Annotated in this window: 37 protein-coding genes and 1 pseudogene (1 of these 38 running past the window's edge); 20 read left to right on the top strand and 18 right to left on the bottom strand. The window is 69.7% G+C overall.

Annotation, left to right across the window (positions count from 1 at the left end; translation table 11 throughout):
- From ACFP1K_RS26335 to ACFP1K_RS26320, 4 genes are all read right to left on the bottom strand, one after another.
- Positions 1 to 863 carry the 5' portion of an ROK family protein gene (locus ACFP1K_RS26335; RefSeq protein ID WP_380758046.1) on the bottom strand. 301 nt of this gene lie to the left of the window's left edge, so 863 of the gene's 1164 nt are visible here — the first part of the coding sequence; its start codon is at positions 861 to 863; its stop codon lies beyond the left edge, outside the window.
- Positions 864 to 1205: 342 nt separating this feature from the next.
- Positions 1206 to 2348 (bottom strand): cellulose binding domain-containing protein, encoded by a 1143-nt coding sequence (locus ACFP1K_RS26330; RefSeq protein WP_380758044.1) that lies wholly within the window; start codon positions 2346 to 2348, stop codon positions 1206 to 1208.
- 323 nt (positions 2349 to 2671) lie between these two features.
- Positions 2672 to 3919, bottom strand: coding sequence for a cytochrome P450 family protein (locus tag ACFP1K_RS26325; RefSeq protein ID WP_380758041.1), 1248 nt, complete (start codon positions 3917 to 3919; stop codon positions 2672 to 2674).
- Between the two features lie 260 nt (positions 3920 to 4179).
- Complete coding sequence (locus tag ACFP1K_RS26320) at positions 4180 to 5787, bottom strand: MFS transporter (protein ID WP_380758039.1); 1608 nt, start codon at positions 5785 to 5787, stop codon at positions 4180 to 4182.
- Positions 5788 to 6088: 301 nt separating this feature from the next.
- Here ACFP1K_RS26320 and ACFP1K_RS26315 point away from each other — a divergent pair, with 301 nt between their 5' ends.
- Entirely contained in the window at positions 6089 to 6766 is a 678-nt protein-coding gene (locus tag ACFP1K_RS26315; RefSeq protein ID WP_380758037.1) for an HAD family hydrolase, read from the top strand.
- A gap of 11 nt (positions 6767 to 6777) precedes the next feature.
- Here the strand turns inward: ACFP1K_RS26315 and ACFP1K_RS26310 are convergent, their stop codons facing one another.
- Together ACFP1K_RS26310 and ACFP1K_RS26305 are read right to left on the bottom strand one after the other, a co-directional pair.
- A complete protein-coding gene (locus ACFP1K_RS26310; protein WP_380758035.1) occupies positions 6778 to 7884 on the bottom strand; it encodes a DegT/DnrJ/EryC1/StrS family aminotransferase in 1107 nt (368 codons plus the stop codon).
- On the bottom strand, positions 7881 to 8633 hold the full coding sequence (locus ACFP1K_RS26305) for a class I SAM-dependent methyltransferase (protein ID WP_380758034.1): 753 nt from the start codon (positions 8631 to 8633) through the stop codon (positions 7881 to 7883). Before ACFP1K_RS26305 ends, ACFP1K_RS26310 begins: the two co-directional genes overlap by 4 nt.
- 170 nt (positions 8634 to 8803) lie before the next feature.
- Here ACFP1K_RS26305 and ACFP1K_RS26300 point away from each other — a divergent pair, with 170 nt between their 5' ends.
- Positions 8804 to 10024: a methyltransferase domain-containing protein gene (locus tag ACFP1K_RS26300; RefSeq protein WP_380758032.1), complete on the top strand. Its 1221-nt coding sequence runs from the start codon at positions 8804 to 8806 to the stop codon at positions 10022 to 10024.
- 204 nt (positions 10025 to 10228) lie between these two features.
- A complete protein-coding gene (locus ACFP1K_RS26295) occupies positions 10229 to 11398 on the top strand; it encodes an acyltransferase family protein (protein ID WP_380758030.1) in 1170 nt (389 codons plus the stop codon).
- A 69-nt stretch (positions 11399 to 11467) separates the two neighbouring features.
- Here the strand turns inward: ACFP1K_RS26295 and ACFP1K_RS26290 are convergent, their stop codons facing one another.
- Positions 11468 to 12454: an NAD-dependent epimerase/dehydratase family protein gene (locus ACFP1K_RS26290; protein WP_380758028.1), complete on the bottom strand. Its 987-nt coding sequence runs from the start codon at positions 12452 to 12454 to the stop codon at positions 11468 to 11470.
- Positions 12451 to 13797: a nucleotide sugar dehydrogenase gene (locus ACFP1K_RS26285; protein WP_380758026.1), complete on the bottom strand. Its 1347-nt coding sequence runs from the start codon at positions 13795 to 13797 to the stop codon at positions 12451 to 12453. The genes ACFP1K_RS26290 and ACFP1K_RS26285 overlap by 4 nt, the downstream gene beginning before the upstream one ends.
- A gap of 345 nt (positions 13798 to 14142) precedes the next feature.
- Between ACFP1K_RS26285 and rfbH the strand changes: the two genes are divergently transcribed.
- The 3 genes from rfbH (at position 14143) to ACFP1K_RS26270 (ending at position 17994) form a co-directional block, all read left to right on the top strand.
- On the top strand, positions 14143 to 15447 hold the full coding sequence (gene rfbH / locus ACFP1K_RS26280; RefSeq protein WP_380758024.1) for a lipopolysaccharide biosynthesis protein RfbH: 1305 nt from the start codon (positions 14143 to 14145) through the stop codon (positions 15445 to 15447).
- A 109-nt stretch (positions 15448 to 15556) separates the two neighbouring features.
- The gene (locus ACFP1K_RS26275) at positions 15557 to 16891 is read left to right on the top strand and encodes a nucleotide disphospho-sugar-binding domain-containing protein (protein WP_380758022.1); all 1335 of its coding nucleotides are present in this window, start codon (positions 15557 to 15559) and stop codon (positions 16889 to 16891) included.
- Between the two features lie 35 nt (positions 16892 to 16926).
- Entirely contained in the window at positions 16927 to 17994 is a 1068-nt protein-coding gene (locus ACFP1K_RS26270; RefSeq protein ID WP_380758020.1) for a glucose-1-phosphate thymidylyltransferase, read from the top strand.
- Between the two features lie 87 nt (positions 17995 to 18081).
- On the opposite strand, the gene ACFP1K_RS26265 is transcribed toward ACFP1K_RS26270, so the two are convergent.
- Together ACFP1K_RS26265 and ACFP1K_RS26260 are read right to left on the bottom strand one after the other, a co-directional pair.
- Positions 18082 to 18645: a dihydrofolate reductase family protein gene (locus tag ACFP1K_RS26265; RefSeq protein ID WP_380758017.1), complete on the bottom strand. Its 564-nt coding sequence runs from the start codon at positions 18643 to 18645 to the stop codon at positions 18082 to 18084.
- Between the two features lie 109 nt (positions 18646 to 18754).
- Positions 18755 to 19867: a serine hydrolase domain-containing protein gene (locus tag ACFP1K_RS26260; protein WP_380758015.1), complete on the bottom strand. Its 1113-nt coding sequence runs from the start codon at positions 19865 to 19867 to the stop codon at positions 18755 to 18757.
- 525 nt (positions 19868 to 20392) lie between these two features.
- Between ACFP1K_RS26260 and ACFP1K_RS26255 the strand changes: the two genes are divergently transcribed.
- The 3 genes from ACFP1K_RS26255 (at position 20393) to ACFP1K_RS26245 (ending at position 25480) form a co-directional block, all read left to right on the top strand.
- The gene (locus tag ACFP1K_RS26255) at positions 20393 to 21553 is read left to right on the top strand and encodes an epoxide hydrolase family protein (RefSeq protein ID WP_380758013.1); all 1161 of its coding nucleotides are present in this window, start codon (positions 20393 to 20395) and stop codon (positions 21551 to 21553) included.
- A 113-nt stretch (positions 21554 to 21666) separates the two neighbouring features.
- A complete protein-coding gene (locus ACFP1K_RS26250; RefSeq protein ID WP_380758011.1) occupies positions 21667 to 23052 on the top strand; it encodes an FAD-dependent oxidoreductase in 1386 nt (461 codons plus the stop codon).
- Between the two features lie 109 nt (positions 23053 to 23161).
- A complete protein-coding gene (locus ACFP1K_RS26245; RefSeq protein ID WP_380758008.1) occupies positions 23162 to 25480 on the top strand; it encodes an ATP-binding cassette domain-containing protein in 2319 nt (772 codons plus the stop codon).
- A gap of 229 nt (positions 25481 to 25709) precedes the next feature.
- Here the strand turns inward: ACFP1K_RS26245 and ACFP1K_RS26240 are convergent, their stop codons facing one another.
- On the bottom strand, positions 25710 to 25949 hold the full coding sequence (locus tag ACFP1K_RS26240; RefSeq protein ID WP_380758006.1) for a DUF397 domain-containing protein: 240 nt from the start codon (positions 25947 to 25949) through the stop codon (positions 25710 to 25712).
- 440 nt (positions 25950 to 26389) lie between these two features.
- On the opposite strand from ACFP1K_RS26240, the gene ACFP1K_RS26235 reads away from it, so the two are divergent.
- Positions 26390 to 27295 carry a S41 family peptidase gene (locus ACFP1K_RS26235; protein WP_380758003.1) on the top strand — a complete coding sequence of 302 codons (906 nt, stop codon included), beginning with the start codon at positions 26390 to 26392 and terminating at the stop codon, positions 27293 to 27295.
- A gap of 315 nt (positions 27296 to 27610) precedes the next feature.
- Positions 27611 to 31120 (top strand): S8 family serine peptidase, encoded by a 3510-nt coding sequence (locus ACFP1K_RS26230; RefSeq protein ID WP_380758000.1) that lies wholly within the window; start codon positions 27611 to 27613, stop codon positions 31118 to 31120.
- Between the two features lie 58 nt (positions 31121 to 31178).
- On the opposite strand, the gene ACFP1K_RS26225 is transcribed toward ACFP1K_RS26230, so the two are convergent.
- Positions 31179 to 32000, bottom strand: coding sequence for an AfsR/SARP family transcriptional regulator (locus ACFP1K_RS26225; protein ID WP_380757998.1), 822 nt, complete (start codon positions 31998 to 32000; stop codon positions 31179 to 31181).
- 230 nt (positions 32001 to 32230) lie between these two features.
- Between ACFP1K_RS26225 and ACFP1K_RS26220 the strand changes: the two genes are divergently transcribed.
- Both ACFP1K_RS26220 and ACFP1K_RS26215 read left to right on the top strand, forming a co-directional pair.
- Positions 32231 to 38494, top strand: a complete 6264-nt coding sequence (locus ACFP1K_RS26220) for a DNRLRE domain-containing protein (RefSeq protein ID WP_380757996.1) — start codon at positions 32231 to 32233, stop codon at positions 38492 to 38494.
- Between the two features lie 95 nt (positions 38495 to 38589).
- Positions 38590 to 39393, top strand: coding sequence for a DUF4240 domain-containing protein (locus ACFP1K_RS26215; RefSeq protein WP_380757994.1), 804 nt, complete (start codon positions 38590 to 38592; stop codon positions 39391 to 39393).
- Between the two features lie 41 nt (positions 39394 to 39434).
- Here the strand turns inward: ACFP1K_RS26215 and ACFP1K_RS26210 are convergent, their stop codons facing one another.
- Complete coding sequence (locus ACFP1K_RS26210; protein ID WP_380757992.1) at positions 39435 to 41900, bottom strand: SpoIIE family protein phosphatase; 2466 nt, start codon at positions 41898 to 41900, stop codon at positions 39435 to 39437.
- A 260-nt stretch (positions 41901 to 42160) separates the two neighbouring features.
- Positions 42161 to 43003, bottom strand: a complete 843-nt coding sequence (locus ACFP1K_RS26205; protein WP_380757990.1) for a M23 family metallopeptidase — start codon at positions 43001 to 43003, stop codon at positions 42161 to 42163.
- A 749-nt stretch (positions 43004 to 43752) separates the two neighbouring features.
- Here ACFP1K_RS26205 and ACFP1K_RS26200 point away from each other — a divergent pair.
- Together ACFP1K_RS26200 and ACFP1K_RS26195 are read left to right on the top strand one after the other, a co-directional pair.
- Entirely contained in the window at positions 43753 to 44103 is a 351-nt protein-coding gene (locus ACFP1K_RS26200; RefSeq protein WP_380757988.1) for a MerR family transcriptional regulator, read from the top strand.
- Between the two features lie 347 nt (positions 44104 to 44450).
- Positions 44451 to 44654, top strand: coding sequence for a cold-shock protein (locus ACFP1K_RS26195; RefSeq protein ID WP_183660712.1), 204 nt, complete (start codon positions 44451 to 44453; stop codon positions 44652 to 44654).
- A 225-nt stretch (positions 44655 to 44879) separates the two neighbouring features.
- On the opposite strand, the gene ACFP1K_RS26190 is transcribed toward ACFP1K_RS26195, so the two are convergent.
- A complete protein-coding gene (locus tag ACFP1K_RS26190; RefSeq protein WP_380757986.1) occupies positions 44880 to 46967 on the bottom strand; it encodes an MMPL family transporter in 2088 nt (695 codons plus the stop codon).
- A gap of 67 nt (positions 46968 to 47034) precedes the next feature.
- Between ACFP1K_RS26190 and ACFP1K_RS26185 the strand changes: the two genes are divergently transcribed.
- The 4 genes from ACFP1K_RS26185 (at position 47035) to ACFP1K_RS26170 (ending at position 51334) form a co-directional block, all read left to right on the top strand.
- On the top strand, positions 47035 to 47505 hold the full coding sequence (locus ACFP1K_RS26185; RefSeq protein WP_380757984.1) for a MarR family winged helix-turn-helix transcriptional regulator: 471 nt from the start codon (positions 47035 to 47037) through the stop codon (positions 47503 to 47505).
- A 123-nt stretch (positions 47506 to 47628) separates the two neighbouring features.
- A complete protein-coding gene (locus ACFP1K_RS26180; protein WP_380757982.1) occupies positions 47629 to 48918 on the top strand; it encodes a mannosyltransferase family protein in 1290 nt (429 codons plus the stop codon).
- Positions 48919 to 49083: 165 nt separating this feature from the next.
- On the top strand, positions 49084 to 50049 hold the full coding sequence (locus ACFP1K_RS26175) for a methyltransferase (RefSeq protein WP_380757980.1): 966 nt from the start codon (positions 49084 to 49086) through the stop codon (positions 50047 to 50049).
- A gap of 22 nt (positions 50050 to 50071) precedes the next feature.
- Positions 50072 to 51334, top strand: a complete 1263-nt coding sequence (locus ACFP1K_RS26170; RefSeq protein ID WP_380757978.1) for a cytochrome P450 — start codon at positions 50072 to 50074, stop codon at positions 51332 to 51334.
- A 1576-nt stretch (positions 51335 to 52910) separates the two neighbouring features.
- On the opposite strand, the gene ACFP1K_RS26165 is transcribed toward ACFP1K_RS26170, so the two are convergent.
- The gene (locus tag ACFP1K_RS26165; protein WP_380757976.1) at positions 52911 to 53666 is read right to left on the bottom strand and encodes a DUF998 domain-containing protein; all 756 of its coding nucleotides are present in this window, start codon (positions 53664 to 53666) and stop codon (positions 52911 to 52913) included.
- Between the two features lie 172 nt (positions 53667 to 53838).
- Here ACFP1K_RS26165 and ACFP1K_RS26160 point away from each other — a divergent pair, with 172 nt between their 5' ends.
- Positions 53839 to 54444, top strand: coding sequence for a TetR/AcrR family transcriptional regulator (locus ACFP1K_RS26160; RefSeq protein WP_380757974.1), 606 nt, complete (start codon positions 53839 to 53841; stop codon positions 54442 to 54444).
- Between the two features lie 209 nt (positions 54445 to 54653).
- On the opposite strand, the pseudogene ACFP1K_RS26155 reads toward ACFP1K_RS26160, so the two are convergent.
- Both ACFP1K_RS26155 and ACFP1K_RS26150 read right to left on the bottom strand, forming a co-directional pair.
- A pseudogene (locus ACFP1K_RS26155) lies at positions 54654 to 56203 on the bottom strand (ISKra4 family transposase).
- Between the two features lie 70 nt (positions 56204 to 56273).
- On the bottom strand, positions 56274 to 56846 hold the full coding sequence (locus tag ACFP1K_RS26150; protein ID WP_380757972.1) for a hypothetical protein: 573 nt from the start codon (positions 56844 to 56846) through the stop codon (positions 56274 to 56276).
- Positions 56847 to 57671 lie beyond the last annotated feature (825 nt).

Genomic DNA, 57671 nt, shown 5'->3' with positions numbered 1-57671 from the left:
GGCAACTGCTCGGCGTCACACCAGCCGATGGCGTCCCGCATCAGGGCGGACGACTTCACGAAGCCCTCCAGGCAGCCGTGCCTCCCGCACCAGCACGCCTCACCGTGCGGGTCGACCGGCAGATGCCCCAGCTGGCCGGCCAGGCCGAGATGCCCCTGGAGCAGCCGGTCGCCGACGAGCGTGCCGCCGAGCACATGCCCTGACACCTGAAGGAAGAGCATGTTCTCGCTACGGTGCACGAGCTGCTCCGCGTTCGCCGTCAGCAGCGCGTCGTTGCCCACCAGCACCTTGATCTTTCCGTGGGCCGGTGTGAGGCGCTCGGTGAGACCGGTGTCCAGCCCGTCGCACGACCAGGGCGGCGGGGAACCGGAGACACGCCCGTCACGGGGATTGACCGCCCACGGTACGGCCATCCCGATCGTGGCGATGCCGGCTCGCCCGCCCCCGGCGGCGGCGACCAGTCGGCGCACGGCCCCCGTCGTGTCGCGTAGCCAGTGCTGCCCGTCGGCGATCGGGGTGTCCACGGTCTCGTCGCGCCGCTCGACATCGTGTACTTGCCGGGCCACCACGATCGTGCGATGCACGCCGACGCCGAGGCCGACCGCCACACCGTTCGTCGCGGTCAGATGGATCCGGCGTCCGGGAGGCCGTTCCTCCAGGACGTTGTACCTGCGGATGAGATTCCTGACCTCGGTCGTGATGGTGGAGGCGGCCAGCCCGCTGCGATTGCGAAGGTCCGCCCGGGTGCCGGGCGCGCACATGACGGCCCTGATGATTTTGAGATGGCTCTCGTTCAGCTTCACACCGTCGACGGAGTTCTTCAGCAGCATGAGAGCGTCGTGCGTCGGTCGCGCATCGGACATCGGCGGCGCCTCGCGGTCGAGGTGTTCTATTTCGAAATGGCGACACCCCGATCGTGACACAGGAGTTTCGATTCGAAAACGAGCTTGTTCGTTCCGCCTGCCATGCGGCGACGAGATCTCCGCTGTTTCCCGCCGCCCGCCGAGGTCACCTGAGTGCCGGTTCGTCCACTTACGCGGTTTCGGGCCAAGTCGAAATTCCGGCCTTACGCCCAATACTCAAGGGGGCCCGAGGAAATCATCGGTCAAAGACCGGTTTGCGAATACGCCAAGATGCCGGCGGGCTGGGACGACACGGTGGTGGACGCCGCACGGCCGTGCCGGGCGGCGTCCACCGGAGTCAGGTCAGGGGCTGGTGCAGACCGGGGTCGGGGTTGTGGTGCTGTTGCCGTTGGCTACGTAGCCGAAGGTGGTGGTGGCGTTGGGGGCGAGGTTGCCGTTGTAGGGGGCGTTGGTGATGGTTACGGGGCCGTTGGTGCCGGTGTTGGTGCCGTTCCAGAGGTTGGTGATGGTCTGGCCGGAGGGGAGGGTCATGCGGACCGTCCAGGCGGTCAGGGGGGTGGTTCTGGTGTTGCGGACGGTTACCTCGGCCTGGAAGCCGCCGCTCCAGGAGTTGGTCACCCGGTAGGTGGCGGTGCAGCCGGCTGGGGTCGACGTGGGGGTGGGCGTGACGGTGGGGGTCACGGTTGGTGTGACGGTGGGGGTCACGGTTGGTGTGACGGTGGGGGTCACGGTGGGGGTCACGGTGGGGGTGACTGTGGGGGTGATGGTGGGGGTGGGGGTTGGGGTGCCGGCTTCTAGGCTGGCGGGGACGGTGCGGAGGGCGGTCCACCAGGCGGTGGCCATTTTGGCGTAGCCGCCGGCGTTGGGGTGGACGCCGTCGGCCAGGTCGGCGGTGGTCAGTCGGCTGTACATGTCGACCAGGTAGATGCGGCGGCCGGCGTTGGCGCGGGTCTGCACGAGGCCGGGGATCGAGGCGTTGAAGTTGCGGACGGCGGCGTCGGCGCCGTTGAGCGGGATGATGGTCGCGAGGAAGACGTAGGTGTCGGGGGCGGTGCCGAAGATGCGGTCGAGCAGGGTGGCGAGCCGCGTGGCCGCCCCGTTGGGGTTCTGGAACATGTCGTTGGTGCCGATGTGGAGCAGCAGGGTGCGCGGGGTGTAGGTGCGCAGCCAGTTGACGATCTGGGCGTCGATCTGGTCGATGCGCCAGCCCGAGTGGCCCTCGTGGTCGTGGTCGCCCAGGCTGGACGGCCCGTTGAACTGCGACCCGACGAAGTCGACCCGGCGTCCGTCCGCCACCATGCTCTGCCACAGGTTGATGCGGTAACCGCCCGCCACGGTGAGCCCGTCGGTGATCGAGTCACCGAGCGGCATCACCCGCACTCCGCCGTTCGACTCGGCGCCGGCCGCCCCGGAGGCGAACACCGTCGCCAGCAGCAGCGCCAGCCCGGCGATCAGACCACCGATCACATGTGAGGTCCTCGTCATGGGGACACCCGTTCCTTTCCCGCGCCGCACGAGGGCGTCAGAAGGTGGAGTTCATCGGGGGCACATGGGCCGGCCTCCGCGGACCCGCCGCTTTCCGGGCCGCGATGCCATGGCCGCTGGTCGGGGGATCGTCTCAAGGTTTTTTCAGCGCATCAATGAAACGTTTCAGCCCGCGCGCGATCTGGCGATGACCAGGCACGCTCCCTCGCCTCGGCGCCCTGGACGCGGAAACTTTCAGCGCGGGGCCCGGACATTTTCGCCCCGCCGCTCGCGCATGGGAACAGCCCGCCCGGCGGGGCCGGACGGGCTGGGAGGGGGACCGGTCAGACGGAGGCGGTGGCGGGGACGGGGGCCGTCAGGTAGACGGGGAGGGAGCGGTGGCCGTTCATGATGAAGGTGGGGAGGGGCTGGAGGTCGTCCTCGGAGACGGCGAGGGTGAGGTCGGGGAAGCGTTCGAACAGGGTGCTGAGGCCGATGGCGGCGACGGTGCGGGCGATGCCTACACCCAGGCAGTAGTGGGGGCCGTGGCCGAAGGAGAGGTGTTCCTTGTTGGGGCGGGTGACGTCGAACTCGCCCGCCGTCTCGCCGTGGAGGGCGGGGTCGCGGCCGATGGCGCTGTAGTTGACGAGGATCGCGTCGCCCTTGGGGATGGTGACGCCGTCCAGCTCGATGTCCTCGACGGCGTAGCGCAGGGGGAGCTGGGCCAGGGGGGACTGGACGCGGAGGGTCTCGTCGATGACCTCTTCCCAGGAGATCTGGCCGGACTTCACCAGTTCCAGCTGGTCGGGGTGGGTGAGCAGCGCGGTGATGGCGTTGTCGAAGAAGTTGATGGTGGTCTCGGAGCCGGCGCCGAGGATGGCGAAGATGGTGTCGGTGAGCTCGGCCTCGCTGAGGCGGGAGCCGTCCTCCTCGCGGGCGGCGATGAGGTCGGTGGTGATGTCCTCACCCGGGTTGGCGCGCTTGCCGGCGATGAGGACTGCCATGGCGTCACGCCAGCCGCCGAGGATGGCCATCGCCTGCTCGGGGGTGACGGTGGTGTCGATCATCATCTCGATGACGGTGGCGGTCTTGGCGAGGGCCGCTTCGTCCATGCCGATCAGGTCGGCGACGATGCGGGCGGGCAGCGGGTAGGCGAAGCGCTCGCGCAGGTCCACGACCTCGCCGGGCGGGACGGCGTCGAGGGCGTCGAGGAGCAGGTTGGTGAGCTCGACGACGCGGGGCCGGATGGCCTCGGTGCGGCGCCGGGTGAACGCCTTGCCGACCAGCTTGCGCAGCCGGACGTGCTCCTTGCCGTACGCGGTGACCATGTTGTCCATGGCGATCCAGCTGATCATTTCCCAGTCCGGCGGGATCTCGCCGTTGATGAACGCCGGCCAGTGGTTGCGGGCGCTCTTGGTGACCCGGGGGTCGGTCAGCAGGTCCCTGATCACCGCGTAGCTGTTGACCGACCAGGCGCGCACACCGCCGGGCAGTTCCACCAGGGTCGCGGGGCCCATCGCGCGCAGCTTGTCGGCCTCGGCGTGGATGTCCTGGCCAGTGGTGTCGAGGGGGACGGGGCGGCCTTGTTCCATCGGAAGTCTCCCGAGATGCTCGTCGCCGGAGATGATCAGGGCAGGAGGGGGAATGGAAAATACCTGCTCTGGGAAGGTGCCGGATTAATGTCCTGGCAGCCATTTCGATTTTACGTCCGGCGGCACCGGTCCGTATATGGAGGCAGGGGTGCCCCGGCCTGATTCAGCACGACGGAAGATGCCCGCAAACGGCGAATTGAATGGCCATGAGAAAAGGCGCCGGACGGAATGTCCGGCGCCTTTTCTGATACCGCGGTGTCTCAGCCGGAGACCTTGGCGGGTGCCTCGGCGGTCTCCTCGACGGGTGCCTCCGCGGTCTCCGGGGCCTCGCCGCCGCCGTGCCCGTCGCCGGTCGGGGCGACGTGCTTGAGGGCGATGACCGCGATGGTGGCGAGGGTGAGGGCGATCAGGGAGCTGACGCCGGCGGCGGTGTTCAGCGCCGTGGTGAACGCTTCCCGCGCCGCGGTGAGCAGCCCGGCGCCGAGCTGGCCGCCGAGCTCGGCGGCGGCGTTGATGGCGCCCGCGATGCTCTCCGTGGTGCCGGCCGCGGCGTCGGCGGGCACCCCGGCGGGCACGGTGAGCTGGCTCTGGTAGACGGCGGTGCCGACGCTGCCGAGGGTCGCGATGCCGAGCGCGATGCCGAGCTCGCCTCCGGTCTCGGACATGGCCGCCGCCGACCCCGCCTTCTCCGGGGGCGCGGAGGCCATGATGAGCCCGGTGCCGAGGCCCGCCATGGGCCCGGCGCCGCACGCGGCGACGTACAGGCCGGTGAGCAGCAGCGGCAGGCCGGAGCTGGACGCCACCTGGGTGATGAGCGCGTAGCCGATGGCCGACACCACCAGGCCGCCCGCGATGGCGTACGCGGGGCGGATCTTGCGCGCGATGGCGGGCGCCATCATCAGGCTGATCACGGTGACGAAGGTCTGCGGCACCAGCCAGAGCCCGGCCTGCAGCGGCGAGAGGCCCTCGACCGTCTGCAGGTAGAGGCTGGCCAGCAGGTAGCTTCCGCTCATCAGGCCGCCGCCGACCATGATGGCGAGCGCCGCGCTGAACGAGCGGCTGTTGAACAGCCGCAGGTCGAGCAGCGGGTTGGGCAGCGACCGCTGCCGCCGCACGAACGCCACACCGATGATCACACCGATCACGATGGACGCGATCGGCACGGCCTCCCAGCCCTCCTTGGCCAGCTCCTTGAGGCCGTAGATGACCGGCAGGATGGTGCCGAGGGACAGCACGGCGCTGGTCAGGTCGAGCTTGCCCGCCCCGGGATCGCGGTACTCGGGCAGCAGCCGCGGCCCGGCGATGAGCAGCAGTGCCATGACCGGCACGCTGAGCAGGAACACCGAGCCCCACCAGTAGTTCTCCAGCAGCACGCCGCCGACCACGGGGCCGATCGCCATGCCGCCCATGAAGCAGCTCATCCACACCGCGATGGCGGTGCCCATCTGCTTGGGGTCGGTGAACATGTTGCTGATCAGCGCGAGCGTGGACGGCATCAGCGTGGCGCCGGTGATGCCCATGAGCGCCCGGGTGGCGATCAGCATCTCGGGGCTGGTGGAGTACGCGGCCAGCACCGACGCGGCGGCGAACGCCGCCCCGCCGATCATCAGGAGCCTGCGGCGCCCGATGCGGTCGCCGAGGGTTCCCGCCGTGACGAGGAATCCCGCGATCAGGAACCCGTAGATGTCGGTGATCCACAGCTGCTGGACGTGGCTGGCGCCGAGGTCGGTGCTCAACCTGGGCAGCGCGAGGTACAGCACGCTGGAGTCCAGGGCGAGCAGCAGCGTCGGCAGGGCCAGCACGGCCAGGCCTGTCCACTCCCGTCGCCCGGCCCGCACACCGGACCCGGCTACGGCGTTGGCATCCATCGAATGTCCTTCCCTCTGGTGTCTGCGGGCCGTTCCTTACGTCGATTTCTCTATGTGGTGCTATATGGACACGTGATTAGCCGGGCTGTCGCTCTGTTCCTATCAACGGGAAACCTCGCGCGGCATCTCCCAGGGTGCGCGGAATCGCGCCGGGGCGAGTTCCCCCGTCCACCTTCGACGATAGGTTCGCCCACCTGCGTTGGGAACGCCTTTCGCGCCAGGGCGGGGTGGGGCGTAGGGGTGGGGTGACGCCGCATTCCGGGAGATGCGGGCGCCCCCGCCCGGTGTGACGCTGGGCGGCATGACCGGATTCGCGGGGCCCGTCCCGCACGACGCGGTCGTGTTCGACTGCGACGGGACGCTCGTCGACACCGAGACCTCCTGGAACGGCGCCTACCGCGACCTGTTCGAGCACTACGGGGTGCCGCTGGACCCACGGGCCCGCACCCGTCTGGTCGGCCTGCAGCTGCGCGAGCTCGGGCACGCCCTGGCCGACCTGCTCGGCCACCCCGCCGCTCCGGAGGCGCTCGGCCGCACGGTCTACGACCTGGTGCGCGCCCGCGTGGGCGCGGGGGTCGCGGCCCTGCCGGGCGCGGTCGAGCTGGTCACCGCGCTGCACGGCACCCGGCCGCTGGCGGTCGCCACCAACACCCCGGCCGAGATCGTGGCCGACTACCTCGACGGGATCGGCATCAGGGAGGCGTTCGACGTGGTGGTGGACTGCGTCACCGCCGGCGCCCCCAAGCCGTCCCCGGTGCCGTACCTGCGGGCCTGCGGCGCGCTCGGCGTGCACCCGCGGCGTGCCATCGCCGTCGAGGACTCGGGCAACGGCGTGGCCGCGGCCCGCACGGCGGGGCTGTACGTCATCGGCGTCCCCTCGCACCCGGAGGTCGCCCTGGAGGCGGACCTGCGCGCCGCGACCCTGCTGGACCCGGCGGTGTGGAGCGCGTTCGGCCTGGCCGCGCCGGTGCCGGCCTGAGCCGCGGCCCCTCACCACCCCGAGCGGATCGCCCCCACGATGTGCGCGCGGTCCCGCTCCGACAGCCACCACCCGACCGGGATGTGCACCACCCGGTCGTGCACCGCGTCCAGCGCGGGCAGCGCGGAGGTGAACGCGTCGCGGACCGAGGTGTGGGTGTCGTTGCGGCGGACCACCGCGCTCACGGTGACGCCGGCGGCGGTCATCTTGCGGATGAACGCCGGCCGGTCGGCCACCTTCACCGGGTACAGCCAGAACGAGTGCCCCTCGGCGCGCTCGGTGAGCTCCAGGCCGGGCACCCCGGCGAGCTCGGCGTCGAAGTACGCCGCGTTGCGCCGGTGCCGCTCCACCCGCCCGTCCACGTTCGCGAGGTTGGCGAGCCCGACGGCCGCGCTCAGCTCGCCGAGGTAGAAGTTGTACCCCCACTCGGGCACGTCGTAGTCGCCGTTGACCCGGTCGGCCCGCCGGTCGATGCCGAAGAACCGCAGCCGCAGCGCCCGCCGCAGCGACTCCTCGTCCGGCACCACCAGCATGCCGCCGGTGCCGCACGCCAGGTGCTTGGTGGCGTGGAAGCTGAACGCGCAGAAGTTGCCGTGCGTGCCGAGCGGCCGGCCTCCGTGGGTGGTGCCCCACGCTTGCGCGCAGTCCTCGACGACCGCGGGCCGGAAGCCGTACGCCGCCTCGGCGTCGTCCAGGATGGCCGACAGCCGGTCCAGGTCGACCGGATGCCCGGCCCAGTGCACCACCATGACGGCCCGGGTCGCGGGGGAGATCTTCTTGGCGAGGTCGTCCAGGTCGACGTTCAGCGTGCCGGGGTCGACGTCCACCCAGCGGATGCGCAGGCCGTTGGCGAGGATCGCCCAGTTGGTCGCCTCGAAGGTCAGCGGTGTGGTCAGCACCTCGCCGCCGGGCTCGGGGCCGGCGGCGAGGCGCAGCGCCAGGTGCAGGGCGGAGGTGCCGTTGTTGAGCGTCACGAGGTGCGGCGTGCCGAGCCGGGCGCGCAGCGCCTCCTCGAACTCCTCGCCCCGGGGCCCGTGCCCGAGCACGCCGGTGCGCAGCGCCTCCGCCACCAGGGGACCGGCCCCGGGGTCGACCGCGACCTTGAACAGCGGGATCATCGCGAACGGATGCCGACGAACAGTCCCCGCCCGGCCAGGATGTCGTCCTGCTGGACGTACTGGACCGCGCACCCGGCGCGCTCGAAGGCCGCGACGTACTGCGACGGCGCGAACAGCGTGAAGACCTGCACGTGCTCGAAGTGCCTGATCCCGTCGGCGTCGGCGACGATGTAGTGCGCCTCCTGCCGGACGACGTCGCCCGAGCGCACCGACTTGGCCACCCGGGTCACCGTGCGGTCGCCGTCGCGCACCAGGTCGCTGCCGACGTGCCCGTCGGTGAACCTCTCGGGGAAGTACCACGGCTCCACGATGAGCACGCCTCCGGGGGAGACGTGCCGCGCCATGGTGCCCACGGCGGCGTTCAGTTCGTCGGCGGACGCCATGTAGCCGACCGTGCTGTACAGGCTGCACACGGCGTCGAAGGTGCGCCCGAGGTCGAAGTCGCGGATGTCGCCGGGGTGGACCGCCACGCCGGGCAGCTTGATCCTGGCCGCCTCGCGCATGGTGTCGGACAGCTCCAGGCCTTCGACGTGCGCGAAGTGGTCGCGCAGCGACCGCAGGTGCTCCCCGGTGCCGCAGGCCACGTCGAGCAGCGAGTCCGCGTCCGGCTTGCGGGAGCGGACCAGCGACACGACGGCCTCGGCCTCCTTCTCGTAGTCCTTGCCCCGGCGCTGGTAGACGAGGTCGTAGACGTCGCTCACCTCGGACCCGTAGACGTTGGTCTCCCGCGCGGGCGTTTCCGTGGTCATCGGTGACTCCTCAACTGGGCACTGGACGGCAGCGGACGGCGCGTGGAATTCCGCATGCGGCGAGCCTCTCGCGCGTGACGCGCGCGACGCATCTTCAGGAGTGCGGATCGCCTTTCCGGCACGGCACTTCTGGAGAAGAATCGGCTGACACCCGTGGTTAATCTGATCGCATGGAGAGTGCCTGTAGGATTTGCGGCGGCGTCGTCAAGGAATCGATCGACCTCGGGCGCCAGCCCCGGGGAAACGGCTTCCTACTGCCGCAGGACATCGAGAACGAGTTCTTCTTCCGGCTCGCCATCGGCATGTGCGATTCCTGCACGATGACCCAGCTGATGGAAGACGTGCCTCAGGAAATCAGGTATCACGACGCGTATCCCTATCACGCGTCCGGTTCCGCCGTTCATCGCAAGCACTTCGAGCAGAACGCCCGCTACTTCCTGGAGCACGAGCTCACCGGCCCCGACCCGTTCATCGCGGAGATCGGCAGCAACGACGGTGTGATGCTCGCGACCATCGCGAAGGCCGGCGTGCGGCACCTCGGCATCGAGCCGTCGGCCGAGGTCGCTGAGATGTCCCGGGCCAAGGGTGTCCGGGTGCTGCCCGAGTTCTTCGACGAGACGACCGCCGCCAAGATCCTGGACGAGCACGGTCCGGCGGACGTGGTGTTCGGCGCCAACTGCATCGCGCACATCGCGCACCTGGCGTCGGTGGTGCGCGGCGTGGAGCTGCTGCTCGCCCCGAACGGCGTGTTCGTCTTCGAGGAGCCTTACTTCGGCACCGTCGTCGGCAAGACCGCCTTCGACATGATCTACGACGAGCACACGTTCTATCTGGCGGTGCGGTCGGTGCAGGCCATGGCCGAGCGCTACGGCCTGGAGCTGTTCGACGCCGAGCCCCTGGCGCTGCACGGCGGCACCATGCGCTACACCATCGGCCGTCCCGGCATGCGCACCCCCGCCCCCGCGGTGGCGGAGTTCTTGGCGCAGGAGCGCGAGCGGGGACTCGGCGAGCACGCCGCCCTGCAGGGGCTCGCCGCCGCCATGGACAAGGTCCGCACCGACCTGAAGGACCTGCTGGTGCGGCTGCGCGCCGAGGGGGCGAAGGTCGTCGGGTACGGCGCCCCGGCCAAGGCCGCGACGGTGACCAACTACTGCGACATCGGCCCGGACCTGATCCCGTTCATCATCGACTCCACGCCCTCCAAGCAGGGCCGCCTGGTCGCGGGCTCGCACATCCCGGTCCTCGCCCCCGAGGAGTTCGGCAAGGCCGACCCCGACTACGCGGTGCTGTTCGCGTGGAACCACGCCGAAGAGATCATGGCGAATGAGAAGGTGTTCCACGCTCGCGGCGGGCGGTGGATCCTCTACGTGCCCGACGTGCACATCGTCTGACGGACTCCCGGGCGCGGCCGGTTTTTCCCGCGCCCGGGATTCTCGCGTATTCACCCGTGATTCAGCACGTGGGGAGATGCGGCGGGGCCCGGACGGCGCGAATCATACGCCTAGATAGTTCTCTCGTGAATATCCGGCACGGACCATCTAGGAAATGAGGGCCCCACTGTGTCCGCGGTAACGAGTTCGATCCCGAACACGCAATTGAACGAACCCCGACAAGACCTACCCGCGCTGACCGGGATGCGCATCATCGCCGCGCTTCTCGTCTTCCTCTGTCACGCCGTGTACCCGATGACCACCGGCAACCAGACGCCCACCCCGCCGTTCGCGGACCCGGGGATCACCGAGAACCTGATCTGGTTCTTCTCGCCCGGCGGGTCCATCGGGGTGTCCTTCTTCTTCATCCTGAGCGGCTTCGTGATCACGTGGTCCTGGCGGCCGGGGCGGGGAACCGGGTCGTACCTGCGCCGCCGCGTGGTCAAGATCATGCCGAACCACGTGGTGACCTGGGCCCTGGCGATGCTGCTGTTCGCCGCGGCGTTCACCCCGAACTACGGCCTGCCGAACCTCTTCCTGTTCAACGCCTGGAGCTCCGACCCGATGTGGTGGGGCGGGGCGAACATGCCGGCCTGGTCGCTGTGCTCGGAGATCCTGTTCTACCTGCTGTTCCCGCTGCTGATCATCCCGATCCGCAAGATCGCCGACAACCGGCTGTGGCTGTGGGCGGGCATCGTCGTCGCCGCCATGGCGCTGACCTGCGTCGCCACCCTCACCCTGCTGCCCGGCGAGCCCCGCTTCCCCGGCGAGCCGCTGGCGCTGCCGCAGTTCTGGTTCATCTACATGTTCCCGCCGGTCCGGCTGTTCGAGTTCGTGCTCGGCATGGTCCTCGCCCGCATCGTGCTCCAGGGCCGCTGGCCGCGGCTCGGCGTCACCCCGGTGGTACTGCTGCTGGTCGTGGCGTACGCCGCGACGCTGACGGTGCCGTCGCCGTGGAGCCTCACCCTGGTCACCGCGGTGCCGTTCGGCCTGGCCATCGGCACGTTCGCCACGGCGAACCTGCGCGGTAAGCGCACCCTGCTCGGCACCCGGCCGATGGTCTGGCTGGGCAACGTGTCGTTCGGCTTCTACATGACCCAGGCGATCGTGCTCTACTGGCTGAGCCCGACCCTGCTCCCGGGCGCCTCCTACGGCGTCCTCGGCGGCACGCTGCTGATCATCGGCCTCACCGCCGTCAACGTGGTGGCCGGCTGGCTGCTGTACAAGCTGGTGGAGCAGCCCGCGATGCGGCACTGGAGCCGTTCCAAGAAGTCCCCGCCCCCGGCGCCCCGGCACCGCGTGGAGGACACCTCGCTCACGGACGTGCCCGCCTGACGTCCGGCAAAGAACCGGCGCCGGCCGGGGCGGTGGGACCGCCCGGCCGGCGCCGGTTCCTCGTGTTCTCTACAGGGCGCCGCTGTCGGGCAGCGCCAGCCACCACGGGTTGGCCCGGGCCCAGGCGATCGTCTCGGTGAGGCCGTCCTGCAGCGTGGTGCGGGGCTCCCAGCCGAGGATCCGGCGGGCCTTGGCGTTGTCGGGCACGCGGCGCGCCAGGTCCTCGTACGCCGAGCCGAGCCGCTCGCCGGTGTCCACCGCGATGGACGGCGCGTCGGCCCCGGTCAGCTTGGCGACCATCTCCAGCGCGTCGGCGACGGTCGTCTCCACCATGGTGCCGAGGTTGAACGACTCGCCGACCGCCTCCGGGTGGGCGGCGGCCAGCAGCGTGCCCTCGATGGCGTCACCGACGTAGGTGAAGCACCGGGTCTGCCGCCCCTGGTCGTAGGTCACCACGGGCAGCCCGTTCAGCGCCCGGTGCACGTTGCGGCTCAGGATGTACGCGGGCCGCTGCCCGGGGCCGTAGGCGTTGAAGTAGCGCACGATGGTGGTGTCCAGGCCGTGCTGCCGCCCGAACGCGTACGTCAGGTGCTCGGCCAGCGCCTTGGCCGACGAGTACGTCCACCGGTCGACCGACGTCGGGCCGAGCACCCGGTCGCCGTCCTCCGGCCACGGCACGACGGGGTTCTTGCCGAACACCTCGCTGGTGCTGGCCACCACGACCCGGGCACCGGCCCGCGCGGCCAGCTCCAGCACGTTGCGGGTGCCGGAGAAGTTGATGTCGATGACGTCCAGCGGCCGGGCCAGGTACTGGTCCACCCCGACGACCGCCGCCAGGTGGTAGACCACGTCCACCCCGGGGGCGATCGCCGAGCCCAGCGCGGCCGGGTCGCGGATGTCGCCCTGGACGTACCGGGTGTCGCCGGCCGGCCGGTACGGCGACGGCGGCCCGGCGTCGAACACCGTCACCTCGTCGCCGCGGGCGAGCAGCCGGTCCACCAGGTGGCCGCCGATGAACCCCGATCCGCCGGTCACGACGGCGCGCACGGCGCTCACCTGCCGATCCCGCGGTAGACGTACCCGAGCCGCCGCAGCGCGGTGATGCGCTCCTTGGGGAAGTACGCGCGGCCGTCCAGGACGAGGCACGACGTGGCCACCGGCAGCTCGGCGAAGTCGATGTCGGCGAACTCCCGGTGCAGCGTCATCAGCGCCACGCAGTCGGCGTCCAGCACGGCCTCGCGCAGCGTCGCGGCGGGCTTGATGTCCACCAGCTCCTCCGCCTGCACGGGGTCCACCAGCGGGTCGTACACCCGCACCTGCACCCCGGCCTTCTTCAAGGCGGTGACGGCGCCCTCCACGGGCGTCGCGCGCAGGTCGCCGGTGTCGTTCTTGAACGCCAGCCCGAGCACGGCCACCGTGGACGCGTCCGGCCGCTTGCCGAGCCGCACCAGCTCGTCGATGATCAGCTGCGCGGTGTACTCCGGCATGCCGGCGTTGACCTCGCGGCCGATCGGCGCGGTGAGGATCTCCAGGCCGCGCTCGCGGGCGGACCGCCAGACCATCCAGGGGTCCTTCACCAGGCACGAACCGCCCACGCCGACGCTCGGCAGCAGGATGTTCACCTTGCCCGCGCCCTTGGGCACGGTGTTGGCCGCCTTGATCACGTCCAGCACGTCCACGCCGTACAGCGCGCAGAACTTGGCCAGCTCGTTGGCCAGCGCGATGTTCAGGTCGATCCACCAGTTGTCCGCCAGCTTGACGATCTCGGCGGACTCCGGGGACGCCAGCGGGAACACCTCCACCTGGAACGTGTGCGCCCAGAACTCCGCGGCGGCCGCCGTGCTGGCGTCGTCGATCCCGCCCACCACGATCGGCAGCCTGCGCAGCTCGCGCAGCGCGGTGCCCTCGGCGAACCGCTCGGGCGTGAACGCCAGCCCGAAGTGCTCGCCCACGGTCAGCCCGCTGCGCGACAACAGCGGCAGCACCAGGTTGCGGGTCGCGCCCGGCGGCACCGTGCTCTTCACCATGACCAGGTGGCCGTCCCGCAGGTACCGGCTCACCTCGGCGCACGCGCCGCTGAGCTGCTCGTCCACCAGGGATCCGTCGGCACGCACCGGCGTGCCCACCGCGATCAGCACGACGTCGGCCTCACGCACCGCGGCGTAGTCGGTGGTCACCCGCAGCCGTCCGGCGGCCATGCCGGCGAAGAGGAGCTCGGCGAGCCCTTCCTCCTGGTAGCGGCAGTGGCCCGCTTCGAGCTCGTCGACAAGCCGGTCGTCGTTGTCCACACCCGTCACGTGGCAGCCGCGGTCCGCCAGCATCGCGGCGAAGCACGAGCCGACATATCCAAGGCCGACAATCGCCACTTTTGGGTTCTGGAGGTCAGGTAGAAAACGCATGTACGCTCCCGTCGAGGCTAATGAGACGCGATCATCTTGTGATCAGGGCGCGGCGCCGTTTATCTCATGCGGGCATGGAGCGCCCCGGGGTCGTCCCCTGCACGAGCACATAGTCATCCCCTGCCGTTACGCAGCGCATCTCCTGTATTGCGAGGCAGAAAGACTACGGGTGAATAATGGCGTCAACCCCTGCGCGCACGGCCCTATCACGGGCTGGAGGCACCATTCCCCGGCACCCCCCTACGGCCGCCATTTGCGCACCGCAATCCAGGAGATGCGCCATGGAAGCGCCGAGAATGATCCTGATGTCGTGCGCCGCAGACCCGCCTGAGTAAAGGACCGGAGATGAATGACCACAAGGCACTAGTCCTGGACGAGGTCCGCAAGTACCACCAGGACACCTTGATCGACGAGGGGTTCGTGCCGGGCGTCACCGAGATCTGGCCGACAGGTGCGGTGCACGACGTGGAGGACAGGGTCGCGCTCGTCGAGGCGGCCATGGAACTGCGCGTCGCCGCGGGCACGAAGGCACGGAAGTTCGAGTCGGTGTTCGCCCGCAAGATGAAGCGCCGCAAGGCCCTGCTGACCACCTCCGGGTCGTCGGCCAACCTGCTGGCCGTCTCCGCGCTGACCTCGCACCGCCTGCAGGACATGCGGCTGCGCCCCGGCGACGAGGTGATCACCGTCGCGGCGGCGTTCCCCACCACGGTCAACCCGATCCTGCAGAACGGCCTGGTCCCCGTCTTCGTCGACGTCGAGCTCGGCACCTACAACCCGACGGTGGAGAAGGTGGCCGCGGCCATCGGCCCGAAGACCAAGGCGATCATGATCGCGCACGCGGTGGGCAACCCGTTCGACGTCGTGGACATGGCCCAGCTGGCCACCGAGCACGAGCTGTTCCTCATCGAGGACAACTGCGACGCCGTCGGCTCCTTCTACGACGGCGAGCCCACCGGCACCTTCGGCGACCTCGCCACGGTGAGCTTCTACCCGGCGCACCACATGACGATGGGCGAGGGCGGCTGCGTGCTGACCTCCAACCTGGTGCTGGCCCGCATCGTGGAGTCGCTGCGCGACTGGGGCCGCGACTGCTGGTGCGAGCCCGGTGAGAGCAACACCTGCATGAAGCGCTTCAGCTACCAGATGGGCACCCTGCCGGAGGGCTACGACCACAAGTACATCTACTCGCACGTGGGCTACAACCTGAAGGCCACCGAGCTGCAGGCCGCGCTCGGCCTGAGCCAGCTCAACAAGGTGGACTCCTTCTGCGCGACCCGGCGGCACAACTGGAGCCGGCTGCGCGAGGGCCTGGACGGCGTGCCGCACCTGATCCTGCCGGTGGCCACGCCGCGCAGCGACCCGAGCTGGTACGGCTTCGTCATCACGGTCGACCCGGCGGCGCCGTTCGCCACCGGCGAGCTGGTGGACTTCCTGGAGAACCGCAAGATCGGCACCCGGCGGCTGTTCGGCGGGAACCTGCTGCGGCACCCGGGCTACATCGACGTGCCGCACCGGGTGGTCGGCGACCTGACCAACACCGACATCATCATGACCCAGACCTTCCACGTCGGCGTCTACCCAGGGCTCACCGACGAGATGATCGACTACGTCGTCTCCTCGATCAAGGAATTCGTGGAGGCGCGCGGATAGACGCGCTCCGGCCGGGGCTCCGGCCCCCCCTTCCGCCCCGGCCGGCGCCGCGATCCTCCTCCGCCCGCGGCCCGCACCTCTCGGCAAGCCATGTTCCAAGGAGACATCGATGCGAGTCATGATCACCGTCTGGCCACAGATGTGCCACCTGTACCCGGTCATCCCCTACGCCCAGGCGCTGCAGAACGCCGGGCACGAGGTGGTCGTCGCGGGTCCCCCCGGGGCCACCGAGCACGTCACTGCGGCCGGCCTCACCGCCGTGGTGACCAGGGGGGACGAGGCGCCGCAGTCGGCGCAGGACTGGGCACGGCCCGACCTGGTGACCGACCTGGCGGAGCTGGAGCGCCAGGCGAGCGTGCTCGGCGTGAGTGCCGACGTGCGTGACAACTGGGATGTCTTCTACCACTTCATGCTGTTCGGAGTGCGTTTCCACCTGCCTCCCGAGCCCAGCTCGGACAACCTGAGCCTGGTGGACTTCGCCCTCGCCTGGCGGCCGGACCTGGTGCTGTGGGACCCGTGGTTCCCCGCCGGGGCGATCGCCGCCAAGGCCTGCGGCGCCGCGCACGGCCGCATGCTGATGGCCCCCGACTACAGCGGCTGGGTCAGCGAGCGTTTCGTGGCGCACCGGGACGCCGGCGGGGCGCCCGAGCGCAACCCGCTGGCCGAGGCGATGCGCCCCCTGGCCGAGCGGTACGGCGTCGAGGTGGACGACGAGCTGCTGTTCGGGCAGTTCTCCCTGGACCCGATGCCCGAGGAGATGCGGCTGTCGTCCACCATCGAGTCGGTGCCGGTGCGCTGGATCCCCTACAACGGCGGCGCGGTGAAGCCCGAGTGGCTGTACCGGACCCCGGACCGGCCGCGGATCGCGCTGTCCCTCGGCGTGTCCACCCGGATGTACATCAAGGGCGAGTGGCGCAGCCCCAAGATCTTCGACGCGGTGGCCGACCTGGACGTCGAGATGGTCGCCACGCTGAACCAGGACCAGCTCCAGGGCATCACGAGCGTCCCGGACAACGTGCGCACCGTCGACTACGTGCCGCTGTCGCAGCTGCTGCCCACCTGCGCGGCGAGCATCAACCACGGCTCCAGCGGCACCTTCTGGGCGTCCCTGGCGAACGGCCTGCCGCAGCTCATCGCGGACACCGACGAGCGCCAGGGCCAGAGCATCGCCGGTGAGGGCGAGGAGGCGCAGTTCCAGATCCCCGAGCGCCACATCCTGTCCCCGATCGCCGCCCGGTACGTCGCCGAGAACGGCGCGGGCATGCGGCTCAACCACCAGACCCAGTCGGTGGACGAGATCCGCACCCAGATCATCAAGGTGCTGGACGACCCGTCCTACAAGGACGGCGCCACGTCGCTGCGCAACGACTGGCTGGCCCTGCCGACCCCGGCCGGGATCATCCCGGACCTGGAGAAGCTCACCGCCCGGCACGCGCGGGGCTGAGCCCGTTCGCCGGGCGCAGAAGAGAGAGACGGTTGATGAAGGCACTGGTCTTGTCGGGCGGGTCCGGCACCCGGCTGCGCCCGTTCAGCTACTCGATGCCGAAGCAGCTCATCCCGATCGCCGGCAAGCCGGTGCTGGAGTACGTGCTGGAGAACATCACCGCCCTCGGGGTGAGCGAGATCGGCGTCGTGGTGGGGGAGCGGGCGCAGGAGATCATCGAGGTCATCGGCGACGGCTCGCGCTTCGGCGCCCGGGTCACCTACATCCCCCAGGACCGCCCGCTCGGGCTGGCGCACTGTGTGTCGCTCGGGCGCTCGTTCCTCGGCGACGACGACTTCGTGATGTACCTCGGCGACAACATGCTCCCCGACGGTGTCACCGGCATCGCGGCGGAGTTCCTGGCGGCACGCCCCGCCGCGCAGGTCGTGGTGCGCCGGGTGCCCGACCCGCGCGACTTCGGCGTGGTCGAGCTGGACTCCGGCGGCGCGGTGCGGCGGCTGGTGGAGAAGCCCAGGTACCCGCGCAGCGACCTCGCCATGCTCGGCGTCTACTTCTTCACCCCGGCGATCCACGAGGCGGTGGCCTCCATCGGGCCGAGCGCCCGCGGCGAGCTGGAGATCACCGACGCCGTGCAGTGGCTGGTCACCACCGGTGCCGACGTGCGGGCCAGCGAGTACACCGGCTACTGGAAGGACACCGGGCGCGCCGAGGACGTGCTGGCGTGCAACCGCCGCCTGCTCGGCGAGCTGCGCCCCTCGGTGGCCGGGCACGTGGACGCGTCGAGCGTCGTGGAGGGACGGGTGGTGATCGGCCCCGGCGCCCGGATCTCCCGGTCGAGGATCGTCGGCCCCGCCATCATCGGCGCGGGCACCCTGGTCGAGGACAGCCACATCGGCCCCGGTACCTCCATCGGGCCCGGCTGCGTGGTGCGGGGCACCCGGATGGCCGACTCGATCGTGCTGGACGGCGCCTCGATCTCGGGCGTCTCCGGGCTGCTCGGCTCGCTGATCGGCCGCTCGGCCACGGTGGTCCCCGCCGTGCACGGCGACGCCCAGCACTGCCTGGTGGTCGGCGACCACACCCGCATCGAGATCGCCGCCTGACGTGGACGGTGATGCGCCCCCGCGGGGGGTCCCCGCGGGGGCGCACCGGTGGTCAGGCGACCATGAGGCGTAGCGGATGCCCGGCGGTCACTCGTCGGCGGCCGGGCGGTAGGAGAGCACCACGATGCCGGAGCGGAACGTGGTGGACTCGGCGAGCTCCAGGCGGGCCTTGCTGCCCTCCTGCACGATGAGGCTGCCCGGGGTGGTGATGCCGACCAGCACCGGGTGCACCCAGATCTCCAGCTCGTCGAGCAGGCCGGCCTCCAGCAGCGAGTGCGCGAGGCGCCCGACGCCGTAGATGAGGATGTTCCCGCCGTCCTGCTCCTTGAGCTTGGCGACCTCCCCGGCGACGTCGTCCCTGATCACCGAGACCGGACCCCACTCGGCCTTCTCGATGCCCGCCGAGACGACGTACTTCTGGATGGAGTTCATCCGGCCGGCGAAGCCGTCCAGGCCCTCCTGGTCGGCCATGCCGGGCCACGCCTCGGCGAAGCCCTCGTAGGTGCCGCGGCCGAGGAGCAGGGCGTCGCTGGCGAACAGCGTGGCGCGGGCCCGCTCGGCCGCCTCTTCGTTGAAGTACGGCATGGACCACTCGGGGTTCTCGATCACCCCGTCCAGCGAGGCGTACACGACTGCGATGATCTTGCGCAACTGATTCCTCCGTACTGCGGCCGGCCGCCGTGCCGCACGGTCCTTCCGGGGACCGGTGCGGCCGGGGGCCGGCCGTGGGGGTGGACTGGTGGCGTTCGAAACGCGTGGCTCAGGCCGGGGTCAGTGACTTGGTGACGATATCGGAGATCACGCCGACGGTGGTGTAGTCGCCGGGGGTGAAGCTGACCTTGGTGACGGCCAGGGACGTGCCGGTGCCGAGGTCGGCGTCGGCGAGGCTGCCGCCGGCGCCGGGCCAGCCGATGATCGGGCCGGCCGGGGGAGAGGCGACCGGGCGGGCCAGGTTGTAGCCGAGGCCGTACGCGGTCGGGTAGCTGAAGATCTCGTCGACGCCCTGGGAGGACGGCTGGGAGATCTGCGCGAGGCGCTCGGGGGAGATGAGGCGGACGCCGTCCACCTCGCCGATCAGCGCGGCGTAGATCTTGGCGACGCCGCGCGCGGTGACGGTGCCGCCCGCCGGGATGTCGGCGCCGAGGTAGTCGGCCCGGTTGCACATCTCGGGGCTGAGCTGCACCGCGCGGGGGGCGATCTTGAAGAAGGTCGGCATCATGGATTCGAGCATGTCCATGTCCATGGGCGGCCCGGCCGCCTCCAGCTTCGCCACGCGGTCCAGCTGGTCGGACGGGACGCCGAAGTACACCTCGTCCGCGATGCCGAGCGGCCCGGCGATCTGCTCGGCCAGCACCACCGAGATGGGCTTCCCGGTGGCCCGCCGGACCACCTCGCCCACCAGGTAGCCGAACGTCTGGGGGTGGTAGCCGACCTTGGTGCCCGGCTCCCACCACGGCTCGCTGTCGGCGAGGGCGGCCGTCATCTTGTCCCAGTCCACCAGGTCGTCCGGGGTGGTGTCCGCCGGGACGCCGGGCACGCCGACGGTGAAGTCGAGCACCTGGCGCAGCGTCGCGCCCTGCTTGCCGTGCGCGGCGAACTCCGGCCACACGTCGGCGATGGGGGCGTCGTAGTCCAGCACGCCCTGCTCGGCCAGCACGTGCACGACCGCCGAGGTGAGGCTCTTGCCCGTGGAGGAGCTGTAGATGGGCGTGCCGCCGGTCAACGCCCGCCCGGTCTCGGCGTCGGCCAGACCGGCCACCGCGTCAACCACGAGCTCGCCGTCCTTGTACACCGCCACCTGTAGGCCACGCTCGGTCCCGGAGGCGACCAACTCGTCGATGGCGTTCTGCACCTGCTGCTGAAGATCGCTCATTGTCTTTCCTCTGCGCTGGATGTCATGGCTGGCCGCCGGGCCCTGCGGGCCGGCGGCGGGATCGTCAGGTACCGATCGCGAAGTCCTCCCATGCCGGGACACTCACGATTTTGTCCGGGGAGGTGACGAGCGACAACGCGATGCGGGCACAAAGCATTCTGCGATAAAGACCACCGGGCGGGGCCGCCGGAGATCCGCCACGCCCGGATGCCCTGGTCGCGTGCTGGTTCCGAATGATGCTCGGGTTATGTCCGGGCGGCGAGATTTCCGGAACGCGCTGGGGTGACCCCTAAACTCCGCATTCGGCGCATTACCGGGCGAGCCACCCGAACCGGTCGGCCTGGTCCGTCGCGCTCGGTGACGGTCCCGGACCCCCAGGACGCGGGTGCCGTAATGGGTGCGGGGCGGGAAATCTGGGGTCGGTAAACCGGGCATGCCGGGAATATCGCATTTAAGGAGATGCCCTGTACGGAGGCGCCGCGTGACGATATCTGACGGACCCGTCTATATAGGATCAGGTGCTCAATGCGTCCCTTCCACATTGAAATTCCGCAGGCCGACATCGACGACCTCAAGGCGCGACTCGCCGCCACCCGCTGGCCCGGTGAAATTCCCGGTTTGGGCTGGCAGCGCGGCGTCCCCGTGGAATACCTCAAGGAACTGGCCGAGTATTGGCGCACCGCCTACGACTGGCGGTCGGCCGAGCGGAAACTGAACGCCTTCCCGCAGTTCACCACCGAGATCGACGGCGCGAACGTGCACTTCCTGCACGTCCGCTCGCCCGAGCCGGACGCCACCCCGCTGATCATCACCCACGGCTGGCCGGGCTCGGTCGCCGAGTTCACCGACGTGATCGGCCCGCTGACCGACCCCCGCGCGCACGGCGGCGACCCGGCCGACGCGTTCCACGTGGTCATCCCCTCCATCCCCGGCTACGGCTTCTCCGGCCCGACGCCCGAGCCCGGCTGGGACGTGCCGAGGATCGCCCGCGCGTGGGCCGAGCTGATGAGCCGCCTCGGCTACGACCGGTACATCGCGCAGGGCGGCGACTGGGGCAAGCCCATCTCGCTCCAGCTCGGCCTGGCCGACCCCGCGCACGTCGCCGGCGTGCACATCAACATGCTGGTCACCTTCCCGCCCGGCGAGGCCGCCATCGCCGAGCTGGACGGCGAGGACATGCAGCGCCTCATGCACGGCGGCCACTTCGCGCAGGACGGCATCGGCTGGCAGAAGATCCAGTCCACCCGCCCGCAGACCCTCGCGTACGCGCTCACCGACTCCCCGGCCGGGCAGCTCGCCTGGATCGTGGAGAAGTTCCAGGAATGGTCGGCCGCGGACAAGACCCCCGAGGACGTCATCGACCGCGACGACATGCTGACCAACGTCTCCATCTACTGGTTCACCGCCACCGCGGGCTCCTCGGCCCAGCTGTACTACGAGGCGTCCTACGGCGACGAGGCGTTCGCGCGCACCTGGGGCGGGCCGTGGCCGCTGGAGATGCCGGCCGCGGTAGCCGTCTTCCCGTTCGACGCGACCCGGCCGATCAAGAAGTGGGCCGAGCAGGCGCTGCCGAGCCTCACCCGCTGGACCGAGTTCGAGCGCGGCGGCCACTTCGCCGCCATGGAGCAGCCCGAACTGCTGGTCGGCGACATCCGCGCCTTCGCCCGCTCGCTCGGGCAGGCCTGATCCGCACTCCAGGAGATGCGTAGCCTCGCTACGCGCCGTGACGATGTGGTGGGAAACAGCGGATCCACCGGCTGGCCGGGGTCATCCGCGGGACTTTAAGGGAGGTGACCGCCATGGGCGACCTCGTGGGAGACCGCGCGGTGGTGCTGGGCGGGAGCATGGCGGGTCTGCTGGCGGCACGTGTGCTGTCCGAGGCCTACGGCGAAGTGCTGATCGTGGACCGCGACAAGCTGGCCGGGGTGACCACCGCCAGGCGCGGCGTCCCCCAGGGGCGGCACGTGCACGGGCTGCTGGCCCGCGGCCAGCAGATCCTCGAGGAGCTGTTCCCCGGGTTCACCGCGGGCGCCATCGAGTCGGGCGTGCCGACCGGTGACCTCGGCGAGCTGCGGTGGTACTTCAACGGCGTCCGGCTGAAGCCGGGCACCACCGGGCTGGTGTGCGTGTCCGCCGCCCGCCCCGTGCTGGAGGCCCACGTCCGCAAGGGCGTCGAGGCCCTGTCCAACGTGAGATTCGTCGAGGAGACCGACATCGTCGGCCTGGCCGCCACACCCGAGGGCGACCGGGTCACCGGCGTGCGGGTGCAGCGGCACGAGGCGGGCAGCACCGAGGAGGTGCTGGACGCCGACCTCGTGGTGGACTGCACCGGCCGCGGCTCGCGCACCCCCGTCTGGCTGGAGCAGCTCGGCTACGAGCGTCCCGCCGAGACCCAGATCAAGATCAACCTCACCTACACCACGCAGGTCTTCCGGCTGCCGGACGAGAGCATCCTCAACGGCGACCTGTCGATCAACCCGGTGTCCTCGCCCTCGCACCCGCGCGGGGCGTTCTTCTCCCGCATCGAGGGCGGCAAGTCGGCGGTGTCGCTCACCGGTGTGCTCGGCGACAGCGCCCCCGCGACGCCCGAGGGATTCATGGACTTCGCCAGGTCCCTGCCGGTGCCGGACGTCTACGACGTCCTCAGGGACGCCGAGCCGCTGGACGACCCGGTGGCGTTCCGCTACCCGGCCAGCGTCCGGCGCCACTACGAGAAGCTGGACCGGTTCCCCGACCGGCTGCTCGTCATGGGCGACGCCGCGTGCAGCTTCAACCCGGTGTACGGCCAGGGCATGACCGTCGCCGCGCTGGAGTCGATGACGCTGCGCACCCACCTGGCCAAGGGCACGCCGCCCGAGCCGCGCGCGTTCCTGAAGGACATCTCCGACGTCATCGAGGTGCCGTGGGGCATCTCGGCGGGCGGCGACCTCGCCTACCCCCAGGTGCAGGGCGCCCGGCCGTTCATGGTGCGGATGATGAACTCGTACATGGCCAAGCTGCAGGCCGCCGCCACCCTGGACGGCCGGATCACCCGGACGTTCATGCGGGTCGCCGGCCTGGTCGACCCGCCGCAGGCCCTCATGAGCCCCGGCATGATCTTCCGGGTGCTGCGGGGCGCCAGGAAGGCGCCGCGGGCCGTCGCCGTGCCGCCCGTGGGCGAGCCGGTGAGCGAGCCGGTCGCCTGAGGACCGCACGCAGGAAGATGCGGCCCCCCGGCGGGGGCTGTGAGGCTGACGGGGACCGCGCCGACGGCGTGGTCCCCGTTCGCACGTCCCGCCGGAGAAGGAGATGTCCATGAGCGCCACCGCCGACACGCCCGCACCGGCCGAGCCCGACGGCATCCGCGTCGTCGGGGCGCGTGAGAACAACCTCAAGGACGTCTCCCTGACCATCCCCAAGAACAAGATCACCGTGTTCACCGGGGTGTCCGGGTCCGGCAAGTCGTCCATCGTGTTCGACACGGTCGGCGTGGAGGCGCAGCGCCAGCTCAACGGCACGTTCCCCGCGTTCATCCGCAACCAGCTGCCGAAGTACGAGCGGCCGAGGGCGGACGCCATCGAGAACCTCAGCGCGCCGGTCATCGTCGACCAGAAGCCGGTCGGCGGCAACGCGCGCTCCACCGTCGGCACCATGACCGACATCTACTCGATGATCCGCGCGCTGTTCGCCCGGCACGGCTCGCCGACCGACGGCCTGGTGTCCACCTACTCGTTCAACGACCCCAAGGGCATGTGCCCCGAGTGCGACGGCCTCGGGCAGAGCGTGCGCGCCGACGTCGACCTGATGCTCGACAAGGCCAAGTCGCTGAACGAGGGCGCCATCCGCCTGCCCAACTACGGCGTCGGCACCCCCGACTGGCAGCTGTACGCCAACTCCGGCAAGCTCGACCCCGACAAGCGCCTCGGTGACTACACCCCCGAGGAGTGGCAGCTGCTGCTGCACGGCAGCGGGTTCAAGGTGCAGCTCAACGTCAAGAGCGGCTCGTACAAGACGAACTACGAGGGCGTGGTCGACCGCTTCACCCGGCTCGGCGTCAAGCGCGACCTCAGCGCGGTCAGCGAGCGCACCCGCGAGGCCATCCAGCGCTTCATCACCGAGGGCCCGTGCACGGCCTGCGACGGCGCCCGGCTCAACCCCGCGGCCCTGGCCACCAAGGTCGACGGCCGCAACATCGCCGACTGGTCCCGCATGCAGATCAGCGACCTCATCGAGGTGCTGGCCGCCATCGACGACCCCGTGGCCACCCCCATCGCCACGGCCGCGCGCACCGCGCTGGAGCGGGTCGCCGCCATCGGCCTCGGGTACCTCAGCCTGGACCGCGCCACCGCGACCCTGTCCGGCGGCGAGAGCCAGCGCCTCAAGCTGGTGCGCCACCTCGGCAGCACCCTCACCGGCATGACGTACATCTTCGACGAGCCGAGCGTCGGCCTGCACCCCCGCGACGTGGGCCGCCTCAACGACCTGCTGCGCGCCCTGCGCGACCAGGGCAACACCGTCCTGGTCGTCGAGCACGACCCCGACGTCATCGCCATCGCCGACCACGTCGTGGACGTCGGCCCCCGGGCGGGCGCGCACGGCGGCGAGATCGTGTACGAGGGCACGGTGGCCGGCCTGCGCACGGCGGACACCCGCACCGGCGAGGGCCTGCGGCGCGCCACCCGCGGCAAGGACAGCTTCCGCACCCCGTCCGGCGCCCTGCCCATCAGGAACGCCACCCTGCACAACCTCAAGGACGTCTCGGTGGACATCCCGACCGGCGTCCTCACCGCCGTCACCGGCGTCGCCGGCTCGGGCAAGAGCACCCTCATCGCCGACGTCTTCACCGCCGCCCACCCCGAGGCCGTCTTCGTCGACCAGTCGGCCATCGCCGCGTCCTCCCGCTCCACCCCCGCGACCTACCTCGGCCTGATGGACCCGGTCCGCACCCTGTTCGCCAAGACCACCGGCGCCGCGGCCGGCCTGTTCAGCTTCAACTCCGAGGGCGCCTGCGGCGACTGCCAGGGCCGCGGCGTCATCATCACCGAGCTGGCCTACATGGACCCGGTCACCACCCACTGCGACAGCTGCGACGGCCGCAGGTTCAAGGACGAGGTGCTCGCCCACAAGCTGCGCGGCAAGTCCATCGCCGACGTCCTGGAGCTGTCCGCCGAGGACGCCGTCACGTTCTTCACCGAGGCCCCACTGCGCCGCAAGCTCCGCGGCCTCATCGACGTCGGCCTGGACTACCTGAGCCTCGGCCAGCCCCTCAGCACGCTGTCCGGCGGCGAACGCCAGCGCATCAAACTGGCCACCCAGCTCAACACCACCGGCACCGTCTACGTCCTCGACGAGCCCACCACCGGCCTCCACATGTCCGACGTCGACACCCTCCTCACCCTCATCGACGGCCTGGTCGACAAGGGCAACACCGTAATCGTCATCGAACACAACCTGGACGTGATCCAGCAGGCCGACTGGATCATCGACCTAGGCCCCGACGGCGGCCGAGACGGCGGCGAGATCATCTTCACCGGCACCCCCACCGACCTCCTCACCACCGCCAACTCGCTGACCGCCGACCACCTCCGCCAGTACCGCGCCACCCACACCACCGACCCGATCCCAGTCGGCTAAGGCCCGGCGCCTTCCCAGGTCTCGGGGCACCCCCCGCCCCAAGACCATCGTCCCGCACCCTCGAAAAGGTGCCTTCGGCGCTGTTCTTTTAAACGACCCGCAGCCACCCCCCGCCGTCGCGCGGGAAGTCGTGCCACACCCTGGAAACGGTGCCTACGGCGCAGTCTTATTCAGGCGACCCTCGCCTCACTCACGACCGCCCGCCGCGCGGGAAGTCGTGTCACGCCCCTCAAACCGCTTCTCCCCACCGGCCACCCTTGACACCTTTGAGGAAGATCTCCCATCCGGCTTTGCCGACAGCCAGCACCGGGCCGTGCGTCACCTTGGAATCGCGCACCAAGAAGACCCGCGGAGTGTTCCCTTTGCGTGAGACCCCCGCCGGAACAGGGTCGACGCATGCGACTTCCAGGCAGTTGGACCCGTTGCCGCTGTAGCGACTCTTCCGCCAGGTGATTTGAGATCCGTCCATTTCGACCTCGGACTCCCTCTCGTGAGCATTTGGTTACGGCCAACTGGGCGGCCCCGTGAGGGGCCGCATTTTTTATTGGGCCGCGACGGTCGCATGCCCGTTCTCCACCGCCAGAGGTGTGATCCAAAAGGGCTTCCAAGCTGGCGCGCGGCTACCATTCTCCGCCTAACACCAACTCAGTGCGATACTCCGACTCCGGAAGGTGCCCGGCTGGACGGGTTGTTCAGCGGCCCGACCCCGTCCGGGATCGGGATCGGGGCCGCGCCGGCGACCAGGGCCGTGGCCCGCGACGTGTTCGCCGTCGATGGAACCGACGCCTCGCTGTGCGATGTCGCGCGGCACATCTCCAGAAGACGGCACGTGGGAAGGCTGGTCACGCTTGCCGAAAGCGTGCAAACTTCTTTGACGTTTTCGTGAGGACAGTGGTCTACTGCCTGCCCGTGACGACTCTGACGAAGGTTCAGCCTGCCCCTGTCATCGACGAGGTGGCCCGGCTGCTGACCGAGCACTACGTTTTCCCTGAGATAGCCGAGCAGCTCGGCGGCGTGTTGCGACGGCGACTGGGCGAGGGCGCCTATGACGTCGACGGGGCCGAGGAGCTCGCGCGTCTGGTCACCGTGGACCTGCAGTCCGTCAACGACGACAAACATCTGAGGCTGAAGCATCACGCCGACCCGGTGCCTCCCGGGCAGATGGAAGCCACCTTGGCCTCCATCCGCCGGGACTTCGACACCTCGCTGGGCGGTGCGTCCCGGGTGGAGTTGCTCGACGGAGGGGTCGCCGTGGTGGAGCTGGCGCCGATGCTGTTTCCGCTGGAGTGGGCCGCCGAACCGCTGAGCGCCGCGCTCACCCTGGTCTCCCGCGCCCAGGCGCTGATCGTGGACCTTCGCGGCAACCGGGGCGGCGACCCGGACACCGTCGCCTTCATCTGCGGCTACCTCTTGGACAGGCGCACTCACCTCAACACCATGTACTGGCGCGACGGCGAGCGCAGCGAGCAGTCCTGGAGCCTGCCGCACGTTCCCGGCGCGCGTTTCGGCGGCAGCAAGCCGTTGTACGTGCTGACCAGCGACAGCACCTTCTCCGCCGCCGAAGAACTGGCCTACGACCTGCAACAGCTCGGCCGCGCGGTCGTCGTCGGCGAGCCCACCCGCGGCGGCGCGCACCCGTGCAAGGGCTGGACCGTGCACCCCCACCTGGAGGCCACCGTCCCCACCGGCCGCGCCGTCAACCCCGTCTCCGGCACGAACTGGGAAGGCACCGGTGTGCGGCCCGACGTCCCTTGCGCCGCCGCGGAATCCCTCGACCAGGCGCACGCACTGGCTCTCGCCCGGCTGGCAGGCTGAGCCGGGTAAAGGCCTGGTCGCTAAGAGTGACAGGGTGTCGTATTCGCGTCAATGTCAGGAATACGCCATTGCCGGGAAAGCCCCGTCCGGGGCGTCGGCGTCCTAGGTTTCGCTCGTGTCGCCGCAGGTCGGACGTGTTTTTGTGGGTGCGGTGAATGCCGGGGCCGCGGATGTTTCGACCATCGCCTCGTGTTAAATCCTGTTCACCGTACTTGTCAGGAATGACGGGACCCCAGCACGATTCTCCGCGTGGGTTGTAATCGTCCTATCACCCAATCCCCCCACGGGTTTCCCACGGCCCGTGAAGGAGATCGCGTGTCCATTTCCCGCCTACGGCGAGCGGTCCTGATCGGGATCACCGCATTCGCCCTACTGGCCCCCCAGAGTGTGGCGTACGGCGCCGCGCCGGCCGCGCCCGCGTCTGACAAGATCGATCGTGCGGTACGGGCCGACCTTTCCCAGGACGACAAGGCCACCTTCTGGGTGCGCCTCAAGGACGGTGCCGACCTGCGGGCGGCGCGGGGCGCCAGGAGCAAGGCCGACAAGGGGCGGCAGGTGTACCGGGCGAAGACGGAGCTCGCCGCCTCCTCCCAGGCCGGGCTGCGCAAGCTTCTCAAGGGTGCGCGTGCCGACTTCACCCCCTTCTGGATCGTCAACATGGTCAAGGTGACCGGGGACGCGGAGCTGGCGGCCAGGATCGCCGGGCTTCCCGAGGTGGCGGCGATCGAGCCGTCCAAGGTCGTCGCGCTGCCCGACCCGGAGCCGGCGAAGGCCGAGGCGAGGGCCGCCGGCGTCGAGTGGAACATCGACCGCGTCAACGCTCCGAGGGTGTGGGACGAGCTGGGCGACCACGGTGAGGGCATCACCATCGCCAGCATCGACACCGGCGTGCAGTGGGACCACCCCTCGCTGGTCTCCCAGTACCGCGGCACCAAGCCCGACGGGACCGTGGACCACAACCACAGCTGGTTCGACCCGGCGGGCGCCTGCCCGGCCGGCGTGCCGTGCGACGACCGCGGCCACGGCACCCACACGGTGGGCACCATGGTCGGCGGGGACGGCATCGGCGTCGCCCCGGGAGCCAAGTGGATCGCCGCGAAGGCGTGCCTGACCGTCGGCGGGTGCCCCGACTACGCGCTGCTCGCCGCCGGGCAGTGGATCCTCGCGCCCACCGACCTGAACGGCCAGAACCCGCGCCCCGACCTCGCGCCCGACATCGTCAACAACTCCTGGGGCGGCAAGGGGATCGACCTCTGGTACACCGACATGGTGGCGGCATGGGTGGCCGCCGGCATCTTCCCCGCGTTCTCCAACGGCAACGAGGGACCGGCGTGCGGCACCACCGGTACACCCGGCGGCTACGTCGCGAGCTACAGCGCCGGCGCGTTCGACGCGAGCGGCCACATCGCGTACTTCTCCTCCAGGGGCCCCGGTGAGAGCGGCGAGATCAAGCCGAACATCTCGGCGCCCGGCGTCGACATCCGCTCCGCGCTGCCCGGCGGCGCGTACGGCCTGAAGTCCGGCACCTCGATGGCCAGCCCGCACGTCGCAGCGACGGTGGCGCTGATGTGGTCGGCCTCCCCGCCCCTGCGGGGCGACATCGACAACACGCGGGCACTGCTCGACGGGACGGCGGCCGACGTCGACGACGGAGGCTGCGGCGGCACCGCGGCGGACAACTTCGTGTGGGGTGAGGGCATGCTCGACTCCTACGCGGCGGTCAAGGCCACCCCGGCGGGCGAGCTGGGCACGCTGACCGGCACGGTCACCTCCGCCGGGTCCCCCGTGGCCGGCGCGACCGTCACCATCTCCGGTCCGCTGAGCCGTACCGTCCCCACCGCGCAGGACGGGACCTACAGGCTGCCCCGCCTGCTGAGCGGCGAGTACCGGCTCACCGCGAAGAAGTTCACCTACGACGACGTCACCACGACCGTCACCGTCTCCACCGACCAGACCGTCACCCAGGACCTGTCGCTGACCGCGCAGGAGCTGAGCACGGTGTCGGGAACGGTCACCAGCGTGGGCCTGCCCGAGGCGGGCGCCACCGTGACCGCCGCCGGCACCCCCGCCACCACGGTCACCGACGCGGAGGGCCGCTACGCGCTGCGGCTGCCGCACCAGACCTACGACCTGAAGGTCACGGCGACCTCGCTGTGCGCCGAGGCGGTCACCGTGCCCGTCACGGTGACCGGCGACCAGGCCGAGGACATCGAGCTGGCGAGCCACATCGACGGCTTCGGCCACACCTGCAGGAGCGGCGCCGACGCGTACGTCGAGGGCACCACCCTGGAGCCGCTCACGTACGACGACGAGACCCAGACGCTCGCGCTGCCGTTCGCCTTCCCGTTCTACGGCGGGACCTACACCAGCGGCGTCGTCAGCACCAACGGGTTCATGACCTTCGGCACCGACCGCTACTCCCACCCGACCCACGGCTCGGTGCCCTCCGGCGGCGGGCCGAACGCGGCCATCTACCCGTACTGGACCGACCTGGGCCTGTTCGACGAGGGAGCCGGGCTCTACACGGCCACCATCGGCACCGCGCCGAACCGCACGTTCGTCGTCGAATGGCGCAAGGCGCGGTTCTACGGCGTCGACGCGCTCATCTCGTTCGAGGCGCTGCTCGGCGAGGACGGCTCCATCGGGTTCCGCTACCGCGGCATCGACAGCACCTACGCGGCCGGCGAGAAGGCCACCGTCGGCATCGAGAACGGGGACGGCACCGACGCGTTCCAGTACTCACTGGACGTCCCCGCCCTGCGCGACGACCAGAGCCTGACCTTCGCCGCCCGCGGCCACGGCCTGGTGTCCGGCACCGTCACCGACGCCAACGACGGCGAGCCCCTGGCGGGCGCGACGGTCAAGGTGGGTGACGCGGCCTCCCTCACCACCGGGGCCGACGGCACGTTCCTCGGACAGGTCCTCGCCGGGGATCACACGCTGGAGGTCACGGCGGAGAACTACGGCACCGTCACCAAGGAGGTCACCGTCACGCCCGGCACGCGCAACCGGCTCGACACCGCCCTGACCACCGGCCGCGTGACGGCGTCGACCGGCCAGATCACCCTGGTGATGCCCACCGGCACCACCCGGAAGGGCACCGTGGAGCTGTCCAACCCGGGCGCCGGCACGACGTACACCGTCGAGAACGACCCCGCGCAGACCTGGCTGGCCGTCACCCCCGTCAGCGGGAGCATCGAGGCGGGTGAGACCGTCCCGCTGCGGGTCACCGCGTCCAGCACGGGAGTCCGGCCCGGCACCGTCCGCACCGGCGTCCTGGTGGTGCGCTCGGCCAGCGGCCGCGCCCCCGCGTTCCCGGTCCTGGTCTCCGTCGTCGTGCCGAAGCTCCAGATCGCCGTCGAGACCGGCGGCAAGAAGGTCGTCGACTCCACCGGCGACACCTGGACACCCGACCGGAAGTACACCCGCGGCGGCCACGGCTACGTGGGCGACAGCAAGGAGACGACCACCACCAAGCCGATCGCCGGCACCACCGACCAGACCCTCTTCAGAACCGCCCGCGAAGGCATGCGCGAATACCGCTTCGACAACGTCCCCGACGGCGTCTACACCATAGAACTCGGCTTCGCCGAAACCCACGGCAAGCCCCCCGGCAAACGAGTATTCGACATCAAGGCCGAAGGCAACCTGGTGGCCCAGGCCCTGGACATCGCCCGCACAGCCGGCCGCGACACCGCCCTGACCCACCGGTACACGATCCCCGTCACCGACGGCCGGCTGAACATCACCTTCACCCCCCGGACCGGCACCCCCATCCTCAACTCCATCCGCGTCACCGAACGCCCCGACCAAACCGCCGGGTAACCACCCCCTCTCCCGCACCGGCCCCGCCGCCCCCCCGGCGGCGGGGCCGGTGCCGGTGTCAGATCGGCAGTCGCACGGCACGCCAATTCCTGGACCCATGGGGAGCGACGGTGTCGGCACGGAAGATGACCGCCCTGGCGTGTTCCATGATCGTATGGATGGCCGAGTCCGTGTGGGTACCGTCCGCTTCGCGGAGTATGTGGCGCTGAAGGTCTCGCAGGGCGGACGTCGGCTCCAGCCCGATTTGCGCGACGAGATTTCGGTGGAGCCCCTGGTAGACATCCAAAGCCTCGGCTTGCCTGCCGTCCCGATAGAGGGCGGTCATCAGTTGCGCGTGGGCCCGCTCCCGTAAAGGATTCTTCGCGGTCCAGGTTGTCAGAGGACCGATTATCTCGCGATGGCGCCCCAGGGCCAGTCGCGCTTCAAAGAGGTCTTCGGTCGCCATCCGGCAGCTCTCACGTAAACGCTCGGCCCACAGGAAGAGCTCGTGGTCCAGATTCATTCCGTACAGGGGGTCGCCGCGCCACAGGCGTGTCGCGGTGTCCAGAGCCGTGGCGGCCCGGTAGAGATCTCCTCGGTCGAGAGCCCTGCGCCCCTCCAGCACCAGATTCTCGAACACGTCCGCGTCCAGGTCGCCGGAGGAGGATGTGATCATGTATCCGTCCCCATGCGTGACGATGGGGACCTCCAGGCGGCGGAGACGTGTGATGTAGGTCTTGAGATTGCTCAAGGCGGATTTAGGCGCGTGGCTCTGCCAGAGATGCTCGATCAGCCAGTCCCTGGAAATGCTGGTGTTGGCGTTGAGAAGAAACAATGCCAGCAGATGGCGCAGTTTTCCGTTGCCGATATCGACGCTCTGGCCCGTCATGTCCTCGACCACGAGTGGACCTAACACCCGGAACAGCATGATATCCCCCGTGCGGTGGAAGTGTAAGCCATGCGGATCTCCTAATAAAAATCTTACCAATCTCCGAACTAAGGCGGCAAGGAGGAGGCAGGCCGGCGGAGCGCGTGGCAGATCCCCGGCACATCGCCGATGTGCGGGAAATGTGCTGCCCGGTCGTACTCTCCGCCTCGTGTGTCCAAGTAGGACGACGGGCCGGAGTGAAAATGACGTTCCCGCAGGTCAGGCGGCGGTACAGGCGTGCACGAATCACAGGCGGCATAGTCGTCGTCATTATGGCGACGTCTAATTTTGTTGCTCCGACAAATGCTTTTCCCGCAATAGTTGCGAAAGAGGCGCCTCCGGCTCTCGTAACGGAGCGTCCCGACGCCACGTCGGCGGCGCTCACCGCGCGGCTGCAGAACTCGCCGGTCGAGGACCTCTCGGCCCGGACGGAGGACTCGGCGACCGTTTACCTGCCGGACGGCACTGCCAGGACCGAGATCTTCGCCGGCCCGGTGCGGGTGAAACAGAACGGCGTGTGGGTGCCCGTGGACACCACGCTGGTGGAGCGGGACGGGCATCTGGAGCCCAGGGCTCCCGCGTCCGGGGCGGATGTCGAGATCTCCAGCGGGGGCACCGGTCCGCTGGCCGAACTGGCCACGGGTTCGGGCAAGGACGAGCACAGGTTCGGGGTCTCCTGGCCGGCACGGCTCGGTAAGCCACAGGTCTCCGGCAACACCGCGACATGGACGGACATCGCCCCCGGCGCCGATCTGATCGTGCAGGCGCAGCCGCGCGGGTTCGTGCACTACGTCGTTCTGAAGCAGAAGCCGGCGTCGCCGGTGGAGATCCGCCTGCCGGTCGAGCTGACCGGCATGGACTTCTCGAAGGACTCCAGGAACCGGCTGAAGCTGACCGACAACGCCGGCAAGGGCAAGGGCGACGTGGTCGCCGCCGCGCCGCCGCCGCACATGTGGGACGCCGCCGCCGCGGACTCGCCGGACGCCGGCAGGCGGGCGGAGGTCGGCTCCTCGATCGAGAACGGCCGGGACGGCCGCGTGCTGGTGCTCAAGCCGTCCATGGAATTCCTGAACGCCGCCGACGTGACCTACCCGGTGACGATCGACCCGTACATGCAGATGACGCTGCAGACCGACACGTTCGTCTCCGACGACTACACCAACTCCCAGACGTCGGCGACCTGGTTGCACGCCGGCCGTTTCGGGTCCGGCACGAAGACCGCGCGGACGTACCTCAACTTCCAGCTCGGCGGTCTGATCAGCAAGAACATCCTCAACGCAGACCTGTATCTGTCCAACTACAGATCGAACGCCTGCGGTGGGGCCAGCGCCGGTCTCGGTATCCGCGTGAAGCGGGTCACCTCGTCCTGGTCGTCGTCGACGCTGACACTGTCGAACCAGCCCAACTCCACCACGACAGGCATGGTGGACAACACCAGCCAGGCCTACGGCTTTGACGCGAGCTGCCCCGAGCACGACACACTGTGGTCGATCGAGGACATCGTCCAGTACTGGACCGACCACCCGGCCGAGAACCACGGCCTGCAGGTGCGCGCGGTGTCGGAGACCCAGGCCACCAACTGGCGGATGTTCCGCTCCTCCGAGAACACCGCGGGGGCGGACGGCCCACGGCTCGTCATCCAGTGGAACTCCTACCCGACCATCCCTCACCACCTGACCGTCGACCCCAGCGCGGGCGGCACCAACGGCGGCACCTTCGTCACCTCGCTCACGCCGGCGTTCACCGGTATGGTCGGCGACGGTGAGTGGGAGAACGAAACGATCTACTTCTCCCTGGAACACGACCCGAACTATCCCTCTCAGGGCACGGGCACGGTGTGGTCCGGCAGCGTCACCGGAATCCTCCAGGGTGAGCTCGGCACCGTGACCGTCCCTTCGGGCAGGCTGGTCGACGGCTACCGCTACCGGTGGCGGGCGAGGGCCTACGACGGCACCGACTACTCCCGCGATTACTCCTCCTACCGGTACTTCACCGTCGACACCGCCGCCCCCGCCGCGCCCGCGATCTCGTGCTCGGCCTACCCCTCGAACGTGTGGACGGCGAAGGCGTCGAGCCCGGTGACCTGCACCCTGGACACCACCTCCGCCGACGGCGCGGGTTACTACTGGGGTCTCGACAACGCGTCCACGCCGACACTCGTCGAGGACAACGACGGCGGCGGCGACGCCAAGACGATCACGATCGACCCGGCCCAGGGCTGGCACACGCTGTCGGTCAAGACACGTGACATGGCCCTGCGTACCTCCGCGGTGACGAGCTACGTCTTCGGGGTGGGCGCCGGCGAGGTCACCGCCCCGGTCACCGACGACCGCACCCAGGCCGCGGTCACCCTGGCCTCCCGGGCGGCCCCGGGCTCCACGGGCGTCCGGTACGAGTACAAGGCCGACGTCGGCGCGAGCGGCACCTGGGCGGCCATTCCCCCGGCGCATGTCACCGTGCCGGGCTCGGCGACCCCGATCCCGGGCTGGCCGTTCACGACCGTCACGACGGGGACCAGCGCGGTCTTCGGCTCCCTCTACTGGGACGTGGCCGCCACCATGGCGACGGCCGGGCGCGGCGACGGCCCCGTCAGGCTGCGCGCCTGTTTCGTCAGGGCCTCGGGGGAGGCATGCTCCGACGAGGTGGAATTCACGCTGGAGCGCACCGCGTTCGGCGATTCCTACGCGGCGAAGGAAGTCGGTCCCGGCACGGTCTCGCTGCTGACCGGCGACTACTCGATCTCTGCCACCGATGTTTCGGCTTTCGACATGAGCGTGTCCCGTGACCACACGACGCTTTCGCCGGTGAGCGCGTCCCAGGACGCCGGCGGGGTCTTCGGTGCCGGGTGGACGGCGTCGTTCCCCGTGTCGACCTCGATGGTGTCCGGGCTGACGTTCGAGGATCACTCCGACAAGGGCTACGTACTCTTCGTCGGGGCGGACGGGACCATTTGGACGTACAACGTCCAGTCCGACGGCACTTTCGCCGGAGTATCCGACGCCGCCGACGGAGCCAGTGTCACCAAGGACTCCGCCACCCAGTTCACGCACGCCGACACCGACGGCGTCAAGACGACCTTCACGCTGACAGGTGGAGCGTGGAAGGTCAGCGGGATCGACGAACCCGGTGATTCGTCCAGCTCCTCACACACGTACGACTCGGCGGGCCGGGTCAGTCGTATGCTCGCGCCGGCGCCGGACGGTGTGGACTGTTCCGCCGCGCTGGTCCCGGGTTGCAAAGCGCTCGACATCGCCTACGCCACGACCACCACCGCCACCGGAGTCTCGGACAACTGGGGCGACTACTCCGGTCTCGTCAAGAGCATCTCCTACACGGCTTACGATCCGGCCGTCTCGGCGATGAAGAACACGGTCGTGGCGTCCTACAGTTACGACTCGGCGGGCCATCTGCGCCAGATACGTGATCCGCGTATCAATCTCGCGACCACCTATTACTACACGGCGGAGGGGCGCGTCTCCCAGGTCACGCCCGCGGGCCTCACGCCCTGGAGGATGAGCTACGACACCGGTGGCCGCCTGGCCGACGTGCAGCGGGAAGCCGGAGCCGTCGACCTGACACAGGCGATCTCCTACGGTGTGCCCATCAGCGGCCCTGTGGCCCTGACCTCCCCGCAGACGGTCACGTGGGGGCAGATCACGGATCTGCCGCGCACCGGAACCGCGATGTTCCCGACCACCCATGTGCCGGCCAAGGCCGGGGACGGTTCCTACGCCCCTGGCGCCGACGATTACACCTACGCGGCGCTCACCTACCTCGATGTGAACGGCCGCGCCGTCAATACGGCGAGTTTCGGAGCAGGCGGATGGCAGGTGTCCGCGTCTCGCTATGACGAGTCCGGAAATGTCATCTGGAACCTCTCGGCAGGCAACCGCGCTCAGGCGCTGACGCCCACCACCGGAACAGACCCGTACGTGGCGGGGCGCACCTCCACCGCCGAGCGCGCCGACCTCCTCGCGGAGATCACGACCTATGACGACAACGGCAACCCGCTGACGATCGACGGCCCCACCCATCGGGTCGCCCTCGCCGACGACACCCGGGTGGCGGCCAGACTACGCACACAGCACATTTACGACGAAGCCCGGCCGGTGGACGCGGTGGCGTCCGGCATGGTGACCACGACGGTGACCAAGCCCCTGGTGGTCGACGGGATCGGCACCCCGGCCGCGGCGGACATCCGTACGATCGAGACCGGGTACGAGCCGATCGAATCCGGCGACGCCTCGGGCTGGACGTTGGCGCTCCCGACCACCCAGACCATCGTCATGCCCGGTGGCACCGGCATCGTGTACAGGACGCGTTACGACGATGTGGGCCGTGAGCTGGAGCGGCGGATGCCGGCGTCCGCCGGCACCGACGCCGGGACCACGGTGACGGTCTATTACACCGCCGACACCAACCAGGCGGCCGCCGCCTGCGGTGACAAGCCGCACTGGGCGGGACTCGTCTGCCGGACCGGGCCCAAGGCGCAACCGGCCGGCACGCCCATCCCGGCCACGGTGACCGCCTACGGCTACTGGGGCGAGAACGCGAATGTGGTCGCCACGTCGGGGAGTGCGGTCCGGACGGCCACCACCACCGTGGACGCGGCCGGCCGCACGGTCACCTCGAGCGTCGTCGAGACGGGGGTGAGCAGCTCCGCCGTACCGGCCACCACGCACAGCTACGACCCCGCCACCGGCCTCGTGACGGCGGTCAGTGCCGGCGGGGCATCGGTGGGCACCACCTACGACAACCTGGGCAGGGTGGCCACGACCACCGATGCCGACGGCAGCACCACGACCGTCACCTACGACGCGGCCGGCCGGGTGGCCACCGTCAACGACGGGAAGGGCACCACGACCTACGCCTACGACAACGCCGACGCCCTGGGCAGGGTCGAACGGCGAGGCCTCCCCGTCGCCATCACCGACAGTGCGGCCGGCACCTTCACCGCGGCCTACGACGCCGCGGGGAATCTGGCGGTCCAGACCGCTCCCAACGGGCTGACGGCCAATATCCGGTACGACGGCAACGGAAGGGAGACAGGGCTGACCTACACGAAGGCAGGAGTTCGCTGGCTCGCCTTCGAGGCGGTTCCCGACGCGGAAGGCCGGCTCGCCGAGACCAGCGGTCCCAACGGGAGCCTCCAACGCTATTCCTATGACGCGGCGGGCCGGCTCGTGCGAGTGGCGGATACGTACGACACGGCCTGCACCACAAGGGTCTACGGCTTCGACGCCGACACGAACCGCACCAGCCTGGCCACCTATCCCGGGAGTGCCGACGGTGCGTGTTCCACCGCGACCGCTCCGAGCACGGTGAATCACACCTACGACAAAGCCGATCGGATCACGGACTCCGGCTACACCCATGATCCGTTCGGTCGTGTGACCACGCTCCCGGCGGGCGGCGCCGCTGGAAACGCCGCGGTCACGGTCGGGTACCACGCCGGCGATATGGTCGGCAGCCTTACCCAGGGCACGTCGACGAAGACCTTCACCCTCGATCCCCTCGGACGTGTCCGGACCGTCACCTCCTCCGGGGGTGTTCAGGTGAACCACTATTCGGGCACGGGCGACAGCCCGGCCTGGATCAGGGAGGCCAATGGCGGGTGGACCCGGAACATCAACGCCTTCTCCGGCCTGGCGGCCACCCAGACGAGCAGTGGAACCGTCACGCTGCAACTCACGGACCTGCACGGGAACGTGGTCGCCGGCGCCTCGAACAGCGGCGGTGCCACCGGGATCGACGGCTACGCCGAGCAGAACGAGTACGGTGCCGATCGCGTCGCCAACATGACCGATCGTTACGAGTGGCTGGGCGGCGCCCAGCGCGCGAGCGACACACTCGCCGACATCGTCCTCATGGGCGTACGCCTCTACAATCCGGCCACCGGTCGCTTCCTCCAGGCCGACCCCGTATCGGCCGGCGGTGCGAACGACTACGAGTACGGTGCCGCGGATCCGATCAACAACCGGGACTTCGACGGCCGCTTCGTCTTCGTCGTCCCACTCCTGGCGATCAGCGGTGCGGCCTTGATGGACGCGTTGATCTGGTCGGTCGGTGCGGTCATCACCGTCACCACCACGCAGCAGGCGATCAACTACTGCAAGCGGAACGGCTGCAGCGTGAACCTCGCCAAGGCCAGAACCGCGGTACAGCGCCCCAACAACAACTCGAACAAAGCCAAGAAGGACCAGAACCTCTACATCGGCTACGAGATCTTCTACGGCCGGAAGACGTACAAATTCGGCATCAGCCTCGCCAAGCGAGGCGTCGTCCGGCCGGCCGAGCAGTTGAGAGCGTGCAACTTCTACTTCGGCGTTCTCGGAGGTTGCAGTTACAAAATAGTCGTGCGGAAACGCGGATACCTGAAGGCACGATGGTGGGAGTTCGGCAGGATCACCGCGTACTTCATCGTGCACGGCCACTGCCCGCCGGGGCAGTTGAAAAGCTGTAAGTAGGAGCCTGTGTCCCCTACTGCGAGGGTAGGATGAGGAAGAGCGGCGGGGTTGGATCCCCGCCGCTCTTCCTGACGCCAGGGATCGGAGTCGGTGCGGTGACGGACGATGTGTTCTGGGAACTCGTTGACGCACTTGATGGAGTCATCGACGAGGAAAGCGTCGGTGTTCTGCGGGAGCACCTTTCGTCGTTGACGGTCGAGCAGGTCGAGGCCTTCGCCCGTCACCTCTCGGACAAGGTGCGTATTCTCGCGGAAATCCCGTTCGAAGGACTTCCGGTAGCCGACGTGAGTGATTCCGGCGGGGCACTCCCGTTGCTCGGAGACTCGCTCGAAAATCTGTTGTACGCGGTCGTCGCCTCCGGGCGCGCAGCCTATTCGGCCGCGATCGAGGAACCCTCGGGCGTCGAAGAAGAGGACTGGGACGCGGGGGAGGCCGAGCTTCTGGTCGATACCGTCGCGACGGTGCTGTGGAATCGAGCCGGCCTCGACTGGTATGACGACTTCGATCCCTTTCTGGCCGGCCTGCCGGTCGACACGCGCTGGTACGCGACCAGTCGTGGATCAGCCTGGAAAAGCGCGCCGCGCCGTTATGAGAATGCCGCTCACACTCTGGATCAGGCATTGAACGACTCCGAGGAATGGCGCACATGGTGGCGGCAGGCGTCGCTTGAGAGGGTCAAGGCCGGGATCGTCGTGAACTCCGAGAGGAGCCGGGTCCGGATCGAGCGCGGCAGAAAGATCGTCAAAGCCGAGTTCGAGATGGACGGGGACTACTTCGGGAGGCGCGACGCGGGGGCGCTGGAGTCACTCGCCACCGAGGAAGCGGCGATGATCATGAACGCGATCGCCGAACGGCTAGGCATGACCCCTCCTCCACCGCTTCCGATCGTTTCCCGGTGACCGAGGGGCGGTCATCGGCGCCGAGCCTTGTAGCCGGCGGCTCATGCCGCTTCAGGAAACTCCTCATGAGCCGCCGTGGTGGGGGGCAGGGTCTGCTCGCACCAGATGGTCTTGCCGGAGGTGGTCTGTCTGGTGCCCCAGCCCTGGGTGAGCTGGGCGACGAGGAGCAGGCCGCGGCCGCCCTCGTCGAAGACGCGGGCGCGGCGGAGGTGGGGGGCGGTGCTGCTGCCGTCGGAGACCTCGCAGATCAGGGTGTGGCTGCGGATCAGGCGGAGCTGGATGGGGGGAGTGCCGTAGCGGATGGCGTTGGTCACCAGCTCGCTGACGACCAGTTCGGTGACGAACTGCATCTCGTCCAGTTTCCATACGGCCAGCTGGTCCAGGGCCAGCTTTCTGGCGTGGGAGACCAGGGCCGGGTCGTCGGGGAGGTCCCAGGTGGCGAACTGGCCAGGGGAGAGGGCTCCGGTGCGTACGAGGAGGAGGGCGGTGTCGTCGGTCGCGCGGCCGTCGAGCATGGCGTCGGTCACGTGGTCGCAGGTGTCCTCCAGTGATGCGGTGGGGAACGCGAGGGCGTGGCGTAGTTCGGTGAGGCCGTGGTCGATGTCGTGGTCGCGGGATTCGATCAGGCCGTCGGTGAACAGGGCGAGGACGCTGCCCGCGGTCAGGAGCAGCTCGGTGGTCTCGAAGGGGAGGCCTCCGATGCCGAGCGGGGGGCCGACGGGGCCGCTCACCAGTTCCGGGGGGCCGTCGGGGGGGACCAGGACGGGCAGCGGATGGCCGGCGGTGGCCATGGTGCAGCAGCGGGAGACGGGGTCGTAGACGGCGTACAGGCACGTGGCTCCCAGCTCGCCGGCGGTGGGCGCCTCGCCCTGGGCCATGCCGGGCTGGTCGTCGCTGCTGAGGTGGAGGACCAGATCGTCCAGGTGGGTGAGGAGCTCGTCGGGCGGCAGGTCGACGTCGGCCAGGGTGCGCACGGCGGTGCGCAGGCGCCCCATGGTGGCGGAGGCGTGGATGCCGTGGCCGACGACGTCCCCGACGACGAGGCCGACCCGGCAGCCGGACAGCGGGATCACGTCGAACCAGTCGCCGCCCACCCCCGCCCCCGCACCCGCGGGCTGATAGCGGGAGGCGATCTCCACCGCGGGCTGCGGGGGCAGCCGCTTGGGCAGCAGGCTGCACTGCAGGGCCAGCGCGGTGTTGCGCTCGTGGGTGTAGCGGCGGGCGTTGTCGATGGCGACGCCCGCCTTGGCGACCAGCTCCGTGGCGCAGGACAGGTCCTCCTCGTCGAATTCCCCCAGGCGCCAGAGGCTGACCACGCCCATCCGCGTCCCCTGCGCACGCAGCGGAGTCGTGATCAGCGAACGGAAGCCGTGGTCCAGGATCCGGGCGGTGCCCAGCCGGTCCCGGGACCGCCACGCGACGGAAGACCGCAGGTCGGGCTCGATCATCCCGACGCCACGGCGGAAACTGCGCGCCTGAGGCGTGGCGGGTTCCCAGTCGATCAGCGTGCCCACCGGGCGGAACGCGGCCGTCCCCCCGATGCCGCCCATGGCCGCCCGGCACAGCGTGTCCTCCTCGCCCGGCGGCCGGCCGTCGCCTCGCATGACGGACACCGGCAGGTCGACGGTGACGAAGTCGGCGAACGAGGGCACCGCCGCCCGCACCAGTTCCTCCGCGGTCCGCTCCACGTCGAGGGTGGTGCCCACCGCCTTGCTGGTGTCGTACAGCAGCTTGAGACGCCGGTGCGCCTCCTGTGTCAGCCGGCGGCTGTCCGTCAGGGAGTTCCCCATGCTGTTGAACGCGACCCCGAGTTCACCGATCTCCCCGGCTCCGGTCTCGGGCATGCGTGCCGCGAGGTCGCCGTCGGCGAGCCGCGCGGCGACGGCGGCAGCTCTGCGGACCGGCCGGACGATCGCCCGGGTCAGGTATCCGGTGTAGGCGGCGATGAGGAGGACCGATCCCGCGAGCCCGCCGGTCGCGGCGACGATCGACCACCGCACCCTGGTCTCGGTCGCCTGCTCCCGCGCCGCCAGCACGGAGCGCGCGACGTCGTCGAACCGGTCGAACCGCGCCCGGAAGTCGTCGACACGCCGCTTCCCCTCGGCCGTCGTCTCGACGCTCCACGCGGAGGGATCCCCCCGCTTCGCCGCGCCGATCAGCGGGTCCGAGTAGTCGCGGACGTAGGAGTTCCCGTCCCGGCCGATCTCGCGCGCCAGCCCCCGCAGCTCAGGGGTGTCGCTGAGGCTGACGACCCTCTGCGCCTGCCCGGGGAGAGCCGCCCTGGCGGACTCCCATGGCTGGAGGAAGCGCTGATCCCGGGTGATGAGGAAGCCGCGTGCCCCTGTCTCCAGGTCGAGGACGAGCGTCTCCAGGCGATTGGCCTCGCTGAGCGCCGTCCGCACGTGCTTCCTCGCGTCCGTCGCCTGGAGCATGTCGGTGATCGCCCAGAACAGCGTCCCGAAGACGAGCCCGATCAGCACCGCGAGCAGACCGCTCGCGATGAGCATGAGGGGTGTCAGTCCCCTTCCGACACACCGTCTTGATCGGGTTGTGCTCATGGTCGGCCCAGTCGGCTAGCACAGCTACTCCGACCGAGTCTACGGCGGACGTCGCCTGCCCCCTTGAGCAGGGGAAACATCGGCTTCTCGCGGGCACGGATCGCATACGGGCGACCGGGGCGACGCCTCAGCCCGGCCTTGTGACGGGGACCCCCTCCCGCGGACGAGAGCTTGTCGCGTTCGTCCGCGGGAGGGGGTGACGGCCGGGCTCAGCCGCAGTGTTCGAAGGGGCTGGTGTAGGAGCTGCTGCCCACCGAGCCGCCCCACTTGACGCACTGGCCGGCGGCGGCGCGTCTGACGGGGCCCGCGTAGTAGTCGTAGCTGCCCGAGTCGGTCGTCCTGCTCGCCCCCTGCGGTTCCAGGAAGGCGGACACCGGCGACGGGGAGCCGAGGCTGGTCGTCTTCAGCGTGACGACGCAGTTGTTGCCGTTGCCCGAGTTGTAGAGGAGATAGGTGCGGCCACCGGTGAGGGCGGCCGAGTCGATGACCGAGTAGCCGCTGCCGCAGGCCTCCTCGGGGGTGTAGGGGTTGGTGCCGCCGCCGCAGGTGTTGGTGCTCTCGACGGCCTTCTTCTGGCCCAGGGAGACGGTCACGCCGTCCACGGTCGGGCTGGTGTCCACGGCGCCGCCGGAGGTCCGCTGTTCGTAGTGCAGGTGCGGGGCGCTGGAGCCGCCCGTGGAGCCGACGGTCCCGATGGTGGTGCCCTGGCTCACGCTCATCGAGCCGCCGGCCGCCCGCACCATGGTCGAAAGGTGGGCATAGCGGGTTCGAGTGCCGTCACTGTGCCGGACCTCCACCCACTTCCCGTAACTCGTGCTTCCCGCGTCGTTGAAGTACGCGGTCCCCGCGGCGGTGGCGCGCACGGTCTCGCCGTCGATGGCGTCGCCCCCGTAGGTCTGCCAGTCGATGGCTCCCGACGGGCTGTGCCCCGGCGACCAGTTGTTGGCGTAGAAGGTCTTCCCGCAGTTGAACGGGCTCTTGTGCGACGCCAGGACGCTCGCGCCCTGCGCCGAGGCGGCCTGGGGAAGCAGCGCCGCCGGGAGAGTGACCAACGAGGCAAGGATCGCGGACTTGAGGGTCAGGGGCCACGTCGGCCTGCTGGTTGGGGGCATGCTCACCTCTCCGTGCAGGTGGATGAAAGAGGGATACGGTCCGGCACCAGCGCTTCGATGTCGGCGAGCCCCGCACGGCGGCGAAAGCACGTCGGCGGCACGGTGATCAAGCTCGATGGGAGGGAAGGGTCGCGGTCAGGGGCCGTGTCGACATCTCCTCCCCTGCGGGGAGGGCGGGTTGATCAGGAACATAACCCCGAAAGTTCTCTTCAACAATCCCCGCCGAGATGAAATTTTGCGGCTTCCGTGACACCGGCGGTCAGGCTCCGGCAGGTCGCGCGCGGGGGGCGTCACCCGCGTCCGCGTGCTCCGCGAGGGGCTGAGCCTGGGTGAATGATGTTCCTGCTGCTCTTCACGGGGCTCCGGAGGCATGCGGACGTCGTCGCGCGGGCGGTCGCGAGGCTCCGCCTCGGTGACGGATCCTCCCGTTGTGGTTCGGAAAAATCTACGGCGCTCACAGTAGACATTCGGCGCTCCTGTGGGTAGGGGATCTCCCGTCGCTCAAGGAAGTTAGGATGCAGGGGAGGACACGGGCCGCTCCGAGGAGTGGACGGCGCGGCGGCGGGCGATGCTCGCCGTGCCGCGTGGCCGTGCTGATACCGGAGATCGGCGGTCGGTGCCGGTTGATGGTGGTGAAACCGCGGGGGGCCTGGGTGCCAGGGTCCTCGATGCGTCCTAGAAAGGTGCAGATGCCCCAAGGATTCCGGCCGGGTGCAGTCGACAAGTTCGACGACGACGACTACCCGGCCTACACGATGGGCCGCGCCGCGGAGATGATCGGCACCACACCGGCTTTTTTGCGGGCGATCGGCGAGGCGCGTCTGATCACGCCCCTGCGCTCGGACGGCGGTCACCGTCGCTACTCCCGCTACCAGCTGCGGATCGCCTCGCGCGCCCGTGAGCTGGTGGATCAAGGAACCCCGATCGACGCCGCGTGCCGGATCGTCATCCTGGAGGACCAGCTCGAGGAGGCGTTGCGCCTCAACGAGGAGCTGCGCCGGCGGCACTCGGGCAGCCTGGGGGAGATCGGCGACTCCTGAGGCCGGGGCGTGCGGGGGAGATGAGGGCTCTCGGCCTCGGACTGCTGTGCTCCACGGGGGTGAATATCTGTAGTCACAGGTGCAGAAATTGGTGTGACGCGCGATTAGGGTTTATGGCGTGCCCGGCGGACTATGAAGGCCTCGCTACCCGTGGCTCCGCGCATCGTGATAGTGTTGATTTCAGTTGCAGTTGTGGTTCCCAAGACTTCAAGTGCCCTCATCGGTCCTCCAGACCGGCGGTGGCATTTTTGTATTGCCGGTACTTTTCCGGACGGGGTAATCATTGCGGCGACGCGAGGCTCGCACGGAGCGAGTCTTCACGGGCACTGCCCCGAAGGAGATGCATTATGGCTACTGGTACCGTCAAGTGGTTCAACGCTGAAAAGGGTTTCGGCTTCATCGAGCAGGACGGCGGCGGCGCTGACGTCTTCGCCCACTACTCGAACATCGCCGCCCAGGGCTACCGCGAGCTCCAGGAAGGCCAGAAGGTGACCTTCGACGTCACCCAGGGCCAGAAGGGGCCGCAGGCGGAGAACATCGTCCCCGCCTGACGCTTACGTACTAGGACGCCGGGGTTCGCACCGCGAGGTGCGGGCCCCGGCGTTTTTTTGTGCCCGGACGCGTGAACGTTTCACAAAACGAACGACCGGGAACAGATGGCGTTCATCCGGCCATACGCCGGATGAACCATCAATGTCGTGAATCCCGCCGTTTCTTCGGAGGATCCGGCGTTCGTGAGCGCTATTCCCTTTCCTGCCGCTCGTCGCCGCCGGAAATCACCTGACGCGTGCCCGCGCAGAGGACGGTTCCGAAGGGGCCTCGGCGCGGCCCAGGCGGCTGGGCCACCAGGCGCGCGGGCCGAGGTCCCGGATCAGCGCCGGAACCAGCAGGGACCGCACCACCAAGGTGTCCAGCAGGACGCCGAAGGCGACGATGAAGGCCGTCTGCACGAGGAAGGCCAGCGGGATCACCGCCAGTGCCGCGAAGGTGGCGGCGAGCACGACCCCCGCCGACGTGATCACGCCGCCGGTGGTGACCAGCCCGCGCAGCACGCCCTCGCGCGCCCCGTGCCGCGCGGTCTCCTCGCGTACCCGGGACATGAGGAAGATGTTGTAGTCCACGCCCAGCGCCACCAGGAACACGAACCCGTACAGCGGCACCGACGCGTCGCTGCCGGTGAACCCGAAGACGTGCGTGAAGACCAGCGCGGAGACGCCGAGGGTGGCCAGGAAGTTCAGGGCCACGGTGACCACCAGGATCACGGGCGTCGTCAGTGAGCGCAGCAGCACGATCAGGATGAGCAGGATGATCACCAGGACCACCGGGACGATGAGCAGCGTGTCCTTCTCCGCCGCCTCCGTCGTGTCGTAGCGCTGGGCGCTGTACCCGCCAACCATGACGCCGCCCTCGCCGTCCAGCGCGGCGCGCAGGCGCTTGACGGTCTCCTGGGCCGCGTCGCCGTCCGGCACGTCGCTCAGCGTCGCCTCCACCAGCACGAGCCCGTCGACGATCTTGGGGGCGTCCCCCGGCCGTCCGCTCCGGGTCACCGGCGTCGCGCCGGACACGCCCTGCACGGCGCGGGCCGCCGCCGTCACGGCCACGGCGCGCCCGGCGGGGGCGACGATGACCGCGGGCTGTCCCGATCCCTTGGGGAAATGCTCGCTCAGCGTCGCCTGCGCCACCACCGACGGCGCGTCGTTGACGAAGGTCTCGTCCAGCGGCACCCCTCTGGCGTTCAGCTGGGGCGCGAGGAAGGCCAGGGCGATCAGGGGCAGGATGGTCGCGACCCAGAGCCGCCGGGGATGCCGGCCGACCACGGTGGCCACCCGGTCCCAGATCCCACGGGCGCCGGACGGCTGCGGCTTGGCCGGCCACAGCGCGGCGCGGCCCAGCAGGACGAGGACGGCGGGCAGGAACGTGAGCGCGCTGAGGGCGGCGCATACGATGCCGACGGCGCCGACGGGTCCGAGCGCGCGGTTGTTGGTCAGGCTGCTGAGCAGCAGCGCGAGCAGCCCGAGGGCCACGGTGGCGGCGCTGGCGGCGATCGGCTCGAAAGATCGCCGCAGCGCGACGCGGCCCGCGGCGAAGCGGTCGCCGGCGGCGGCCAGTTCCTCCCTGAAGCGGGCGGTCAGCAGCAGCGCGTAGTCGGTGGCGGCGCCGATGACCAGGATGAACAGGATGCCCTGCACCTGGCCGTCGACCCGGACGATGTCGTGGTCGGCCAGGAAGTACACCACGGCGCACGCCAGGCCCAGGGCGAAGACCGCGCCCGTGATGATGACGAGGGGCAGGAGCACGCTCCGGTACACCGCCAGCAGGATGATCAGCACGGTGATCAGCGCCACGCCGAGCAGCAGGCCGTCGATGCCGGCGAAGGCGTCGGACAGGTCGGCCCGGGTGGCCGCCGGGCCCGCGAGCTGGGCACGCAGGCCCTCGACCGTCACCGCCGGGCCGATGCGGTCCAGGACGCCGCCGAGCGAGGCGCCGAGATCGGGGGCGAGCTGGATCACGCCACTCAGCGCCTGGCCGTCGTCCGACGGGAGGGCGGGCGTGGGCGTCCCGATGACGCCGGCCGTGCCGCGCAGCGAGGCGAGCGCCCGGGTCGCCGCGGCGGCCTGCCCGGGGGTGGTCTTCTCGCCGGCCGCGGTCCACACCACGATGAGCGGCTGCGTCTCGCCGGCGCGGAACCTCTCCTGGACCGCCAGGACGCGTGTCGACTCCGCGCTGCGGGGCAGGAAGGCCGCCTGGTCGCTGGTGGACACCTCGGTGAGCTTGCCGGCGAACGGCCCGAACCCCCCGCCCACGGCCAGCCAGACCAGTACCAGCAGGGCCGGGACGAGCCAGCGGATCGGTCGCCGTGCCATCAGACCACCTCGGCAGTTAACTCAACAATTAAGATACTCAATTGTTGAGTTAATGTAGCATGGCGGCATGAGCGGTGACAGGGGGGACGGCACCGATCTGCAGTCCTTCGCGGTACGGCTGCGCCGGATGACGGCCGAGTTCAACCGCATCGCCCACGAGTTCGCCAACGAGCACGGGCTGCACACCACCGACGTCCAGGCCCTCATCAAGATCTTCGACGCCCCCGCGCCGATCACTCCGAGCCGCCTGCGCCAGGAGCTGAACCTCACCTCGGGGGCCGTCACCGCGTGCCTCGACAGGCTGGAGCGGGCCGGGCACATCCGCCGGGTCCGCGACGCGCACGACCGCCGCGTGGTCCACCTGCACTACCTGGACGCCGCCAAGGAGCTCGCCGGCGCGTTCTTCCGCCCCCTCGGCCGCAGTACCGACAACGCCCTGCGGCGGTTCGGCCCGGAGGAGCTGCGCACCGTGGCCGCCTTCCTGGACGCCATGAACGAGGAGCTCGACCTGCTGCGGGACGCACCGCGCTCGCCCTGACTCTCCGCTTCGCCTCACCCGCAGGTCGACGGCCTGTTCGGCCGGATTCGCCCCACCGTGGGCCGCCGATGAAACTTTCGCGGGCGCTTGCCCAAATTTTGCGGCTTATATAAGTATTTATCGGTGACGCAGCACGGCGCCAGAAACGACCTTTCGGACATCAACGACACGCCCCCCTCGGGCCGTGACGTCGCGAGCGACGTACCGCCCCGCCCCGGCGAGAGCGGGTCGCAAGCCACCGAGGACGGGTCGCCCGGCGCCGGGAGCGGGGCGCCGGACGGGGAGGAGGCGCCGAGGAGGTGGTGGCCGCCCAAGTGGATGACGGACGCGGGGGACCGGGTGGCGCTGCTCATCTGGTTCGCGTCGCACGTCGGGTTCCTGATCTACATGTACCTGGCCGGGCCGGGACGCACCACCGATCCGTTCCTCAACCGGCTGACCCGCTGGGACGCCGAGAACTTCATCGCCATCGCCGACTACGGCTACGACGGCCCGCCGGGCATGCAGGACAGCGGCAAGCTGCCCGCGTTCTTTCCCGGCATGGCGCTCCTGATCAAGCTGCTGAGGCCCTACATCAGCGACGCCAGGCTGGCCACCGTGCTGATCTCGCTGGTGTCCAGCGCCGTGCTGGCGGTCGCGCTGTCCCGGCTCGCCGAGTCGTACCGCCCGGGGACCGGCCGGTACGCGGTCGCGGCCCTGTTCCTCAGCCCGTTCGCGGCGTTCCTCTACACCGGCTACTCCGAGGCGCTGTTCCTGGCGCTGGCGATCCCCGCCTGGCTGCTGGCCAGGAAAGGCCGCTGGGAGGACGCCGCGCTGTGCGCCACCTTCGCGGCGAGCGTCCGGATCTCCGGGGCGTTCCTGGCGTTCGGCATCCTCGTCATGTTCCTGATCGCCAAGAACGGCCTGCGCGAACCGGGTGGCCTGCGCCGCGCGCCGTGGCTGCTGCTCCCCGGCGTGCCGCTCGTGCTCTACAGCGCCTACCAGTGGAGCCGGACGGGCGATTGGCTGGCCTACAACACCGTCCAGGCGCAGTACTGGGGCCGGCACCCCGTCTGGCCGTGGGAGGCCCTGGTCAACACCTGGAACAGGGCCGGCGAGGTGCCGACGCTGACCGTCTCCTACTACGAGGAGATCATCGCGGCGGCGGTGCTGCTGCTCCTGGTGATCGCGCTGGCCGTCTTCCGCCGCTGGCCCGAACTGGCGTACATCGCCCCGCAGGCGCTGTCCTTCCTCGCCCTGTCCGAGTTCTACATGTCGATCGGCCGGGCGTCGCTGACGTGGTTCCCGCTGTGGATCGCCATCGCGATCGCGGGGGAGCGCCGTCGCTGGGTCTGGTACCTCGCCCTGGGAATCATGATCCCGGTCATGGCGATCAACGTGGGCCACTTCACCACCGGCGCCTGGATCGGCTGACCCGCACGGCCCTCTAGATCACACGCCGCACTCTGAAAGGTGCGGTGCGCTACCGGGCGCCGTGAGCATTGACGTGCGTCCGGCGCTGTCGCCGGGGGGTGTCTCTGTGGTGCGGGCCCTGCGGGAGGCGTGATGGCGGGCGGGAACGGAACTTCGTTGTGGGCCATGGCCCACCTGGGGACTCCCATGGCGTTGCGGGTCGCGGCGACGCTGCGGATCGCCGACCACATCGCGGGCGGGACGCGCACGGCGGGCGACCTCGCCCCGCTGGTGCGTGCGGACGCCGACGCGCTGGAGCGGCTGATGCGCTACCTCGCAGCGCGGGGTGTGCTCAGCCGTGACGCCGCCGGGGCGTACGACCTGACCCCGAAGGGGGAGTTGCTGCGCGACGACCACCCGGACGGGATGCGCTCGCAGATCGACATCGAGGGATGGACGGGACGGGCCGAGCTGTCGTTCGTGCACCTCCTGCACAGCGTGCGCACCGGCGAGGCGGCCTACCCGCTGACGTTCGGCCGTACGTTCTGGGAGGACATGACCGCCGAACCCGGGCTCGCGGCGTCGTTCGACGCGAGCATGGCGGCGGACATGCCGGTGCGGGCCCCCGCCATCGCCGCGGCCTACGACTGGGGGCGGCTCGGGCACGTCGTGGACGTCGGCGGGGGCGACGGGTCCCTGCTGATCGCCCTGCTCAACGGGCATCCGGAGCTGCGGGGGACCGTGGTCGACCAGACGGAGACCGCCGAGGCGGCGCGCAAGGCGCTGGCGGCGGCCGGGCTGGCCGATCGCGGGGACGCCGTGCCGGGGACCTTCTTCGACCCGCTGCCCCCGGGCGCGGGGGGATACGTGCTGTCGCTCATCCTGCACAACTGGAACGACCTCGCGGCGGGCGCGATCCTGCGCCGCTGCGCCGAGGCGGCGGGCGCCGGCGGGTCGGTGTTCGTCGTGGAGAACGTCGGGCCGGACGGCGAGTCGCCGCATACCGGAATGGACCTGCGGATGCTCGCCTACTACGGCGGCAAGGAACGCGGCGTGACCGACCTGGCCGGCCTCGGGGCCGGCTGCGGGCTCATGGTGGCGGGGGTGCACCCGGCGGGTGCGCTGTCCGTCGTCGAGCTGACGGCCCGGTGACGGCGGGAAAGGAGACGCCACGATGGCGGAGCAGGTGCTGGAGAAGGAGCTGGATCGCCCGTCCCATGTGACCGGCCCGGCGGCGGTGATCGCCGCCATGGTGTCGCCCGAGGGGCGCCGGGACCCGTATCCCCTGTACGAGGAGCTGCGGGCGTTCGGGAATCTGCTGCACGTCAAGCCGGGGCTGGTCGTCGCGGTCGGGTACGCCGAGTGCACCCGGGTGCTGCGGGAGACGCGGCTGCTGGTGCAGGACGACAAGAACTACGACCTCATCTACCCGAACTGGCGCTCGCACTCGTCGCTGCGCGGCTTCACCAACTCCATGCTGTACACCAACCCACCCGACCACGGACGGATGCGGCGCCTGGTGACCAGCGCGCTCACCCCCCGCCAGGTGGCGTCCATGCGGCCCACGGTGGAGCGGATGAGCGAACGGCTGCTGAACCGGCTGGCCGACCTCGGCGCCGACGGTTCGCCGATCGACCTGATGGGGGAGTTCGCCTTCCGGCTGCCCGTCGCGGTGATCAGCGAGCTGCTCGGGGTGCCCGAGGACAAGCAGGTGTGGTTCCGCGAGGTCGCGGCGGAGGTCATGATCGCCCTGGAGGGCCTGACCAACGTCTCCGAGCTGGCCCGGGCCGACGTCGCGATGGACGACCTGTCGGCGTACCTCAACGAGCTGATCGAGGACCGCAGCCGCCGTCCCGCCGACGACCTGCTGACCCGCCTGGTGCAGGCCCGCGACGACGACGGCGACCGGCTCACCCACGACGAGCTGATGGGCAACCTGATGCTCCTGCTGAACGCCGGCTTCGACACCACGACCCACCTGATCGGGCACGGCGTGCTCCAGGCGCTGGAGCGCCCCGACTTCGCCGAGCGGCTGCGCACCGAGGAGGGCTTCTCGGTCGGCTACGTGGAGGAGACCCTGCGCTTCGAGCCTCCGGTCCAGGCCACCAGCCGCTGGGCCGCCGTAGAGGTCGACGTGATGGGCCTGCGCATCCCCGCCGACACCAAGATCGTCGCCATCATGGGCGCCGGCAACCGCGACCCCCGCCGCTTCCCCGACCCCGCCACCTTCAACCCCGACCGCAAAGACGTCCAGCCCCTGAGCTTCGCCGCCGGCATGCACTACTGCGTAGGCGCCCCCCTGGCCCGCATGGAAGCCCAGATCGCCCTCCCCATGCTCCTCCGCCGCTTCCCCGCCCTAGCCGTCGCCGGCACCCCGAGCTACCGCGACCGCTGGCTCGTCCGCGGCCACGACTGGGTCCCGGTCGTCATCCGCTAGCCCCGCTCCCCGCCCGCCCTACGCGGCGGCCCCCGGCTCCCACCGCACCCACGTCCCACGTCCCCGCACCGCACCGGCGCCCGAGACCGGCCCACCGAGCTGCGCCCCACGGCTTCCACCGCCGTACGTCCCTCGCCGGCCCACGAAACCCGGCCCGCCGAAGCGTGTCCCCCCACACGCCTCGCCGGGCCGCCTTCGTGCCCGCGTCCGGTGTACCGGCGGACGCTCCGCTTTCCACGCGGCCGGTTGGTCGGGGGTGGTTGCGTCCGTGATCGTGAACGCGATGAAACCCCTAACCGTGTTGCCGTGGACTGACCCACCCCTTGTCGTTCACAAGCGTGGCCGTCACCGCCCACCCACCCTGCGGGGGCCTCTGTCCGCGTGTATGTGGCACCCCGCGACCGCGGGTGCCTGCGGCCCTCCTGGACCGAGCCTCTTGGGGTTAGCGATGTGGTCCCTCAGATACGTCGACGTCCTCCTTCCTGGGGGACGGCCCTTCGTTGTGCGGTCGGTTGGTCGGGATGGTTGCGTCCGTGAGAGTGAACGCGATGAACCCCTAACCGTGTTGCCGTGGACTGGCCCACCCGTTGTCGTTCACAAGCGTGGCCGTCACCGCCCACCCACCCCGCGGGGGCCTCTGTCCGCGTGTATGTGGCACCCCGCGACTGCGGGTGCCTGCGGGTGCCTGTGACGCTCCCGGATCGAACCCCCTTGGGGTTGGCGACAGGGGCCCATCAAGCACGATGACCTCTTCCTCTTGGGATGGCCCTCGGTTGTGTGGCCGGGTTGGTCGGGGTGGTTGCGTCCGTGAGAGTGAACGCGATGAAACCCCCTAATCGTGTTGAGGTGGAATGGCCCACCCGTTGTCGTTCACAAGCGTGGCCGTCACCGCCCACCCACCTCGCGGGGGCCTTCGTCCGCGGGTACGTCACCCCGCGACTGCGGGTGCCTGCGTGTGCCTGCGATGTCTGTGAGGCTCCCGGATCGAATCCCCTTGGGGTTGGCGACGGGGCCCATCAAGCACGATGACGTCTTCCTCCTGGGGACGGCCCTCCGTTGTGTGGTCGCTTGGTCGGGGTGGTTGCGTTCGTGAAGGTGAACGCGATGAGACTCCTAACCGTGTTGAGGTGGACTGGCCCACCCCTTGTCGTTCACAAGCGTGGCCATCACCGCCCACCCACCTCGCGGGGCCTCTGTCTGCGTGTATGTGACACCCCACGACTGCGGGTGCCTGCGGGTGCCTGCGGCCCTCCCGGCCCGAACCCCCTCGGGGTTGGCGATGTGGTCCCTCAGGCATGTCGACGTCTCCCTCTTGGGTCGACCCCACACCGTCTGGGGCCCCAGGACTGGTCACGCGCTACCACTCCCTCTGGGGCGCTCGCATCCCGCCGTTCTAAGAGTGGCGGCACCCACTGTTATGGGGTTGGCGGACTTACCGTTCTGGGTGCGGTGGCACCTGCCGTTCTTGGTGCGGCGGCATCTGCCTTATGGATTTGGGTGCAGCTCTTCTGCAGTGACCGGGGCCGTCAGGCGGTGCGGGCGTAATCGTGCTGGTCCGGGGCAGTGAACAACCAACTCAGACGGTCGCTGAGGGACGGCTGCACCCATGCCAGAGGGCAACTCCCGCGCAGCTGAGGCCGAGCAGGAACGGATGGACGGCGCCGCGTTCGATGAGGCCCACGAGGACGTTGGCCCCGGAGATGAGGTCGGCAAAGTAGGCCACCATCGAAACCAGACCGATCACGCCAACCGTGACCAGCGTCCGCCCGAGTCGCAACGAGAGCCCGACGCGTCGGCGCATGCTCCCGAGCGCGATGGCCAGTACGTTGCCGCCGACGAAGCCTGCCAAGGCGCCCAAGGCATGGAAGTCACCGGTACCGTCGTTCATCGCCTCGCCGGATCCGGGGAACAATCCCAGCAGGACGCCGCCGACGGCCAGCAGCGTCGCGGGCACAAGCGCTGCCCAGCGGCGCCAGCCCAGCAGACCGCGCAGCACGGCAATGCCGGCCAGGATCGTGATCCCGAACAGGAAGAAGCCGGTGTTCATTACCCATGCCAGCGGTGAGTACATGTACTGCCCGAACAGTGTCGAGGGCCCGTGGACTCCGAGATTGCTGATGAAGTGGTGCGTGTAGCTGTAGGGCGGATTCGTCCATGCCGCGGCGGCGATGAACTCGGCAAGCAAGAAGATCACCGGCCCGGCGATGAGCAACGCCCCCGCGGTTCGGTGCTGCGAAGGCCGACGCGCGTCGGGAGCGAGCGCTTCAGGCTTTGCGTCGTTCGCGGGTTCGTTTCGTTCGAGGCTCGAGAGCGGGTTGATGTTGCCGGCCATGGTCATGGTCCTTTCCGGTGTCGGTGCTGGGCGCCACGGTCGGTATGGGTTGGTGCCGAGTCGACGCAGCAGGGGGATCCCAGTCACCCGATAGCTTCACTCGCCCACTAACTATATCGAGACTACTTTTATCGTCAATGTAGTTGGAGTGCGGCACTAGTAGGATCTGGCCATGGTTGACGGAACGGCCGTGGGACGGCGGGAACGCAAGAAGGCAGCAACGCGGGCGGCGATCCTGGACGCGGCAACGGCGCTCTTTCTTGAGCGCGGCTTCGACGGGGTCAGCGTTCGCGAGATCGCCGACAAGGCGGACGTCTCACCCAAGACGGTCTTCACGCATTTCCCGCAGAAGGAGGCGCTTGTCTTCAGCGACGAGGACGAACGGCATGAGCGCCTCGTGGCCGCGGTCAACGGCCGGGCGCCGGGGACTACGATCTCCGACGCGCTGAAGGCGCACTACCTCTCCGAGATCGCCGCGATGAGGTCCGGACCCCAACGCCAGATCCTCACTCTCATGGAAGAGACACCGGCTTTGATCGATTACGCGGAGAAGTTGTGGTTCCGCCATGAGGGCGCCCTGGTTGCCGCGATCGCCAAGGAGTTCGGGCTCACGGAGCCGACCGACGAGATCCGCTTCTACGTGCGTTTCGCCCTGCAGATCCAGCTCAGCGCCACCCACGAGGCAGACCCGGAATCAACCATCGATGCAGGGTTCCGACTTCTCGATGAAGGCTGGGCCCGCTACCACGAGGCCGGAGACCAGAGCGCATCCGGGTGAAGACTCGCGAGCGGTAGTCTCGCCGAGGCGGACGAAGGCCCCAGTCACGGTGGCTTTGTCGGGGCCGCAACACTGATCCCGAGAGCGACGTTCATCAGCAACGGGCTGATCACCCCAGCCCTCAGCCATCCCCAGATCATCCCCCGTGCAGGGAACGACTGGAGCGCAGCCAACAGGCGTTGGGTGCGGCTCTTGAGTGACTGAAGCGATCAAGCCGTAAGGGCGTACCCGTCCTGGTAGCCGGTCTGATGGACGCGCTCGTGTTGCCGGGCGAGATGGAAAGTCCAGTACTCTTCCAGATGACCGTTGGCGACCAGCGCGCGGAGCTTCAGCACCGCCTCGGCCCCGGCCAGGCCCCACCGCGCCCCGGCCAGGTCGAACCTGTCGGCGATCAGATGACGGCACGCGCCCTCGACCACCCCGGTCGCGATCGGCCATCCCGCCTCCAGCGCCTGCTCATACCGCAGATGCCCGGCGTTGTTGGACAGATAGCGGATGCACGCGTCGATGCCGTCACGGTGCTGCACGCCCGCTGTGGCGGCCTGCGCCCTCAGCGTGGTGATGACCTGGCCGGTGTGCCCGGCCAGCAGGGCCAGGGCATGCCCGGCGACCCAGTCCTCCGCAGCCGGCGCCGCGGACGGGTGCAAACTCCACGCAGCAGCCCATAACTTCTCCAGCACGTGCACGAAATCGATCACGATGTGGACGCGGATGCGGCGCCGGGCGGCTTCGGCGATGATCAGGTCGAGCTGGTGGCGGGCCCCGTCGACGAGCACGACCCAGGGACGGGCATGCGCGGGATCACGGGCCTGGGCATGGTCGAACACCTTGGCGATCACAGGGCCAGGGCCGGTGATGACCGAGCCGCACAGCCACTTGCGGGTCGCGTTCGGCCTAGCCCGTGACAGGCGCCGGCCGGATCGCCCGCCCGGGACGGCGATCACATCGTGCGGCCGCCGCGGCGCCGGTTCGGCGTCATAGACCACCCCCAGCGTCGCCATCCGTTTGCGCGCCGGTTTCTCCCCGGCCGCCAGCCGGGTGCGGAACGTGGCCCGGGCGCGGGCGGCGGCTTTGGCGGTCGCGGGCCGCAGCGCTTGGGGGCGCATCGCGATGCCCTTGCCGTCCACGCTGATCGCCAGCACCGTGGACACCGTGCACGGCAGCACGGTTCGCCCGGCGTAGAAGGCGTCGACATCGGCCGCGGCCTGGGTGACCAGTTGCTCGATCTGCCGTTTGCCGATCACCTGACCGCAGCGCGCGCTGATCGCCGCCAGCGCGGCGTCGAACGAGCCGCGCACCGTCTCGATGACCGCGAGCTTCGCCAGCCCGGCCGAGTGCCGCACCGCCGGCAGCGACAACGCCGCGTCCGCCGGATACACGTTGCGCACCCCCGGGGCACGCCACGCGCACCGGTTGAGCCCAAGGTCACCGTCCCGGTCACCGTGGCGAGCAGGCGGTGGTGCCCGAGCTCCACCCGCCGCCGCGGCACCCCGTCCGCGCCGATCACCCCCGCGGCGCCACCGTCTGGGTGGCGGGCGTGGCGTACCTGCTCCAGCTCGCGCAGCGCGCGCAGGTCAAGGTGGGCCTGCAGCAGCAGGCGCTGCCGCTCCCGGCCCTGCTCGGTGATGGTCTCCTCCAGCCGGTTATGGGGAAGCGTCCCGGTCTGCGCGTCGATAAGGTGTCCGATGAGCCAGTTGAATGTGTTCTTCGCCTTCGCAAAGACGTCAGCGGTGGCCTCGGTGTCGTACGGTGCCTGCACAGGGCTCTTCCTTCGTCGGGGTCGATTGGGTGGCACCTTCGAACCTGACGGCGGGAGAGCCCCGCCACAATCACCCGACCGGTGACGACGCGATTGCATCCCGTGACGCCACGCCATCCTGCCCGGCCATCTGGCGGGCCACCGGATCGGTCACCGTGAACAGTCCCGGCCCTTCTTCCTTCGCCCAGCCGCGTTCCACCAGCCGCTTCAGCTTGGAGCGCAGCCCTTCCCGCTTGGCGGCCTCATCCGGCAGTCCCATCGCCACCGCGATCTGCCCGGCCCGTATCGCCCGCCCGGCATCGGCCATGATCTCCACCGCGTCCCGGTACGCGCGCGGCAGCACCGCCGTATTCATGCCGGGTTGCCAGCGCGGCACCGTCACCACACCCAGCACCGGCGGCTGTGCCGACGGCGCGGTGCCGGCCGCGTCGGCGGCCTCGGCCTGTCCATCGGGCTCATCGAGCAGCTGGGCCGCTTCGCCCACGATTTCCTCGACGGTCTCCCGTGTGATCGTCAGCCGTGACAAGCGGTCCTGCTCGTCCTGCATCTGTGAGGTGAGCGCGGCGATCTGCTCGCGGATCTCCTCGATTCGCCGGCGGGCAGCGGCTTCGCGCCGTGCCAGTTCCTCGAGCAACGAGCTCATCGTCACCACCGCCTCACGGGTCTGTACTCACAGTAAGAGGCGGTTCCTGGATCAAACAGTCACGTCTACAAAAGCCCAGCTCAGGCACTCACTGAGGGAGAGCCGCACCCTATGGATTTGGTGGCATCTGCCGTCGTCGGTGTGGTGGCACCTGCTGTTGTCGGTGCGGTGGCATCTGCCGTCGTTGGTGTGGTGGCATCTGCCGTATCGGTGTGGTGGCGCTCGCTGTCGTGGGGTGTCGTGGGTGTGCGGGGCGGAGGTCGCGTGGGGTGGGTGGGTGGTGGTGGCCACGCTTGTGAGCGATAAGGGGTGGGCCAGTTCATGTCAACGCGGTTGGGGGTTTCATCGTGTTGACGCTTACGAACGCGGTTGCCCTGGCCACCCGACGAGTGTGGTGGCGCTCGCTGTCGTGGGGTGTCATGGGTGTGTGGGCGGAGGTCGAGCGGGGTGGGTGGGCGGTGGTGGGCAAGCTTGTGAGCGACAAGGGGTGGGCCAGTTCATGTCAACGCGGTTAGGGGTTTCATCGCCTTGACGCTCCCGAACGCGGCTGCCCCGGCCAACCGACGAGGTGGAAATCGGCCGGAAAGAGAAACTTGGTCGGTCGCCTTGTGGTTGTGCTCCCGCTCACACGAAATCCCGGGATTCTGGGGCGTCCGCGTCCACCGTCGCACCGGCTGGCCGTCGTAAGGCGGCGCCGGATTCGGCGTACCACGTCCCGCCGTATCGGCGCCGTCAGGCCTTGGCGGATCGGTCGGCACGTGGCGTACGGCGCCGATTGTGTTCCCGGTGGGGGTGGGCAGGGCTAGGCGGTTCGGGGGAGGGGGG

Source organism: Sphaerisporangium aureirubrum (assembly GCF_042658925.1).
GTDB classification, from domain to species: Bacteria; Actinomycetota; Actinomycetes; order Streptosporangiales; family Streptosporangiaceae; genus Sphaerisporangium; species Sphaerisporangium aureirubrum.
Note: the sequence above shows the minus strand (reverse complement) of the source record. Positions and strands in the feature narration are given on the sequence as shown.

Coding starts and splice junctions, on each gene's coding strand:
- ACFP1K_RS26240 (WP_380758006.1), bottom strand. CDS start 25,949: ATGGACGGATCTCAAATCACCTGGCGGAAGAGTCGCTACAGCGGCAAC.
- ACFP1K_RS26245 (WP_380758008.1), top strand. CDS start 23,162: ATGAGCGCCACCGCCGACACGCCCGCACCGGCCGAGCCCGACGGCATC.
- ACFP1K_RS26175 (WP_380757980.1), top strand. CDS start 49,084: ATGGCCCACCTGGGGACTCCCATGGCGTTGCGGGTCGCGGCGACGCTG.
- ACFP1K_RS26320 (WP_380758039.1), bottom strand. CDS start 5,787: ATGGATGCCAACGCCGTAGCCGGGTCCGGTGTGCGGGCCGGGCGACGG.
- rfbH (WP_380758024.1), top strand. CDS start 14,143: ATGAATGACCACAAGGCACTAGTCCTGGACGAGGTCCGCAAGTACCAC.
- ACFP1K_RS26255 (WP_380758013.1), top strand. CDS start 20,393: ATGCGTCCCTTCCACATTGAAATTCCGCAGGCCGACATCGACGACCTC.
- ACFP1K_RS26260 (WP_380758015.1), bottom strand. CDS start 19,867: ATGAGCGATCTTCAGCAGCAGGTGCAGAACGCCATCGACGAGTTGGTC.
- ACFP1K_RS26270 (WP_380758020.1), top strand. CDS start 16,927: ATGAAGGCACTGGTCTTGTCGGGCGGGTCCGGCACCCGGCTGCGCCCG.
- ACFP1K_RS26300 (WP_380758032.1), top strand. CDS start 8,804: ATGGAGAGTGCCTGTAGGATTTGCGGCGGCGTCGTCAAGGAATCGATC.
- ACFP1K_RS26150 (WP_380757972.1), bottom strand. CDS start 56,846: ATGAGCTCGTTGCTCGAGGAACTGGCACGGCGCGAAGCCGCTGCCCGC.
- ACFP1K_RS26275 (WP_380758022.1), top strand. CDS start 15,557: ATGCGAGTCATGATCACCGTCTGGCCACAGATGTGCCACCTGTACCCG.
- ACFP1K_RS26190 (WP_380757986.1), bottom strand. CDS start 46,967: ATGGCACGGCGACCGATCCGCTGGCTCGTCCCGGCCCTGCTGGTACTG.
- ACFP1K_RS26315 (WP_380758037.1), top strand. CDS start 6,089: ATGACCGGATTCGCGGGGCCCGTCCCGCACGACGCGGTCGTGTTCGAC.
- ACFP1K_RS26195 (WP_183660712.1), top strand. CDS start 44,451: ATGGCTACTGGTACCGTCAAGTGGTTCAACGCTGAAAAGGGTTTCGGC.
- ACFP1K_RS26210 (WP_380757992.1), bottom strand. CDS start 41,900: ATGCTCATCGCGAGCGGTCTGCTCGCGGTGCTGATCGGGCTCGTCTTC.
- ACFP1K_RS26200 (WP_380757988.1), top strand. CDS start 43,753: ATGCCCCAAGGATTCCGGCCGGGTGCAGTCGACAAGTTCGACGACGAC.
- ACFP1K_RS26170 (WP_380757978.1), top strand. CDS start 50,072: ATGGCGGAGCAGGTGCTGGAGAAGGAGCTGGATCGCCCGTCCCATGTG.
- ACFP1K_RS26160 (WP_380757974.1), top strand. CDS start 53,839: ATGGTTGACGGAACGGCCGTGGGACGGCGGGAACGCAAGAAGGCAGCA.
- ACFP1K_RS26165 (WP_380757976.1), bottom strand. CDS start 53,666: ATGGCCGGCAACATCAACCCGCTCTCGAGCCTCGAACGAAACGAACCC.
- ACFP1K_RS26325 (WP_380758041.1), bottom strand. CDS start 3,919: ATGGAACAAGGCCGCCCCGTCCCCCTCGACACCACTGGCCAGGACATC.
- ACFP1K_RS26305 (WP_380758034.1), bottom strand. CDS start 8,633: ATGACCACGGAAACGCCCGCGCGGGAGACCAACGTCTACGGGTCCGAG.
- ACFP1K_RS26185 (WP_380757984.1), top strand. CDS start 47,035: ATGAGCGGTGACAGGGGGGACGGCACCGATCTGCAGTCCTTCGCGGTA.
- ACFP1K_RS26250 (WP_380758011.1), top strand. CDS start 21,667: ATGGGCGACCTCGTGGGAGACCGCGCGGTGGTGCTGGGCGGGAGCATG.
- ACFP1K_RS26330 (WP_380758044.1), bottom strand. CDS start 2,348: ATGACGAGGACCTCACATGTGATCGGTGGTCTGATCGCCGGGCTGGCG.
- ACFP1K_RS26220 (WP_380757996.1), top strand. CDS start 32,231: ATGACGTTCCCGCAGGTCAGGCGGCGGTACAGGCGTGCACGAATCACA.
- ACFP1K_RS26310 (WP_380758035.1), bottom strand. CDS start 7,884: ATGATCCCGCTGTTCAAGGTCGCGGTCGACCCCGGGGCCGGTCCCCTG.
- ACFP1K_RS26285 (WP_380758026.1), bottom strand. CDS start 13,797: ATGCGTTTTCTACCTGACCTCCAGAACCCAAAAGTGGCGATTGTCGGC.